This is a genomic window from Diaminobutyricimonas sp. LJ205 (assembly GCF_009755725.1).
In the GTDB taxonomy this organism is placed as follows: Bacteria; Actinomycetota; Actinomycetes; order Actinomycetales; family Microbacteriaceae; genus Ruicaihuangia.
Genome location: NZ_CP046619.1, coordinates 1,141,703 through 1,199,373 on the forward strand (window position 1 = coordinate 1,141,703; position 57,671 = coordinate 1,199,373).

At 63.3% G+C, this 57,671-nt stretch carries 49 protein-coding genes, 1 tRNA gene and 3 rRNA genes (2 of these 53 running past the window's edge); 44 read left to right on the forward strand and 9 right to left on the reverse strand.

Features of this window, described 5'->3' with window-relative positions; genetic code table 11:
• The 5 genes from tyrS to rrf all read left to right on the forward strand — a co-directional run.
• Window positions 1–644, forward strand: the end of a protein-coding gene (tyrS, locus tag GO591_RS05460) for a tyrosine--tRNA ligase (RefSeq protein ID WP_232466282.1). It extends 658 nt beyond the left edge of the window; the window shows 644 of its 1,302 coding nt (coding positions 659–1,302); its start codon lies off the left edge, out of view; it ends in the stop codon at window positions 642–644.
• 33 nt (window positions 645–677) lie between these two features.
• Entirely contained in the window at window positions 678–1,457 is a 780-nt protein-coding gene (locus GO591_RS05465; RefSeq protein ID WP_157155890.1) for a putative protein N(5)-glutamine methyltransferase, read from the forward strand.
• Window positions 1,458–2,037: 580 nt separating this feature from the next.
• Window positions 2,038–3,560 (forward strand): 16S ribosomal RNA (locus GO591_RS05470).
• 497 nt (window positions 3,561–4,057) lie between these two features.
• Window positions 4,058–7,169 (forward strand): 23S ribosomal RNA (locus tag GO591_RS05475).
• Between the two features lie 151 nt (window positions 7,170–7,320).
• Window positions 7,321–7,437, forward strand: a 5S ribosomal RNA gene (gene rrf, locus GO591_RS05480).
• The 16S, 23S and 5S rRNA genes sit together here, the layout of an rRNA operon.
• Before the next feature lie 54 nt (window positions 7,438–7,491).
• On the opposite strand, the gene GO591_RS05485 is transcribed toward rrf, so the two are convergent.
• Entirely contained in the window at window positions 7,492–8,415 is a 924-nt protein-coding gene (locus tag GO591_RS05485; RefSeq protein WP_157155891.1) for a hypothetical protein, read from the reverse strand.
• On the opposite strand from GO591_RS05485, the gene GO591_RS15915 reads away from it, so the two are divergent.
• From GO591_RS15915 to der, 16 genes are all read left to right on the forward strand, one after another.
• On the forward strand, window positions 8,401–9,108 hold the full coding sequence (locus GO591_RS15915) for a tetratricopeptide repeat protein (RefSeq protein ID WP_232466283.1): 708 nt from the start codon (window positions 8,401–8,403) through the stop codon (window positions 9,106–9,108). The two genes, GO591_RS05485 and GO591_RS15915, sit on opposite strands and share 15 nt — an antisense overlap.
• Entirely contained in the window at window positions 9,068–10,111 is a 1,044-nt protein-coding gene (locus GO591_RS05490) for an HAD-IIA family hydrolase (protein WP_232466284.1), read from the forward strand. Before GO591_RS15915 ends, GO591_RS05490 begins: the two co-directional genes overlap by 41 nt.
• Window positions 10,112–10,132: 21 nt before the next feature.
• Window positions 10,133–10,291, forward strand: a complete 159-nt coding sequence (locus tag GO591_RS15760; protein ID WP_167139838.1) for a hypothetical protein — start codon at window positions 10,133–10,135, stop codon at window positions 10,289–10,291.
• On the forward strand, window positions 10,284–11,075 hold the full coding sequence (locus GO591_RS05495; RefSeq protein ID WP_157155893.1) for a TlyA family RNA methyltransferase: 792 nt from the start codon (window positions 10,284–10,286) through the stop codon (window positions 11,073–11,075). The genes GO591_RS15760 and GO591_RS05495 overlap by 8 nt, the downstream gene beginning before the upstream one ends.
• A 27-nt stretch (window positions 11,076–11,102) precedes the next feature.
• Entirely contained in the window at window positions 11,103–12,044 is a 942-nt protein-coding gene (locus GO591_RS05500; RefSeq protein WP_157155894.1) for an NAD kinase, read from the forward strand.
• Window positions 12,041–13,762 carry a DNA repair protein RecN gene (gene recN / locus GO591_RS05505; protein WP_157155895.1) on the forward strand — a complete coding sequence of 574 codons (1,722 nt, stop codon included), beginning with the start codon at window positions 12,041–12,043 and terminating at the stop codon, window positions 13,760–13,762. Before GO591_RS05500 ends, recN begins: the two co-directional genes overlap by 4 nt.
• 46 nt (window positions 13,763–13,808) lie before the next feature.
• Window positions 13,809–15,494, forward strand: coding sequence for a CTP synthase (locus GO591_RS05510; protein WP_198295570.1), 1,686 nt, complete (start codon window positions 13,809–13,811; stop codon window positions 15,492–15,494).
• 2 nt (window positions 15,495–15,496) lie between these two features.
• Window positions 15,497–16,057 (forward strand): NUDIX domain-containing protein, encoded by a 561-nt coding sequence (locus tag GO591_RS05515; protein ID WP_232466285.1) that lies wholly within the window; start codon window positions 15,497–15,499, stop codon window positions 16,055–16,057.
• Window positions 16,041–16,973, forward strand: a complete 933-nt coding sequence (xerD, locus tag GO591_RS05520) for a site-specific tyrosine recombinase XerD (RefSeq protein WP_157155896.1) — start codon at window positions 16,041–16,043, stop codon at window positions 16,971–16,973. The genes GO591_RS05515 and xerD overlap by 17 nt, the downstream gene beginning before the upstream one ends.
• Before the next feature lie 141 nt (window positions 16,974–17,114).
• Entirely contained in the window at window positions 17,115–18,002 is an 888-nt protein-coding gene (locus tag GO591_RS05525) for a ParA family protein (protein ID WP_157155897.1), read from the forward strand.
• Window positions 17,986–18,810, forward strand: a complete 825-nt coding sequence (locus GO591_RS05530; RefSeq protein WP_157155898.1) for a segregation and condensation protein A — start codon at window positions 17,986–17,988, stop codon at window positions 18,808–18,810. Before GO591_RS05525 ends, GO591_RS05530 begins: the two co-directional genes overlap by 17 nt.
• Complete coding sequence (scpB, locus tag GO591_RS05535; RefSeq protein ID WP_157155899.1) at window positions 18,800–19,435, forward strand: SMC-Scp complex subunit ScpB; 636 nt, start codon at window positions 18,800–18,802, stop codon at window positions 19,433–19,435. Before GO591_RS05530 ends, scpB begins: the two co-directional genes overlap by 11 nt.
• Window positions 19,425–20,210, forward strand: a complete 786-nt coding sequence (locus tag GO591_RS05540) for a pseudouridine synthase (RefSeq protein ID WP_157155900.1) — start codon at window positions 19,425–19,427, stop codon at window positions 20,208–20,210. The genes scpB and GO591_RS05540 overlap by 11 nt, the downstream gene beginning before the upstream one ends.
• Complete coding sequence (locus tag GO591_RS05545; RefSeq protein WP_157155901.1) at window positions 20,207–21,304, forward strand: prephenate dehydrogenase; 1,098 nt, start codon at window positions 20,207–20,209, stop codon at window positions 21,302–21,304. Before GO591_RS05540 ends, GO591_RS05545 begins: the two co-directional genes overlap by 4 nt.
• Window positions 21,301–21,966, forward strand: a complete 666-nt coding sequence (gene cmk, locus GO591_RS05550) for a (d)CMP kinase (protein ID WP_157155902.1) — start codon at window positions 21,301–21,303, stop codon at window positions 21,964–21,966. Before GO591_RS05545 ends, cmk begins: the two co-directional genes overlap by 4 nt.
• A 12-nt stretch (window positions 21,967–21,978) precedes the next feature.
• On the forward strand, window positions 21,979–23,484 hold the full coding sequence (gene der / locus GO591_RS05555) for a ribosome biogenesis GTPase Der (RefSeq protein ID WP_157155903.1): 1,506 nt from the start codon (window positions 21,979–21,981) through the stop codon (window positions 23,482–23,484).
• Between the two features lie 31 nt (window positions 23,485–23,515).
• On the opposite strand, the gene GO591_RS05560 is transcribed toward der, so the two are convergent.
• The gene (locus tag GO591_RS05560) at window positions 23,516–24,103 is read right to left on the reverse strand and encodes a GNAT family N-acetyltransferase (protein ID WP_157155904.1); all 588 of its coding nucleotides are present in this window, start codon (window positions 24,101–24,103) and stop codon (window positions 23,516–23,518) included.
• A 45-nt stretch (window positions 24,104–24,148) separates the two neighbouring features.
• Between GO591_RS05560 and GO591_RS05565 the strand changes: the two genes are divergently transcribed.
• Window positions 24,149–24,634: an NUDIX hydrolase gene (locus tag GO591_RS05565; protein WP_157155905.1), complete on the forward strand. Its 486-nt coding sequence runs from the start codon at window positions 24,149–24,151 to the stop codon at window positions 24,632–24,634.
• Window positions 24,635–24,706: 72 nt separating this feature from the next.
• Here GO591_RS05565 and GO591_RS05570 read toward each other — a convergent pair whose 3' ends face one another.
• On the reverse strand, window positions 24,707–25,081 hold the full coding sequence (locus tag GO591_RS05570; protein ID WP_157155906.1) for a DUF1304 family protein: 375 nt from the start codon (window positions 25,079–25,081) through the stop codon (window positions 24,707–24,709).
• A 130-nt stretch (window positions 25,082–25,211) separates the two neighbouring features.
• Between GO591_RS05570 and GO591_RS05575 the strand changes: the two genes are divergently transcribed.
• Window positions 25,212–25,288, forward strand: a tRNA-Pro gene (locus tag GO591_RS05575).
• 231 nt (window positions 25,289–25,519) lie between these two features.
• Here the strand turns inward: GO591_RS05575 and GO591_RS05580 are convergent.
• The 3 genes from GO591_RS05580 to GO591_RS05590 all read right to left on the reverse strand — a co-directional run bounded on the left by GO591_RS05580 (window position 25,520) and on the right by GO591_RS05590 (window position 29,156).
• Window positions 25,520–27,451: a hypothetical protein gene (locus GO591_RS05580; RefSeq protein ID WP_157155907.1), complete on the reverse strand. Its 1,932-nt coding sequence runs from the start codon at window positions 27,449–27,451 to the stop codon at window positions 25,520–25,522.
• Between the two features lie 2 nt (window positions 27,452–27,453).
• Window positions 27,454–28,221 carry a hypothetical protein gene (locus tag GO591_RS05585; protein ID WP_157155908.1) on the reverse strand — a complete coding sequence of 256 codons (768 nt, stop codon included), beginning with the start codon at window positions 28,219–28,221 and terminating at the stop codon, window positions 27,454–27,456.
• A gap of 338 nt (window positions 28,222–28,559) precedes the next feature.
• The gene (locus GO591_RS05590; protein ID WP_157155909.1) at window positions 28,560–29,156 is read right to left on the reverse strand and encodes a hypothetical protein; all 597 of its coding nucleotides are present in this window, start codon (window positions 29,154–29,156) and stop codon (window positions 28,560–28,562) included.
• Window positions 29,157–29,652: 496 nt separating this feature from the next.
• Between GO591_RS05590 and GO591_RS05595 the strand changes: the two genes are divergently transcribed.
• From GO591_RS05595 to GO591_RS05665, 15 genes are all read left to right on the forward strand, one after another.
• Entirely contained in the window at window positions 29,653–30,132 is a 480-nt protein-coding gene (locus GO591_RS05595; RefSeq protein WP_157155910.1) for a hypothetical protein, read from the forward strand.
• 1 nt (window position 30,133) lies between these two features.
• Window positions 30,134–30,739: a hypothetical protein gene (locus tag GO591_RS05600; RefSeq protein WP_157155911.1), complete on the forward strand. Its 606-nt coding sequence runs from the start codon at window positions 30,134–30,136 to the stop codon at window positions 30,737–30,739.
• 103 nt (window positions 30,740–30,842) lie between these two features.
• Window positions 30,843–31,844, forward strand: coding sequence for a metallophosphoesterase family protein (locus tag GO591_RS05605; protein WP_157155912.1), 1,002 nt, complete (start codon window positions 30,843–30,845; stop codon window positions 31,842–31,844).
• Between the two features lie 295 nt (window positions 31,845–32,139).
• Complete coding sequence (locus GO591_RS05610) at window positions 32,140–32,409, forward strand: hypothetical protein (RefSeq protein WP_157155913.1); 270 nt, start codon at window positions 32,140–32,142, stop codon at window positions 32,407–32,409.
• 445 nt (window positions 32,410–32,854) lie between these two features.
• Entirely contained in the window at window positions 32,855–33,973 is a 1,119-nt protein-coding gene (locus GO591_RS05615; protein ID WP_232466354.1) for an aKG-HExxH-type peptide beta-hydroxylase, read from the forward strand.
• 316 nt (window positions 33,974–34,289) lie between these two features.
• Window positions 34,290–36,683, forward strand: a complete 2,394-nt coding sequence (locus tag GO591_RS05620) for a hypothetical protein (protein WP_157155915.1) — start codon at window positions 34,290–34,292, stop codon at window positions 36,681–36,683.
• A 224-nt stretch (window positions 36,684–36,907) separates the two neighbouring features.
• Window positions 36,908–40,603: a hypothetical protein gene (locus GO591_RS05625; protein ID WP_157155916.1), complete on the forward strand. Its 3,696-nt coding sequence runs from the start codon at window positions 36,908–36,910 to the stop codon at window positions 40,601–40,603.
• Window positions 40,604–40,895: 292 nt separating this feature from the next.
• Complete coding sequence (locus tag GO591_RS05630; RefSeq protein ID WP_157155917.1) at window positions 40,896–41,534, forward strand: recombination directionality factor; 639 nt, start codon at window positions 40,896–40,898, stop codon at window positions 41,532–41,534.
• 284 nt (window positions 41,535–41,818) lie between these two features.
• On the forward strand, window positions 41,819–42,439 hold the full coding sequence (locus GO591_RS05635; protein ID WP_157155918.1) for a hypothetical protein: 621 nt from the start codon (window positions 41,819–41,821) through the stop codon (window positions 42,437–42,439).
• Between the two features lie 56 nt (window positions 42,440–42,495).
• Window positions 42,496–43,395 carry a CFI-box-CTERM domain-containing protein gene (locus tag GO591_RS05640; RefSeq protein WP_157155919.1) on the forward strand — a complete coding sequence of 300 codons (900 nt, stop codon included), beginning with the start codon at window positions 42,496–42,498 and terminating at the stop codon, window positions 43,393–43,395.
• A gap of 102 nt (window positions 43,396–43,497) precedes the next feature.
• Complete coding sequence (locus GO591_RS05645; RefSeq protein ID WP_157155920.1) at window positions 43,498–44,274, forward strand: DUF4241 domain-containing protein; 777 nt, start codon at window positions 43,498–43,500, stop codon at window positions 44,272–44,274.
• Between the two features lie 585 nt (window positions 44,275–44,859).
• A complete protein-coding gene (locus GO591_RS05650; RefSeq protein ID WP_157155921.1) occupies window positions 44,860–47,367 on the forward strand; it encodes a DEAD/DEAH box helicase in 2,508 nt (835 codons plus the stop codon).
• Window positions 47,368–47,371: 4 nt separating this feature from the next.
• Window positions 47,372–48,820 carry an ApeA N-terminal domain 1-containing protein gene (locus GO591_RS05655; protein ID WP_157155922.1) on the forward strand — a complete coding sequence of 483 codons (1,449 nt, stop codon included), beginning with the start codon at window positions 47,372–47,374 and terminating at the stop codon, window positions 48,818–48,820.
• Window positions 48,821–49,121: 301 nt separating this feature from the next.
• Complete coding sequence (locus GO591_RS05660; protein WP_157155923.1) at window positions 49,122–49,553, forward strand: hypothetical protein; 432 nt, start codon at window positions 49,122–49,124, stop codon at window positions 49,551–49,553.
• 348 nt (window positions 49,554–49,901) lie between these two features.
• Window positions 49,902–50,441, forward strand: a complete 540-nt coding sequence (locus GO591_RS05665; RefSeq protein WP_157155924.1) for a hypothetical protein — start codon at window positions 49,902–49,904, stop codon at window positions 50,439–50,441.
• A gap of 539 nt (window positions 50,442–50,980) precedes the next feature.
• Here GO591_RS05665 and GO591_RS05670 read toward each other — a convergent pair.
• Entirely contained in the window at window positions 50,981–51,439 is a 459-nt protein-coding gene (locus GO591_RS05670) for a hypothetical protein (RefSeq protein WP_157155925.1), read from the reverse strand.
• 98 nt (window positions 51,440–51,537) lie between these two features.
• On the opposite strand from GO591_RS05670, the gene GO591_RS05675 reads away from it, so the two are divergent.
• On the forward strand, window positions 51,538–52,134 hold the full coding sequence (locus tag GO591_RS05675; RefSeq protein WP_232466286.1) for a DUF488 domain-containing protein: 597 nt from the start codon (window positions 51,538–51,540) through the stop codon (window positions 52,132–52,134).
• A 106-nt stretch (window positions 52,135–52,240) separates the two neighbouring features.
• Here GO591_RS05675 and GO591_RS05680 read toward each other — a convergent pair whose 3' ends face one another.
• Complete coding sequence (locus tag GO591_RS05680; protein WP_157155926.1) at window positions 52,241–53,749, reverse strand: PxKF domain-containing protein; 1,509 nt, start codon at window positions 53,747–53,749, stop codon at window positions 52,241–52,243.
• A gap of 143 nt (window positions 53,750–53,892) precedes the next feature.
• On the opposite strand from GO591_RS05680, the gene GO591_RS05685 reads away from it, so the two are divergent.
• From GO591_RS05685 to GO591_RS05695, 3 genes are all read left to right on the forward strand, one after another.
• Window positions 53,893–54,714: an MBL fold metallo-hydrolase gene (locus tag GO591_RS05685; protein ID WP_157155927.1), complete on the forward strand. Its 822-nt coding sequence runs from the start codon at window positions 53,893–53,895 to the stop codon at window positions 54,712–54,714.
• Window positions 54,715–54,920: 206 nt separating this feature from the next.
• The gene (locus tag GO591_RS05690; protein ID WP_157155928.1) at window positions 54,921–55,544 is read left to right on the forward strand and encodes a hypothetical protein; all 624 of its coding nucleotides are present in this window, start codon (window positions 54,921–54,923) and stop codon (window positions 55,542–55,544) included.
• Entirely contained in the window at window positions 55,541–56,320 is a 780-nt protein-coding gene (locus GO591_RS05695; protein WP_157155929.1) for a PspA/IM30 family protein, read from the forward strand. The genes GO591_RS05690 and GO591_RS05695 overlap by 4 nt, the downstream gene beginning before the upstream one ends.
• Window positions 56,321–56,340: 20 nt before the next feature.
• On the opposite strand, the gene GO591_RS05700 is transcribed toward GO591_RS05695, so the two are convergent.
• Window positions 56,341–56,769, reverse strand: coding sequence for a DUF1801 domain-containing protein (locus GO591_RS05700; protein ID WP_157155930.1), 429 nt, complete (start codon window positions 56,767–56,769; stop codon window positions 56,341–56,343).
• A 72-nt stretch (window positions 56,770–56,841) separates the two neighbouring features.
• Between GO591_RS05700 and GO591_RS05705 the strand changes: the two genes are divergently transcribed.
• Entirely contained in the window at window positions 56,842–57,240 is a 399-nt protein-coding gene (locus tag GO591_RS05705) for a nuclear transport factor 2 family protein (protein WP_157155931.1), read from the forward strand.
• 49 nt (window positions 57,241–57,289) lie between these two features.
• Window positions 57,290–57,671, forward strand: the 5' portion of a protein-coding gene (locus GO591_RS05710; protein WP_157155932.1) for an SDR family oxidoreductase. It continues 641 nt past the right edge of the window; 382 of the gene's 1,023 nt are visible here — the first part of the coding sequence; it begins with the start codon at window positions 57,290–57,292; the stop codon falls past the right edge of the window.

Below are 57,671 nucleotides of genomic sequence, written 5' to 3' on the forward strand. Positions count from 1 at the left end.
ACCTCATCCACAAGGCTGAGGGAGTGAGCGTGCACGCGATCGGCACCCCGCTCATCACCAATTCCGACGGCACGAAGTTCGGCAAGAGCGAGGGCAACGCGGTCTGGCTGGATGCCGAGCTGACCAGCCCGTACGCGTTCTACCAGTTCTGGCTGAACACGGATGACGCCGACGTCATCGCCCGGCTCAAGGTCTTCACCTTCCTCAGCCGCGCCGAGATCGAGCGGCTCGCCCAGGCGGTGGCCGATGAGCCGTTCCGCCGTGAAGCACAGAAGACGCTCGCCTACGAGGTGACCAGCCTGGTCCACGGTGAAGAAGCAACCCGGGACGCGATCGCCGCGTCCGCCGCGTTGTTCGGGCAGGGCGATCTCGCCGAATTGGATGCCGCCACCCTCGACGCCGCGCTCCGTGAGCTTCCCAACACCCAGGCGGCCGCTGATGTGCCGGTCGCGCGCCTGCTGGTTGACACCGAACTCACCGGCAGCCTCGGAGAATCCCGGCGCGCGATTGCGCAGGGCGGCGTGTACGTGAACAACCAGAAGGTGACGGATGACGCCGCCACAGTCGGCGCGCATCTGCTGCATGGCCGCTTTGCCGTGCTTCGCCGCGGCAAGAAGACGCTTGCTGGAGTCTTCGTCGACTGACCGGCGGTAGCTGCCAACTGACAAGGGAGTCACATGCAGGTCTCGGGCACGCTCGGCGGGGAAGTCCTGACACGCCTGCGTGCCGCCGGTTGTGTGTTCGCCGAGCAAGAGGCGGCACTGCTGATCGAAGCGGCCGCTACGGATGCACAGCTCGAGGCGATGCTGGAAAACCGGGTCGGTGGCAAACCGCTTGAACAGATCCTGGGATGGGCCGAGTTCGCGGGCTTGCGGATCATTCTCGAACCGAACGTGTTCGTCCCTCGGCTGCGCACCGAGCTGCTCGTCGCCGAAGCGCTGCGACGGGCTCGTCCGGGCCACCTCCTGGTCGACCTGTGTTGTGGATCCGGCGCGGTGGCCGCAGCGCTCGAGTCGGGCCGGCCTGATGCACGGGTGATGGCGGCGGACATTGATCCGGCAGCGGTTGCCTGCGCCCGCCGCAATCTGGTCGGCCCGGTGCTGGAGGGCGACCTCTTCGAAGCCCTGCCGGCTGCTATCCGCGGTGGCATCGACGTGCTGGTCGCCAGCCCGCCTTACGTTCCGACCGACGGAATCCGAACCATGCCTCCGGAGGCCCGTGAACACGAGCCTCTAATTGCACTCGACGGGGGTCCGGATGGCATGACCATCCTGCGTCGGCTGACCGAGCATGCCGGCGAGTGGCTGGCGCCCGGCGGCTCGGTCCTGCTGGAGACGAGCCTCAGGGAAGCGGAAACCATCGCGGCGCTTCTCGACCGCGAGGGACTGCTTGCCAGCATTGCCCGGGACGACGAACGCGACGCGACAGTGGTGATCGGCGAGTTGCTGCCCTCCTGAAGAGCCCGGAATCACTGGCCATTCCGGCCCGAAAAACGAAGCCGAATCGCGACACGCCCGGGATGCGGCACCGGTTTGCGGAGGCTGTGGGAGCGACGTAATGTATTCCCTTGTCACCCCAAAGGTGCGGGAAGCGGAAGAGCTTCCCGGCCTCAAGCGGGACCGCTTCCTACACAAAGACCAGACTTGAAGTCTTCTTCTTGAACCCTCGGTTCGATGTGTCTAGGATTACAACTCCACTCAGCCAGAAGTGTCGAGATGCAACCGGAAACGGCGCGCCTCACACCAAAGAATGAGTGGTAAGCTAAGGAAGTTGCCTCGAGGGCAGGCCGGTTGATTACAGACTGGTTGTAACTCGGGTGCGTCCGATCCTTGAGAACTCAACAGCGTGCACAATGTCAAATGCCAAAAACCTCGACTCTAACTTCGGTTAGTGAAGAGATTCCTTTGGAAAACATTTAAACAACAAAGCAAGTCAGTAATGATTTGTTCTGTCAGTTTCAAACTTGTGTCTTGTCCGCCTATTCCGGTGGCTGGGCACACTAGATGTGCCGGATGTTCGCATCCGTGCAATCAAACATTTACGGAGAGTTTGATCCTGGCTCAGGACGAACGCTGGCGGCGTGCTTAACACATGCAAGTCGAACGATGAAGCCGGGTGCTTGCACCTGGTGGATTAGTGGCGAACGGGTGAGTAACACGTGAGTAACCTGCCCCCGACTCTGGGATAAGCGCTGGAAACGGCGTCTAATACCGGATACGACCCGCGAAGGCATCTTCTGTGGGTGGAAAGAATTTCGGTTGGGGATGGACTCGCGGCCTATCAGCTTGTTGGTGAGGTAATGGCTCACCAAGGCGACGACGGGTAGCCGGCCTGAGAGGGTGACCGGCCACACTGGGACTGAGACACGGCCCAGACTCCTACGGGAGGCAGCAGTGGGGAATATTGCACAATGGGCGCAAGCCTGATGCAGCAACGCCGCGTGAGGGACGACGGCCTTCGGGTTGTAAACCTCTTTTAGCAGGGAAGAAGCGCAAGTGACGGTACCTGCAGAAAAAGCACCGGCTAACTACGTGCCAGCAGCCGCGGTAATACGTAGGGTGCAAGCGTTGTCCGGAATTATTGGGCGTAAAGAGCTCGTAGGCGGTTTGTCGCGTCTGCTGTGAAAACTGGAGGCTCAACCTCCAGCCTGCAGTGGGTACGGGCAGACTAGAGTGCGGTAGGGGAGATTGGAATTCCTGGTGTAGCGGTGGAATGCGCAGATATCAGGAGGAACACCGATGGCGAAGGCAGATCTCTGGGCCGTAACTGACGCTGAGGAGCGAAAGCATGGGGAGCGAACAGGATTAGATACCCTGGTAGTCCATGCCGTAAACGTTGGGAACTAGATGTAGGGACCATTCCACGGTTTCTGTGTCGCAGCTAACGCATTAAGTTCCCCGCCTGGGGAGTACGGCCGCAAGGCTAAAACTCAAAGGAATTGACGGGGGCCCGCACAAGCGGCGGAGCATGCGGATTAATTCGATGCAACGCGAAGAACCTTACCAAGGCTTGACATACACCGGAAACGGCCAGAGATGGTCGCCCCGCAAGGTCGGTGTACAGGTGGTGCATGGTTGTCGTCAGCTCGTGTCGTGAGATGTTGGGTTAAGTCCCGCAACGAGCGCAACCCTCGTCGTATGTTGCCAGCACGTAATGGTGGGAACTCATATGAGACTGCCGGGGTCAACTCGGAGGAAGGTGGGGATGACGTCAAATCATCATGCCCCTTATGTCTTGGGCTTCACGCATGCTACAATGGCCGGTACAAAGGGCGGCGATACCGTAAGGTGGAGCGAATCCCAAAAAGCCGGTCTCAGTTCGGATTGAGGTCTGCAACTCGACCTCATGAAGTCGGAGTCGCTAGTAATCGCAGATCAGCAACGCTGCGGTGAATACGTTCCCGGGCCTTGTACACACCGCCCGTCAAGTCATGAAAGTCGGTAACACCCGAAGCCAGTGGCCCAACCGCAAGGGGGGAGCTGTCGAAGGTGGGATCGGTGATTAGGACTAAGTCGTAACAAGGTAGCCGTACCGGAAGGTGCGGCTGGATCACCTCCTTTCTAAGGAGCACGTGCAAGCGCCTCTGTATACAGGGCGACCAACTTGCCAAGCCAGTTCAGGAGCGACTGTCTCCTGCTGGCGCTCATGGGTGGAACATTGACATTGTGACCAGGACCAAACGTGGTCCTCTCAGTACGTCTCCTTGCGGAGGCAGGAACAGAGGGTTGCCGGCGGGCCTGGTCTTTGCACGCTGTTGGGTCCTGAGGGACCGGGCCGGCGGGTGTCTTCGGATACTTGCCTGGACTGCACCTCTGGACCCTTGACCGGTTTCCGACCAAAGTCCGCCTGTTTCAGGTGGGTGTCGGGTTCTGGTGGGGGTACCGCCCGTATTTTGAGAACTACACAGTGGACGCGAGCATCTTAGAAGCAGCCCTTTGGGCTGTCTTCGAAATTGATGACTTACCAGATGCCTTTTCGGTGTCTGGTGATCATTGGTCAATCTGCAGCATTCGTGCCTTTGGGTGCGGTGTTTGCCGATCGATTCAAACTCATGTGATTTCAAGTTTCTAAGAGCAAACGGTGGATGCCTTGGCATCTGGAGCCGAAGAAGGACGTAGTAATCTGCGATAAGCCTCGGGGAGCTGATAAACGAGCTGTGAGCCGAGGATTTCCGAATGGGGAAACCCCGCCAGGCGTTGCAAGACGACCTGGTGACTCCCGCCTGAATATATAGGGCGGGTAGAGGGAACGTGGGGAAGTGAAACATCTCAGTACCCACAGGAAGAGAAAGCAACCGCGATTCCGTTAGTAGTGGCGAGCGAAACCGGAACAGGCCAAACCGATCATGTGTGATACCCGGCAGGGGTTGCATGGTCGGGGTTGTGGGACTCCCAACGGCTGCTGCCGCAGCCAACACTCATCGCGCATGGTATAGACGAACAGGTTTGAATGCCTGGACACAGAGGGTGCGATCCCCGTAGTCGAAATGCCGTGTGGGGGTGGGGAGGATCCCAAGTAGCACGGGGCCCGAGAAATCCCGTGTGAATCCGCCAGGACCACCTGGTAAGCCTAAATACTCCCAGATGACCGATAGCGGACAAGTACCGTGAGGGAAAGGTGAAAAGTACCCCGGGAGGGGAGTGAAATAGTACCTGAAACCGTTTGCTTACAAACCGTCGGAGCCTCCTTGTTGGGGTGACGGCGTGCCTTTTGAAGAATGAGCCTGCGAGTTAGTGATATGTGGCGAGGTTAACCCGTGTGGGGTAGCCGTAGCGAAAGCGAGTCTGAATAGGGCGATTCAGTCGCATGTCCTAGACCCGAAGCGAAGTGATCTATCCATGGCCAGGTTGAAGCGCGTGTAAGAGCGCGTGGAGGACCGAACCCACTTAGGTTGAAAACTGAGGGGATGAGCTGTGGATAGGGGTGAAAGGCCAATCAAACTTCGTGATAGCTGGTTCTCTCCGAAATGCATTTAGGTGCAGCGTTGCGTGTTTCTTGCCGGAGGTAGAGCTACTGGATGGCCGATGGGCCCTACAAGGTTACTGACGTCAGCCAAACTCCGAATGCCGGTAAGTGAGAGCGCAGCAGTGAGACGGTGGGGGATAAGCTTCATCGTCGAGAGGGAAACAACCCAGACTACCAACTAAGGTCCCTAAGCGTGTGCTAAGTGGAAAAGGATGTGGAGTTGCACAGACAACAGGAGGTTGCTTAGAAGCAGCCACCCTTGAAAGAGTGCGTAATAGCTCACTGGTCAAGTGATTCCGCGCCGACAATGTAACGGGGCTCAAGCACACCACCGAAGTTGTAGGATTCGCATCATTGGTTAGCCTTCGTGGTTCAGCCGTGCGGATCGGTAGGAGAGCGTCGTGTGGCGAGTGAAGCGGCGGAGTGATCCAGCCGTGGACGCCACACGAGTGAGAATGCAGGCATGAGTAGCGAAAGACGGGTGAGAAACCCGTCCTCCGAAAGACCAAGGGTTCCAGGGCCAGGTTAATCCGCCCTGGGTAAGTCGGGACCTAAGGCGAGGCCGACAGGCGTAGTCGATGGACAACGGGTTGATATTCCCGTACCGGCGAAGAACCGTCCCAACCAATCCAGTAATGCTAAGAGCCCGAATCCTCTTGTGAAGCCCTTCGGGGTGGAGCTTGGGGGCTAGCGCTCGACCCTGTGCTGAGGCGGTTAGCGTATTAACAGGTGTGACGCAGGAAGGTAGCCGTACCGGGCGATGGTTGTCCCGGGGTAAGGATGTAGGGCGAACGATAGGCAAATCCGTCGTTCATGTGCCTGAGATCTGACGCATACCCCTCACGGGGGAATTCGGTGATCCTATGCTGCCAAGAAAAGCATCGACGCGAGGTTCCAGCCGCCCGTACCCCAAACCGACTCAGGTGGTCAGGTAGAGAATACCAAGGAGATCGAGAGAATCGTGGTTAAGGAACTCGGCAAAATGCCCCCGTAACTTCGGGAGAAGGGGGGCCTGACACGTGAACGGACTTGCTCCGGGAAGCGTGGTAGGGCCGCAGAGACCAGTGGGAAGCGACTGTTTACTAAAAACACAGGTCCGTGCGAAGAAGCAATTCGATGTATACGGACTGACGCCTGCCCGGTGCTGGAAGGTTAAGAGGAAGGGTTAGCGCAAGCGAAGCTCAGAATTTAAGCCCCAGTAAACGGCGGTGGTAACTATAACCATCCTAAGGTAGCGAAATTCCTTGTCGGGTAAGTTCCGACCTGCACGAATGGCGTAACGACTTCCCAGCTGTCTCAACCGCGAACTCGGCGAAATTGCATTACGAGTAAAGATGCTCGTTACGCGCAGCAGGACGGAAAGACCCCGTGACCTTTACTACAGCTTGGTATTGGTGTTCGGTGTGGCTTGTGTAGGATAGGTGGGAGACTATGAAGCGGGCACGCCAGTGTTCGTGGAGTCATTGTTGAAATACCACTCTGGTCATATTGGATATCTAACTTCGAACCGTGATCCGGTTCAGGGACAGTGCCTGGTGGGTAGTTTAACTGGGGCGGTTGCCTCCCAAAAAGTAACGGAGGCGCCCAAAGGTTCCCTCAACCTGGTTGGCAATCAGGTGGCGAGTGTAAGTGCACAAGGGAGCTTGACTGTGAGACTGACAGGTCGAGCAGGGACGAAAGTCGGGACTAGTGATCCGGCAGTGGCTTGTGGAAGCGCTGTCGCTCAACGGATAAAAGGTACCTCGGGGATAACAGGCTGATCTTGCCCAAGAGTCCATATCGACGGCATGGTTTGGCACCTCGATGTCGGCTCGTCGCATCCTGGGGCTGGAGTAGGTCCCAAGGGTTGGGCTGTTCGCCCATTAAAGCGGTACGCGAGCTGGGTTTAGAACGTCGTGAGACAGTTCGGTCCCTATCCGCTGCGCGCGTAGGAAATTTGAGAAGATCTATCCCTAGTACGAGAGGACCGGGATGGACGAACCTCTGGTGTGTCAGTTGTCCTGCCAAGGGCACCGCTGATTAGCTACGTTCGGAACGGATAACCGCTGAAAGCATCTAAGCGGGAAGCCGGCTTCAAGATGAGATTTCCATCCCTTCGGGGGAGAGGCTCCCAGCCAGACGACTGGGTTGATAGGCCGGATGTGGAAGCGAGGACGAAAGACTCGTGAAGCTGACCGGTACTAATAAGCCGATAACTTGATAATCACCACTCACACCAGTGTTGTAAGGCTGCGGTGTGGGGCTGTTGCTTGCGTCCACTTTGTGGTTCTCGATTTACGGTCGGGAACCGCGCACACAACCCGCTGACATGGTCAGCACCTGTTGTGTCCGCGAACGAACATAAATCCATAGTGTTTCGGCGGCCATAGCGAGAGGGAAACGCCCGGTCACATTCCGAACCCGGAAGCTAAGACTCTCTGCGCCGATGGTACTGCAAGGGCGACCTTGTGGGAGAGTAGGTCACCGCCGGACTTCTTTTGTGAAATGGCCACCCGATAGGGTGGCCATTTCTGTTTAACAGACCAGTTACAAGGAGCGATTCCCATGAACGATGCGGGCGAGCGACCCAAGCGTCCCGGCGGAACGCCCGATGGACGTCGATCCGATTCCGGTGGACCGGCCCGCGGCAAGCCGCACGGTGCCGGTAAGCCTTCGCGCGGCGGCGACAAGCCGTTCCGCAGCAGCGACAAACCGTCCCGCGGCGGTGATGATCGTCCACGTCGCGATGCCGACCGCACTGAGCGTCCGCGTCGAGACGGAGAACGCACTGACCGGCCGCGCCGTGAGGGTGACCGTACGGAGCGTCCGCGCCGCGATGACGGGCACTCGGCTCGTCCGTACCGCGACGGTGACGCGCGTCCGCGTCGGGATGGCGATGCCCGACCGGCCCGAGAGGGTGGTTACCAGGGGCGCCCGCCGCGCGAGGGGGATCGCACTGAGCGTCCCCGTCGGGATGGCGACCGCACCGAACGTCCGCGCCGCGACGGTGCCGGTCATGGTGATCGTCCGCAGCGGAGTGACCGCCCGTACGGTGACCGTCCGCAGCGCAGTGATCGTCCGCATGGCGATCGCCCGCAGCGCAGCGACCGGCCCTACGGAGATCGTCCTCAGCGGAGCGACCGCCCTTACGGTGACCGTCCTCAGCGCAGTGACCGTCCGCAGCGCAGTGATCGCCCGCAGGGCGATCGTGCACAGCGCAGTGACCGCCCCTACGGTGATCGTCCGCAGCGGACTGATCGGCCGCAGGGCGACCGGGCTCAGCGCAGCGACCGCCCCTACGGTGACCGTCCGCAGCGGACCGACCGCCCCTACGGTGACCGTCCGCAGCGGACCGATCGCCCGCACGGTGACCGTCCGCACCGCGGGGGACATGCCGAGCGCGCTGGCCGGGAACGTGTTTCGTCCTTCGAAACCGACCCGTACGACACCAAGTCGGTGCGCCCTCGTCACGATGACCCGTTCATCCCCGACGACGTCGAGGCCAAGGAACTTGATCGCATCGCCCGCAATGAGCTCAAGACCCTCAGCAAGGAGAACGCTGAAGCCGTCGCTCGGCACCTGGTGATGGTCACTCGGCTGATTGAAGAGGACCCCGAGCTAGCGCACCAGCACGCGACATCCGCAGCCCGTCGAGCAGGCCGAATCGGTGTGGTGCGCGAGACGCTCGCGATCACCGCGTACACCACCGGCGACTTCACCTTGGCCCTGCGCGAGCTGCGCACCTACCGCCGGATCACGGGCCGCGACGACCAGCTACCGATGATGGTCGACAGCGAGCGGGGCCTCGGCCGTCCCGACCGCGCCCTCGAGCTGGGCCGTTCCGTGCCGCGTTCCGAGTTGCCGGTTCCGGTGCAGGTCGAGCTCGCGATCGCCATGTCCGGCGCTCGCCTGGACCTCGGGCAGACGGATGCCGCGCTCGGCGAGCTGCAGATCCCGCAGCTTGATCCGACCACCGCGTTCTCGTACAGCCCCGCGCTGTTCGACGCGTACGCCACCGTGCTCGAGGAGCTCGGCAGGCACGAGGAAGCGGCCGAGTGGTTCCGCCGGTCCGAGCACGCAACCGAAGCGCTTGGCGCACCGCAGTCAGAAGAGGAGGACTTCGTTGAAGTTTCTGAAGAGGAAGTCGACGAAGACGACGAGTAGCGCGCCGATCGACGGCGTCGATCTGCTGCTCGCCGACCTCGACGGTGTTGTCTACAAGGGTCCGGGCGCGATCCCACATGCCGTGGAGAGCATCAACCTCGCCGCCGAGCAGGTGCGCGTCGGCTACATCACCAACAACGCCGCGCGCACCGCGGCGTCGGTCGCCGGTCACCTGGTCGAGCTCGGGTTGAGCGTCGAGACGACAGATGTGGTCACCTCACCGCAAGCCGCCGTGCGTCTGCTGGCTGACCTGGTGCCGGCCGGCGCCACCGTGCTGGTGGTCGGGGGAGAGGGCCTGGTGCACGAGGTCGAGCTGGCCGGGTTCATCGTCACGCGTTCCGCCGATGACAACCCAGCGGCCGTCATCCAGGGGTTCCACCCCGAGGTCGGCTGGAAGCAGTTGGCCGAGGCCTCCTTTGCCCTGCACGACGGCATCCCGTGGGTGGCAACCAACACCGACTGGACGATTCCGGTCGCGCGCGGCATCGCCCCGGGCAACGGTACCCTCGTGTCGGCCGTGCACCTGGCCGTCGGACGGCTGCCGGTGACCGCCGGTAAGCCCGAGCCGGCGATCTTCGAGGCCGCGATCGAGCGTTTCGGTGCCGAGAAGCCGCTCTTCATCGGCGACCGGCTCGACACCGACATCCGTGGCGCCAACAAGGTGGGCATCGACTCGGTGCTCGTACTCACCGGCATCGACGGGCCGAAGCAACTGCTCGCCGCCCCGAAGGATGACCGGCCGACGTTCATCCTCGACGACCTGCGTCAGCTGCACGAGCCGTACCCCGACGTCACCCGCGACGCCGACGGCGTCGTGAAGGTCGGTGGCGCGCGTGTCGCGATGCGCGGCAACCGTGTCGACGTGCTCGCCGACACCGGCCACGCCACCGATCTGCTGCGTGCGACCACCCGTGCCATCTGGGACTCCGGCCTCGCGATCTACGGCATCGACGTGCCCGACACGGTCTTCGACCGGCTCGGCATCGCACGCCCGCTGCGGTAGCGTGCCGGTTACGCTGACAGGATGGATGCCGAGCACGAAACCGATCCGGAAGAGATGCTCTCCCGGCTGAGTCTCATCGAAGACCAACCGCTCGAGACGCGAGCGGTTGCGTTCTCCCAGTTGCACGACGAGCTGAAGGCCGTGCTCGACGCGGGGGACTCCACGCGCACGCATGGCTGACCGCCTCGACGCCGTCCTCGCTGATCGGGGGCTCGCCCGGTCGCGCACGCACGCCGCCCGGCTGATCGGCGACGGGCTGGTCACCGTGAACGGTGAACCAGTCGTGAAACCGTCGCACCGGGTCGCCGACACCGACCTCATCGAGGTGGCCACGGCCGACCATTACGTCAGCCGCGCCGCGCACAAACTCATCGGCGCGCTGGACGCATTCGACGTGCGGGTCGAGGGTCGGCTCGCCCTCGACGTCGGAGCGTCCACCGGCGGGTTCACCCAGGTGCTGCTCGAACGCGGAGCCCGCTCGGTGATCGCGCTCGACGTCGGCCACGGCCAGCTGGCCGAGGACATCCGGCGCGATCCGCGGGTCGCGGTGGTGGAAGGCTTCAACGCCCGGTTCATGTCCGCCGAGACGTTGGCCGAGGCCTCCGGCATCGGCGAACGTCCCGAGCTGGTCGTCGGCGACCTGTCGTTCATCTCCCTTGGCCTCGTGCTGCCTGCCCTCGTCGCCTCCGCAGCGGAGGGCGCAGACTTCGTGCTGCTGATCAAACCGCAGTTCGAGGTCGGGCGCACGGGCATCCGCGAGGGCATCGTGCACGACAAGGCACTGCGTGAGGACGCCATCACCGGAGTGCTCTGGTCAGCCTGGGACGCGGGGCTCGGCACTGCCGGACTCGCTCCGTCGCCGATCGCCGGCGGCGCAGGCAATCGCGAGTTCCTGGTCTGGCTGAACGCGGCATCAGGTACCAATCCGACAGAATGGAACTCGCGCGCTCACGAAATTGCGTGAGCACCGACTGACGAGGGAAGGAGCGCCGTGACAAGCACCGCCGAACGATTCTTCCTCGTCGTTGCGCACACCGGACGCGAGGACTCGCTTGAGGCGGCTGTCGCGGTCTGCCGACAGCTCATCAGCGCCGGCACCGTTCCCGTGCTGACCCTCGACGAGCGCGAGCAGATGCTCGCCGTCGCGCCGGACCTCTCATCCACTCTCGTGCTCGGCGCGAGCGTCGGCATCGGCGAACTGGAACTCGTGATCGTGCTCGGCGGCGACGGCACCATCCTGCGTGCCGCCGAACTGGCGCGCGGTTGCACAGCGCCCTTGCTCGGCGTGAACCTCGGACACGTCGGATTCCTCGCCGAAAGCGAGCGCAAGGACCTGACCACCACCGTGGAGCGTGCGCTCGCCCGCGACTACCTCGTCGAGGAGCGGATGACGCTCTCTGTACGGGTGAAGGTCAACGCCGAGGTGGTCTTCGACACCTTCGCGCTGAATGAAGCGACCGTTGAAAAGGCGAGCCCCGAGAAGATGCTCGAGGTGGTCATCGAGGTCGACGGTCGTCCATTGTCGAGTTTCGGCTGCGACGGAGTCGTCATGTCCACCCCGACGGGGTCGACTGCCTACTCGTTCTCAGCCGGCGGGCCAGTGGTCTGGCCAAGTCTCGACGCGATGCTGCTCGTGCCGCTGAGCGCCCACGCCCTGTTCGCCCGGCCGCTCGTGGTCGGACCCGACTCGGCCTTCGCCGTCGAAGTGCTCGGCCGTGCCCGCGCCACCGGCGTGCTGTGGTGTGACGGTCGACGCACCTACGACCTTCCGGCCGGCGCGCGCGTCATCGTGCGACGCTCCTCGGTGCCGGTGCGGCTGGCCCGGCTGAACCCCGGCCCGTTCACCGACCGGCTGGTGCACAAGTTCAACCTTCCGGTGGAGGGCTGGCGTGGGCCGCTCAGCGAGGTGCGGAAGGAGACGCCGCGGGCATGATCGAGGAAATCGTCATCCGGAACCTCGGAGTGATCGGCGAAGCCCAGCTGCCGCTCGGCTCAGGGTTCACCGCGATCACCGGCGAGACCGGCGCAGGCAAGACCATGGTCGTCACCGCGCTCGGGCTGCTGCTCGGCAGCCGCGCCGACAGCCAGGTCGTCCGTGCCGGCAGCGGCCAGGCCACCGTCGAGGGACGCTGGCAGGTCGACGAGACCGGGATCGCCGCCGAGCGCGTGCGTGACGCCGGGGGAGAGGTGGAACCGTTCGGCTCGGAGAATCGTGCGGAACTGCTGCTCACCCGCACCATTACCGAAGAAGGTCGCAGCCGCGCCACTGCGGGCGGGCGTTCGGCGCCGATCGGCGTGCTCACCGAACTCGGTGAGCACCTGGTGGTCGTGCACGGTCAGTCCGACCAGATCCGGCTGAAGTCCCAGACCGCCCAGCGCGACGCCCTCGACCGGTTTGCGGGCAGCGCGGTGCAATCGGTGCTCACCGACTATCAGCAGGCGTACCGCAGTTGGCAGGCTGCCCGCGAGGAACTCGACCGGCTCACCGCCGAGCGCGATGATCGGGCACGGGAGGCAGAGCAACTTCGGCAGGCGATTGATGAGATCCAGGCATCCGCCCCCGAACCGGGCGAAGACACCGCCCTCGCCGAGCGCGCCGAGCGGCTCAGCAACCTCGAAGACCTGCGGATCGCGGCGGTCACCGCCCATGGTGCCCTGGTTGACGACGACTCGTCGTCCGAGGGCATGGACGCCACCGCTCTCGTCGAGCAGGCCCGGCGTGCGCTCGACCGGGTCGCCGGTCACGACCCTGCCCTGGCCCCTGTGGTCGAAGCCCTGGCTACGGTGTCCTTCCAGCTGGCGGATGCCGCCGTGCAACTGTCCGGCTACCTGGACTCGCTCGACGCCGACGGCAGTCGCGAGCTGGAGGTGGTGCAGGAGCGTCGCGCGGTGCTCGCCACGCTCATCCGCAAGTACGGCCCCACCCTCGATGATGTGATCGACTACCTCGACACCGGCAGCGCTCGCCTGCTCGAGCTCGACAACGACGGCGACCGGATTGAACAGCTGCAGGATGTCGTCACCGCCGACTTCGCCGTCCTGGAGCAGCTCGGCGACTCGCTCACGCGGGCTCGCAGCGCCGCGGGGGAGCGGCTCGCGGCCGAGGTGACCGAGGAACTCGCCGCACTGGCGATGCCCGACGCGCGACTCGTCGTCGAGGTCGCCGACAAGGGCGAGTTCACGCTGGGCGGCAAGGATCAGGTGCAGTTGCTGCTGCAGCCGCACCCAGGCGCATCGCCCAGGCCGCTCGGCAAGGGAGCATCCGGCGGCGAGCTGTCGCGCGTGATGCTCGCCATCGAAGTGGTCATCGCGGCGAACGATCCGGTGCCGACATTCATCTTCGACGAGGTCGACGCCGGGGTCGGCGGCGCCAGCGCGATCGAGATCGGTCGGCGCCTGGCGCGACTCGCCGACACGGCGCAGGTCATCGTCGTCACCCACCTCGCCCAGGTTGCCGCCTTCGCCACGAATCACCTGCGCGTGGTGAAGGACAGCGACGGTGCGGTCACCGCCTCCAGCGTGCGACAACTCGACGGAGACGAGCGCGTGGAGGAGATGGCACGCCTGCTGAGCGGGCTCTCCGATTCCGAGAGCGGGCTCGCCCACGCGCGCGAATTGCTCGAACTCGCCGAGACGCGCACACGCGGCTGAGCGCGGCGCGCTTTAATTCCGGCGCCGTGGGATACGATGTAACCCCGTGGTGAACAATCAAGGCGCGGTCGTTACAAAGCACATCTTCGTGACCGGGGGCGTCGTCTCGTCCCTCGGCAAAGGGCTCACCGCCGCCAGTCTCGGCAATCTGCTCACGTCCCGCGGACTCCGCGTGGTCATGCAGAAACTCGACCCGTATCTGAACGTCGATCCGGGCACGATGAATCCGTTCCAGCACGGCGAGGTGTTCGTCACCGATGACGGCGCCGAGACCGACCTGGATATCGGGCACTACGAGCGGTTCCTCGACATCAATCTGAGCCAGGCCGCGAACGTGACCACCGGCCAGATCTACTCGCAGGTGATCGCCAAGGAGCGCCGCGGCGAGTACCTCGGCGACACCGTGCAGGTCATTCCGCACATCACAGACGAGATCAAGCGCCGGATGCGGCTGCAGTCCACCGAAACCCCGCAGCCCGACGTGATCATCACCGAGGTCGGCGGGACCGTCGGTGACATCGAGTCGCAGCCATTCCTCGAGGCAGCCCGCCAGGTGCGCCACGAGCTCGGCCGCAAGAACGTGTTCTTCGTGCACGTGTCGCTGGTGCCGTTCATGGGCGCCTCGGGCGAGCAGAAGACCAAGCCGACGCAGCACTCGGTCGCGACGCTCCGGTCGATCGGTATCCAGCCCGACGCGCTCGTACTGCGCAGCGACCGTCCGGTCACCGAGTCCAACAAGCGCAAGATCGCGCTCATGTGTGACGTCGAAGAAGCCGCGGTTGTCAACACCCCCGACCTGAAGAGCGTTTACGACATCCCCTCGGTGCTGCACCAGCAGGGCCTGGACGCATACATCATCGACCAGCTCGACCTGACCGCGGGCGACGTCGCCTGGGACGGCTGGCAGAAGGTGCTCGACGCCGTGCACGACCCGAAGGATGAGGTCACCATCGGCCTGGTCGGCAAGTACATCGACCTGCCCGACGCCTACCTGTCGGTCACCGAGGCGCTGCGAGCCGGCGGATTCGCGCACCAGACCAGGGTCAACCTGCGCTGGATCGCCTCCGATACCTGCGAGACCCCGGATGGCGCGGCGAAGAACCTCGCCGACCTGGACGGCATCTGCGTGCCGGGCGGCTTCGGCATCCGCGGGATCGAAGGCAAGCTGGGCGCGCTGAAGTTCGCCCGCGAGAACGAGATCCCCACCCTGGGCCTGTGCCTTGGCCTGCAGTGCATGGTCATCGAGTACGCCCGCGACGTGGTCGGCCTGTCTGGTGCTTCGTCCACCGAGTTCGATCCCGAGACCGAGTTCCCGGTGATCGCGACCATGGCCGAGCAGGTGGACATCATCGCCTCCGGTGACCTCGGCGGCACCATGCGTCTCGGCCAGTACGAGGCGGCGCTCACCCCGGGTTCGATCGTCGCCGGGCTGTACGGCGCCGACACGGCCACCGAGCGGCACCGTCACCGGTACGAGGTGAACAACGCCTACCGCGCACAGATCGCGGACGCCGGACTCCAGTTCTCGGGCACGTCTCCCGACGGCAGCCTCGTCGAGTACGTCGAGCTGCCGCGGGAGGTGCACCCGTTCTACGTCGCCACCCAGGCGCACCCGGAGCTGCGATCCCGGCCGAACCGGGCGCACCCGCTGTTCTACGGTCTGGTGCAGGCCGCGATCGAGCGGCAGCGGGCCAGCCGACTGTTCGAGGTCCCGGAAGTCGCCGGGGCCTGAGCGTGACGGAACTCGTCGACGAACCTCTGGATGTTGAAGTACTCAGCTCTGAGCGAGTCTTCCGCGGGGCCGTCTGGGACATCGCCCGGGAGACTTTCCGTTTCGGCGACGGGGTGCTCACCCGTGAACTGATGCGGCATCCGGGCGCCGTCGCGGTGCTCGCGATTGACGATCAGGACCGTGTCCTACTGATCCAGCAGTACCGGCATCCGGTCGGTCGCCTCGAATGGGAACTGCCCGCCGGTCTGCTCGACGTCGACGGAGAATCCCCGCTGGACTCGGCCAAGCGCGAACTCGCCGAGGAAGTCGACCTGGTCGCCACCGACTGGTCGCTGCTCGCCGAGTTCGACTCGACCCCGGGTGGCAGTGACGAGGCGATCACCGTCTTCCAAGCCACCGGCATCAGCCCGGCGCCCGAGGTGTTCGCGCGCACAGCGGAGGAGGCGCACATGATCACCCGCTGGGTGCCGTTCTCCGACGTGGTTGCCGCCGTGCTCGACGGCCGGGTGCGGAACGCCATCCTGCAGATCGCGGTGCTCACCGCCCATGCCCGCGCCCGCTGAGAGCAATCCGAGCGGACTCGACCGGGCGGTCGACCGCTACCTGCGGCATGTCGCGATTGAGCGTGGCCTGGCGACGAACACCGTGTCCGCGTACCGGCGCGACCTGACCGCGTACCTGGCGTATCTCGAGACGATCGGCATCGATTCACCGCAGGCGATCACCGCGGCATCCGTCACCGACTTCAGCGCCTCACTGCGCAACCGTGCCGAGAAGCCACTCACCGCCTCGTCACTGGCCCGGCTGCTGTCGACGCTGCGTGGATTCCATCGCTTCCTGCTCGACGAGAACCTAGTGGAAACGGATGTCGCCGCCGACCTGCGACCGCCGAAGCTGCCGTCCCGCCTGCCGAAGGCGATCACCGTCGACCAGATGAGCGCCGTGCTGGCCGCAGTGGATGGCGACGATATCCAGGCCCTCCGGGACAAGGCGCTGCTCGAACTGCTCTATGCGACCGGGGCGCGGATCTCCGAGGCGGTGGCGCTGAACGTTGATGATGTTGCCGACGGCGACGTGGTGCGGCTGTTCGGCAAGGGCAGCAAGCAGCGGCTGGTTCCGGTCGGCAGTTACGCCCGTGCCGCGATCGACGCCTACCTGGTGCGTGCGCGGCCGGTGCTGTCAGTGCGCGGAACCGCGACGCCGGCGCTGTTCCTCGGCGTGCGCGGACAGCGAGTGTCGCGGCAGAACGCGTGGCTGATCATCCGGGCGGCCGCCGAGAAGGCGAAGCTGGGGATCGAGATCTCGCCGCACACCTTCCGGCACTCGTTCGCCACGCACCTGCTCGAGGGTGGTGCCGACGTGCGCGTGGTGCAGGAGCTGCTGGGGCACTCCAGCGTGGCGACCACGCAGATCTACACCCTGGTCACCGCCGACACCCTGCGCGACATGTACACCACGGCGCATCCGCGGGCCCGCTGACTACCGCGGTGGTTGAGGAGCGACGGAGCGCAGCGACGCCGCGTCTCGAAACCAAACCTTCAACCAATGGTCGAGGTGGCCTCGGCGTGCCGCCCGTGTGGCGTCCGGGGGTCGTGGTATGCGCTCGATAGAATCGTCCGCATGACTGGAAAGCGGGAGATGACGGCAGAACGGCCCGGAACTGAAACGGCAGCCGTCGGTCCCACCGGCCGCGCGCTGCGGGCTTTCCCCGTTCCCGAGCCGCTCAAGAGTCACGGACCCGCGCGGATCATCGCGCTCTGCAACCAGAAGGGCGGCGTCGGCAAGACCACGACGACGATCAGCCTCGGGGCAGCCCTCGCCGAGTACGGTCGCAAGGTGCTGGCCATCGACTTCGACCCGCAGGGTGCCCTGTCAGCCGGCCTCGGGGTGCAGACCCACGACGTCCCGACCGTCTACGACCTGCTGCTCGGCACCGTGAAGGACGCCAAGTCCGTTGTCGCCCAGACCGCGGTCCCCGGGCTCGACGTCATGCCCGCGAACATCGACCTGTCCGCCGCCGAGGTCCACCTCGTAAACGAGGTCGCCCGCGAACAGATCCTCGCCCGGGTGCTCCGCCAGGTGTCCGGCGACTACGACGTCATCCTCGTCGACTGCCAGCCCTCGCTCGGGCTGCTCACCGTGAACGCGCTGACCGCCGCGCATGGCGTGCTGATCCCGCTCGAGTGCGAGTTCTTCGCGCTCCGCGGAGTCGCGCTGCTGATCGAGACCATCGAGAAGGTCAAGGACCGGCTGAACCCGGCGATCGAGCTCGACGGCATTGTGGCAACCATGTTCGACTCGCGCACCCTGCACTCTCGTGAGGTCCTGGAGCGGGTCGTCGACAAGTTCGGCGACCAGACCCTGGAGACGGTCATCGGTCGCACGGTGAAGTTCCCGGATGCGAGCGTCGCCTCGCTGCCGATCACCCACTTCGCGCCGGAGCACCCGGCCGCCGAAGCGTACCGTCAGCTCGCCCGAGAGTTGATCTTCCGTGGCGCAGCCGCCTGACGCGGCCGTTCAGCCCGAGACAGAGCCTGCTGGATTCTCGCTCACGCTGAGCAATTTCAGCGGCCCGTTCGACCTGCTGCTCTCGCTCATCGCGAAGCACGAACTCGACATCACCGAGGTGTCGCTCAGCCGCGTCACCGACGAGTTCATCAGCTACCTCAAGGGTCTCGACACCGAAGAGGAGCTCGATCAGGCCAGCGAGTTCCTGGTCGTCGCAGCCACCCTGCTCGACCTGAAGATCGCCGGGCTGCTGCCGCAGGGCGAACTGGTGGACGCCGAGGATGTCGCGCTGCTCGAAGCGCGTGACCTGCTGTTCGCCCGTCTGCTGCAGTACCGGGCGTTCAAGGAAGCGGCGCAGTGGTTCTCCACGCAACTGGATGCCGAGTCGGGTCGACACTTCCGGGCGGTGCGACTCGAGGAGAAGTACCGCCAGCAGACCCCGGAGCTGGTCTGGACCCTCACCGTCGACGACTTCGCCGCGCTGGCGACGCTCGCGTTCACGCCGCGTGAGATTCCGACGGTCGGGCTCGACCACCTGCACGCGCCGCTGATCAGCATCCGCGAGCAGGCCGCGCACGTGGTCGCCCTGCTGCGCCAGGGCGAGCCGATGACCTTCCGGCAGCTGATCGCCGGGGCCGACCAAAAGGGTGTCATTGTGGCGCGCTTCCTGGCGGTGCTGGAGTTGTACCGGCACGCCTCGATCTCGTTCGACCAGCTGGAACCGCTCGGCGAACTCACCATCCGCTGGATTGCCGACACCTGGTCGGACGACAGCCTCGCGAACCTGGGAGCCGATTATGGAAGTTGACAGTGACATTTTCGCCGAAGCGGGCGGCGTCGCTGGCGCTCCGTCGGCCGCCGGCGATTCTGAAAGGAACACCCCGCCTCAGCCAATCGAACGAACCCTCGAGGCTATCCTCATGGTTTCCGATGAGCCGCAGAGTTTGGTGACCTTGGCAACTGCGGTGGCGCGGCCCGTCAAGGAGGTCAAGGCCGCCATTGACCGGCTCGTCGCCGACTTCGACGGTGAGGACGGCGGCATCCGTCGCGGTTTCGAACTGCGCGAAGTCGGCGGCGGCTGGCGCATCTACGTGCGCAGCGAGTTCGACGACACGGTGCGCGACTTCGTGCTCACCCAGAACCCGACCAAGCTGTCGCAGGCGGCGCTCGAGACGCTGGCCGTGATCGCCTATAAGCAACCGATCAGCCGCGGCCAGATAGCCTCGATCCGCGCGGTCAACGTCGACTCGGTGGTGCGCACCCTGCTGGGCCGCGGCTTGATCACCGAGGCCTACACCGACAGCGAGACCGGGGCGATCCACTACGCCACCACCGACTTGCTGCTCACGCAGCTCGGCATCAACAGCGTCGAGGAGCTGCCGCCGATCTCGCCGCTGCTGTCCGATGGAACGGAAGGTTTCGATGACATCTGAAGCAACAGGCGAGCGCCTGCAGAAAGTGATGGCCGCCGCCGGTGTCGCCTCACGGCGGGTCTGCGAGCAGTACATCGCCGAGGGTCGCGTGGCCGTGAACGGCGAGATCATCACTGAGCCCGGTCGGCGGGTCGACCCGTTCACCGACCGGGTGACTGTCGACGGCACCGCCATCCAGCTCGACACCAGCCGTCGTTACGTGATGCTGAACAAGCCGGTCGGCGTGGTCAGCTCCATGAAGGACGAGCAGGGACGGCCCGACCTCACCCGCTACACCAACCGCTACGAAGAGCGACTGTTCAACGTCGGACGGTTGGATGCCGACACCAGCGGCCTGCTCATCCTGACCAACGACGGTGAACTCGCGCACGTGCTCGCCCACCCGTCGTTCGGCGTCGAGAAGACCTACATCGCCAAGGTGCAGGGGGAGGCCACCCCGACCACGATGAAGAAGCTCATGGCCGGCATCGAACTCGAGGACGGCCTGATCGCCGCAGACAAGGCCCGCATCATCGGTGCGGCCAGCCGGGGCCAGACCATGGTCGAGATCACCCTGCACTCCGGCAAGAACCGGATCGTGCGGCGGATGCTCGACGCGGTCGGGCACCCGGTGCTGGAGCTGGTGCGCCGCCAATTCGGCCCACTGCACCTCGGCACCCTGCCGGTCGGGCAGGCGCGCGATCTCAGTAAGGTGGAACTCGGCAGACTGCTCACCATCGCCCGGGCAGAATCCAACCCAGCGTCCGACCTCGAATCTGACCCAGCTAAGGAATGACCGTGACCGATCGCCGGCTCGCCGAACAGGTGCGCGTCGTCGGCAGCGGACTGCTCGGCACCAGCATCGGTCTCGGGCTCGTCGAGAAGGGTGTCGACGTCATCCTCGATGACGTGTCGCCCTCCTCACAGCAGCTGGCGATCGACTACGGCGCCGGCCGGGCTCCCGCTGACGGCGACAACCCGGGACTCATCGTCGTGTGTGTGCCACCGGATGTCACCGCCCGCGTCGTCGCCCGCGAATTGGCCACCCACCCGCACGCCCTGGTCACCGACGTCGCCAGTGTGAAGGCAGCGCCGCTGCAGCAGTTGCGCGTCCTCGGCGCCGACCTCAGCCGCTACCTGGGCACCCACCCGATGGCCGGGCGCGAGCGCGGCGGCCCGATCGCCGCGCGCGCCGACCTGTTCATCGGCCGGCCCTGGGTGCTCGCCGGCCACGACGGCATCACCTACCGTCGGGCCGCTGCGATCGAGGACATGATCCTCGACCTCGGTGCCGTTCCGATCGAGATGTCGGTCGAGGAGCACGACCGCAGCGTCGCGCTGGTCTCGCACGTTCCCCAGGTGGTGTCCTCGCTGATGGCCGCCCGGCTGAACGAGGGGCAGAATGCCGCGCTCACCCTCGCCGGCGGCGGATTGCGCGACGTCACCCGAGTGGCCGCGAGCGACCCGGCACTGTGGGTGCAGATCCTTGGCGCCAACGCCGCGCCCACCGCCGACGTGCTCACGCAGCTGAGAGACGATCTGGACACGGTCATCACCGCGCTGCGCGAGCCCGCGGCATCCGGTTCCCGCCGAGCCATTGCCGAGACGATCGCGGCCGGCAACACCGGTGTCGCGCGTATCCCCGGCAAGCACGGCCAGGACCGCCGATTCAGCCAGCTCGTGGTGATGGTCGATGACCGTCCCGGGCAGCTGGCCCGCCTGCTCACCGACATCGGTGAGGTGGGCGTCAACATGGAAGACCTGCGGCTCGAGCACTCGCCGGGCGCGCAGATCGGTCTCGCCGAGATCTCGGTCGTGCCCGAGGCGGAACACCGTCTCGTGCAGGAACTCGAGGCGCGGGGCTGGAAGATCGCTGGAGCATTTGCATGAGCACGTTCGTAATCGCCGTTGACGGACCCGCCGGCAGCGGCAAGTCCTCGGTCAGCCGGGCCGCTGCCCGTGAACTCGGGTTCGCGTACCAGGACACCGGTGCCGCGTACCGCGCCTTCGCCTGGTGGTGTCTCGAGCGCGGTGTCGACATGCTCAACTCGATTGAAGCGATTGAAGCGCTCGACACCTTCGAGTACGAGATCGGCACCGACCCCGACAACTACTTCGTGCGCGTCGGCCACGAGGATGTCACAGACGACATTCGCGAACCCCGGATCTCCGCCGCAGTGAGCGCCATCGCGCGCATTCCCGAGGTGCGTGCGCACCTCACCGACCTGTTCCACCAGATCATCCGCGCCTCCGAGCGTGGCGGCATCATCGTTGAAGGCCGGGACATCACCACGGTCGTCGCCCCCGAGGCGCAGGTGCGGATTCTGCTGACCGCCGACGCGGAGGTTAGAATGGCGAGGCGCTCAGCGGAACTTGTCGGCGAAGACTCGGCGAAAACCGCGGAGCAGCTGGCCCGCCGTGACCACCAGGACTCCCAAGTGGTGGACTTCATGAACGCGGCGCCCGGCGTGGTGACCATCGACTCCACGCACCTCGACTTCGATCAGACCGTGCACGCGGTCACCGAGCTGGCGCAACAGGTCGCCCGCTAGAACAGGACTTCCATGGCAGAGAACGACTTCCCCGAGTACGACGAGCATCTCGGTGAACGACTCGCCGCGCTCGGCGACGATGAGGCCCACCAGCGGGCAACCGCCCTGCGCGCCGGCCTCAACGACTACGAGCTCGACGAGGACGACTTCGAGATCCTCGACGCCGTCACTGAGGACGCCGACGCCATCACTTACCTGCCGGCGCTGCCGGTGCTGGCGATCGTCGGACGGCCGAACGTCGGCAAGTCCGCGCTGGTGAACCGCATCCTCGGCCGCCGCGAGGCCGTCGTCGAGGACACCCCAGGTGTCACCCGTGACCGGGTGTCGTACAAGGCCGAGTGGAATGACCGCAAGTTCACCCTCGTCGACACCGGCGGCTGGGAGCCTGACGCGCGCGGCATCAACGCCTCGGTGGCGGCACAGGCCGAGGTCGCGGTCGACCTGGCCGACGCGGTGCTCTTCGTCGTCGACGTTAACGTGGGCATCACCGCCACCGACGAGCACGTCGTGCGGATGCTGCGGAACACCAAGAAGCCGGTCATCGTCGCCGCGAACAAGGTGGACGACGTGCGTCAGGAAGCGGATGCCGCGGCCCTGTGGAACCTCGGACTCGGTGAGCCCCGGCCGGTGTCAGCCCTGCACGGCAGGGGCGTGGCCGACCTGCTCGACCACCTGCTGACGATTCTGCCGAAGGTCTCCGCCGTCGCGAAGGAAGAGGTCGGTGGCCCGCGTCGGGTGGCGATCCTCGGTCGTCCGAACGTCGGAAAGTCCAGCCTGCTGAACAAGGCCGCTGGTGAAGAGCGAGTCGTCGTGAACGAACTCGCCGGCACCACGCGCGACCCGGTCGACGAGCAGGTCGAGATCGCCGGCAAGGTGTGGCGCTTCGTCGACACCGCCGGCATCCGTCGTCGCGTGCACCTGCAGCAGGGTGCCGACTTCTACGCGTCGCTGCGCACCAGTGCCGCGCTGGAGAAGGCGGAAGTCGCAGTCGTCATGATCGACGTGTCCGAGCCGATCAGCGAGCAGGACGTGCGGATCATCGACCTCGTGCTCGAGTCCGGCAGGGCGCTGGTGCTGGCGTTCAACAAGTGGGACCTGCTCGACGACGACCGTCGGCGGTACCTCGAGCGGGAGATCGAGCAGGATCTCGCGCACGTTTCCTGGGCGCCGAGAGTGAACATCTCGGCCCGCACCGGTCGGCACATGGAGAAGCTGGTCCCCGCGCTCGAGCAGGCGCTCGACTCGTGGGATACCCGCATCCCGACCGGCAAGTTCAACGCCCTGCTCGCCGAGCTCACCGCGGAGCACCCGCACCCGGTGCGTGGTGGAAAGCAGCCGCGCATCCTGTTCGGCACGCAGGCAGCGACGCGTCCGCCGACGTTCGTGCTGTTCACCACCGGTTTCCTCGATCCCGGCTACCGCCGGTTCATCACCCGCCGTCTGCGTGAGGTGTACGGCTTCGAGGGCACCCCGATCATCGTGAACATGCGAGTCCGAGAGAAGCGCAAGCGCACCTGATCGAAGCGAGTGACGCGTCTTTAAACCCTCGTCACAATTCGAGCGCCATCAGCACCCGATAGCTCTTCGGCCGAGCGACCTCAACGAACCCCTCGGCGGCGAACAGCGACACGGTACCGACGTACAGCGATGCCGATGACGCACCCTGCCGTTCAGCGGTGTCAACCGGATACGCCTCGAGCAGTCTCGCCCCTTTCGCACGGGCGCGATCAACCGCGGCATGCAGTAGGGCTCGTCCGATGCCGCGACGTCGAAAGCCGACCCGTACGACGAAGCAGGTGACCGCCCAGACGGATTCATCCTCCGCGGGCTCGCTGCTCGCCGATGCCACCTGGGTGCGCAACAACCTGCTGTACTGCGGCCGAGGTTCGACTGCGCACCAACCGACAGGTTCGTCGTCGAGGTAGGCGATCACCCCGGGAGCGGGACCGCGCAACACTTGATCGTGCAGCATCCGGCTCGCCTCCTCCTTCGGCATGGAGTCGAACTGCGCGTTGGGCAGCTTGAACCACTGGCACCAGCATCGCGCAGGGTCGCCGCGGGTGCCGAACACGGTACGCACGTCGTCCCAGGGCACCTCGTCGACCGGGACAGTGCGGACCGCAGCATCCGTCGTCATGCGTCCACGATAACGACGACCACCGACCGCGCTTAGGCTGGGGGAATGACTTCCATCCCCGGTGGGCTGCACCGCAATCCGGGGGATGCGTGGGTCCAGGGGCCGGACGGCTCCCGGTATTGGGGACGTTTCGGTGCGGCCGGACTGCTCGTGCACGACGCAGGACGCGGCATCCTGCTGCAGCATCGGGCTGTCTGGAGCCATTTCGGAGACACCTGGGGACTGCCCGGCGGCGCACGGCATGAAGGTGAGACGGCGCACGACGCCGCGCTGCGGGAGGCGAACGAGGAAGCCGGAGTGCCGGCCGATGCGGTAACCGTTCGGTTTGAAAGTGTGTTCGACTTGGGGTTCTGGTCGTACACCACGGTTGTCGTCGACGCCGTTCGCACCTTCGAGGTGCAGATCAGCGATCCGGAGAGTCTCGACCTGCGCTGGGTTCCGGTTCCGGATGTCGCGTCCCTGCCCTTGCACCCGGGCTTCGCCGCCTCGTGGCCAGCCCTGCAGCAGCGCCTCGTCCTCCCCGCCAGCTGAGCCGCGCCGCCCTTGCCGGGTGATTGAGGAGCGCCGCGAGCGAAGCGAGTGACGCGTCTCGAAACCCCTCTGCTACATCAACGCCGCAACCACAATCGCGGCCGGAAGCACCATCTGGGCAATCGCGCTGAGCCAGAGTTTCGGTTCGCTCACCCAGAGCACAACCCCGAGAATCGCCTGTCCGACGCCGAGCACCACGAGCAGCGTCCGAGCGGCCATCTCATCCACGGCGTAGCCAATGATCACCGCCGCGAAGAAGCTCAGCCCATAAACGATGTTGTAGAAGCCGACGTTGACGGTCCACAGCCGAACCGCCTTGTGGTGCTCGGGGCGGATCCGGAACATCCGGTAGAAGCGTTGATCGCGGTAGAAGAACGCCTCAAGCACACCGATCCCGATGAGCAGCAGCCCTTCCACAATTGCCAGCACCTGCACGACGGCGTTCATATTGCGGAAGCTACTCCAAACCGTTGGTCGAGCCGGCCGAGACCCATACCGGCGTCGCAGCAGCCATACCTTGCGCGCGCATCCTGCCCTCCTCGCTGCGCTACTATGGACAGGTTGCCGTTCGCGGTGACGGGCTGTGGCGCAGCTTGGTAGCGCACTTGACTGGGGGTCAAGGGGTCGCAGGTTCAAATCCTGTCAGCCCGACCAAAGGGTTGTTCTAAGTACTGTTCTAAGAACACCCGGAAACGAGAACGCTCCTGAGGAAACTCAGGAGCGTTTCGTCGTTTGTCGGGATCTCACGCATGGGTGTTGCCGCGTTGCGCGCCGTCCCGCTGACGGTTTGGCCTTAAATGCCGAACGCGCCCGTTTTCGGGCGCGTTTGATTGTTCGGCGTGCGGGGTGTTGCCCTCTCGGGCGGTGTCAGATTGTCGCGAGTGGCTAGGTTCGCAGTGGTGACGACAGTTGTTCCATCAGCTGGAGCTCCAGCACGGACTCGCGGGGTGTGGTCTTGGTGTAGGGGTTGTACCAGACACGGTCCCGGCGGCGTACGGATTTTTGTTTGGGTGGTTCGCCGGTGTTGGTCTTTGCTTCGGCTGCACGTTCGTCGTGGAGGAACGCCGCGATTTTCCGCAAGTTGAAGTTGGTCAGGAGCATGGTGACAAACACCTGCGCGGCGGCGAATCCTCGGACCCGGCGTCGGGACGACTCACCAATGGCTTCCTTCCCCGGGTCTTTGATGCCGGCGTTCAAGGATTCGATGCTGTTGCGAGCGTGCTTGTGGAAGGCGTCCCATTCTTTGCTGCGGTAGGCGAAGCCCTGCTTGCCTTGGATGCCGTCCTGGACGTTCAGTGATACGGAGTGTTGGCGGCAGATCTCTGGAAGGAAATCGATGGGCGGTGCGTCCTCTTCCTCGACGCGGGGGCGTTCTTTGTCGGCGACTGTGGGCAGTGGTTTTCCGGCTTTTCCCATTAGCAGTTCGAAGACAGGGCAGGTGACGGTTGGGCTGTTGCCGCGGGCGGGGCAACTTACAGGCTGGCGGCCTTCGGCATCGGGCTTCTCTTTGCTGCGGACGAGGAAGGCGCCGCGTTGATGTCGGCGTTCTTGGAAGATGTCCTCGTCGATGCGGCCCGCGAGCAGGTCTTTGGTTGCATTCTTGAGCGGAGTCGGTGTCCCGGGGCAGAATCGGCCGTCCTCGATGAACTCGACTCCCTTCTTGCTTCCGCGCACACCGAGTCTGTCGGGGCGGTAGTCGGTGGATGCGGTCCAGCCGAGAGCGTCCGCAGGAAGGTGCAGGCGCTCAGGCCTGGCGTTTGCCCAGTACTGCTTGTCCGCATCCCCAAGGCCAGGGGGTAGTTCCGTGCCGAGCGCTGCTCGCATGAGTTCGACGGCTTCTTCGGAAACGCCGACGTTGGGCATGCTCATCGTGGCGGCGACGGCGAGCTTCGGGAATCGGACTGCATCGGGGCGCTCCGAGTCGACGCGGACGGCGATGTTGATCATCCAGCCCCACTCGAGGTCCTCCTTTGAATTCTTGGCGTCTCCAGGGCCCGTGGTGTCGGTCTTCCCTTTGGCCACATCCACCCGGTTGCCTTTCCTTGGGTACCAGCCGGCGTGAATGTCGACCGGGCCAGGAGTGGGGTTGTCGACACGGCCCGCGATCTCGTCGCGGGCGCGATCAGCGAGGGTATTCCTGGAGAACCCCTTCTTGGTGGGGGGTTCGATGAATGTTTGATCGAACGAAATGTCGAGCTTGTTCGTCGCCCGCTGAATTCGCCGCGGCTGTTCCTTGAACGTCATGCGTAGGAAAGCGTTCATGAAGAGATCCAAGCGGCGCTTCATGGTTTGTTCACGTTCATCGTCGTGATGCTTCAGCGCCTGTTGCACCTGTGTGTACGTCAACGAAACGTACCGTTTCATCGGATAGGGGTCCATCAAGTCGACCATCCGGTGGAAGGCGTTGTTGGTGTTCTTCTCCCACTTCGTGGTCTCGGTGGTGCGAGTGACGAATGAAGACATGACCGAAGGGAGGCCGAGCAGATCGCGGGACGCCGGCGTCAGCCGCTCTTGAAAGAGCGCTGCAAGATTCCGCATGAAGAGGGGCGAGTGTTCCTGAGCGAGGAGGAGCAGGCCGACGAGAAGCGCGGGTGGATGGATTTTTGCCGGCTGGCCGCCCATGCCCGATAACGGGTGGTCGATACTGTGCCATTCGGTCAACATCTCAAGCACGCCGGACTTCTGGACTCTGCTGTATGCGGCCTGGACGTGCGCGTCGCTGATAACCGAGCGCAGCCGGCCGCGTGCCTCCACTTCCTCGGCCCGGAACGCGCCGAACAGATCGGTGTCGCTGAAGGTGTGGCTATCCGTGGCCATGCTTAGGCCACCTCTTCGCCGATGATGCGGCCGATGTGGTCGTCAGCTCGGTGTTGGATGCTGTGCTCAAGATAGGGCTGGAGTGACAGCAGCGTTGCGAAGCCGGTGATTTCAAGCAGGACCTGCATGGGCAGTTCTGCGTCGATCTGGGCGACGATCCAGCCAGAGCGCAGGCGCGCCGCGGACGGACGGAGCGGTCCGGGGTTGTCTGACAGGAAGCGCTGTAGGCCGTTCGGCTTGTATTCCGACAGGCGGTAGGCGTGGAAGAGGTCACCGCGGGTTCGATTGCCGATGCTCTCGGCCAAAGTACGTGCCCATTTGCTGTGGACTGGGACACGGCGTGCCCGGTCGCCGCGCACGTTCACGAAGAGGCGACCGGTTACGAACTCGACATCCTGCACCTGGGCGTCCATGAGCTCTTGTGCGGACAGGCCGGCTCCACCGGAGAGTGCGAGCAGTGCCCTGGCGTTCTGCCGTTTCAGAGGTGTGGTTAGCGTGTTCGCCCACGCGAAGAGCGTGGCTTCTTCCGCGGGCGAGTAAGGACGCGCGGAGCCGGTCTGTTCTGGCATCCGAAGCCGTTGGACGTGAATGTCACCGAGCTTGTCGGCCATGGCCGACAGTTGGCGGGCCGTGTCGTACCGGTAGGTCTCCGAGCGCTTGGCAAGGTCCTCGGCAAGGTAGCGGTGCACGAGCTGGGTCTTGAATACCCGCGGGATAGTGAGGTCGCAGCCCGTGACCGTCCAGACCCAGGACACGTACAAGGCAGTCATGGTCATCAGCCGCCGTGCATTGATGGCCGTAGTGGGTGCCATTGCCAGGACACACTCGACGACGAACGGTTGGACGTGCGTCCACGCGGACTTCCGGCGTTGGGGCTTGTAGCCGGTAATGATCCGCCGAGTCTGATCGGGCAGATCGGCGGCCAGCTCGGGAGGCGCGTCCGGGCTGGTTCGGGGGTGGGCAGGGGTCGTCGGAGCGTTCTGGAGAGGGGACACGTAGTACTGGTGTGCGGCGGAATTCGTCGAAAAGCCGGTTCCACCGGAAATTTGCTATGTCTCGGCCTCTCCTCCATGACGTTTCCGCAGGTCACCGGCCGGTTTGAGTCGTTTCAAAAATTTTCCGGGTGAATGTGATCCGGAAGGAATTGCACGGACTTATCGAGCGCCGAGTAGTGCTTGAGCCCGGAGATCGCCAGGAGGTCGGAGGCGGGGGTACCGGCGGCAAGATGTTGCACAAGCCACGTGGCACGCATCCGAGTCGGGCGGACATCGAGTGTTGTCCGGGATCTCGTGAGAAAGTCCGTGACCTGGCCCGGGGTCGTGCTCGACCTGCCTGGTCGGAAGAACCAGTCGTCCGGTTCGAGTGCCGTTGCCACCGTCTCGAGACAGCGCACCCAGTCCGACCAGATTGGGACGACTCTCGGCCGGTCCCGCCACACGACGACAGAAGCAGAGAGCCGAGTGGAAGATCCGTCGAGACTGATGTCGCTGGTGCGGACGTCGAGTAGTTCGCGAGTGGCGAGGCCTGCGCCGAGTCCGAGACAGAGCAGGGCGAGCGCGTTGCGGCAACGGTTCGGCGTAGTTTGTGTGTTTGCCCACGAGTAGAGCGACGCAATCTCGGCCTCCGTGTAGGGAGCCGTCGGAGCGGAGCGGGGAATTGCCCGGTGCCCTCCCGCGAGTTCGGCCGGGTTCAGGACTTCGGTCATTCGCCAGAGCGTGGATCGTAAGGTTGCACGACTGCCGCGAGCTGCGCCCGGCATGCCGAGATGGACGAACTGCTCCACCATCGAACGTCGAAACAGTCGTTTGCGCTCCAACGGGGTGCCCCGCGCTTTCCAACACCAGAGCACGAACGGGGTCGCCGCGGCAAACAGATCACGATCGCTACGCCCGCACATCGGTCCACTGTCGTGGACTGCGTCCTCAACGAAGGACCCAATCACGTTCCAGTACGGCAGGGCCAGGATCGGTAGATACCCGGGGCGTGCCCTCGTGTGAGCCGGTTCAGCGTCATTCGGCTCGTTGTCTTCGCACATGGGAACTCCTTCGGTGCTCGCCGGACTTTGCGGTGCAGCGCCTGATTTAGGCATGTGCCTGCTTGTCTACCCACGTTGAGAGCGGCGGCGAAGCCATTGGAGCGTTAACGAAATGCGCTGCTTTTCTGCGCATTCCTATGTCGGGGCCCGGTTCTACAGTTGGGCCATGGGTGTCCCTCGTTACAGTCCCCGAGACTTTTGTGACCAGCCGAAACAGTTCGGGAAGTCGCCGAATGTCACTTTTCGGGCAAAGGCGCTGGCCGATTCAGAGCTGCTCAACACGCCAGGCGATAAATTCCGCCGAGACCGAATGGAAGCGTTGGTGAGCGCAGCGCGCATGCAGCACGACTATGCGCGCGCCATTCGCAAGATCCTGCAGACGAAAAACCTTTCGCAGCTCGCCTATGGACTGTCAGTCGGAGTGAGCCGACGCAGGATCGTTGCCATGCTCACAGGCGAGGCTGTGATGCACCTCGAAGACATTGCATGGGCGGAGCATGCGCTGGGCTCTGTTGCAGGGCTCGTGCGGTTCAATGAGAGACGGCAACGGCTGCTGGAGACGCGGCGGCTCATCGACGAAATCCTCTCGGAGGAGGGCGGCGATGACTGCGCCACGGGGACGTTGCCTTCGACAGATCCAGGGTGACATGGCGGCTTCAAACCAATGTCGCGGAAACGATCTCGTTGGCCTCGAGGAGGTGTTCGGTGTCGATCTGAGCACGGCGCTCAAAGACTTCCGCGCGGTCTCCTCGCCGCAGGATAGGGCCACAAAGTGGCTAGCGGCTTCTGTCCGGCAGCTCACCGCCGCTCGGAAGGTCGGAGCGGTCTTGGAGGCAGAACCTGTTGTCGTTTCTACGGGGATTCTGCGATCGCTGCGTGACACCGAGCGATTCTGGCGGGAAGTCAACGAGGAATTCGGGCTACTCGGGAGCACCGAGGTGGCGCTGCTGCTCGGCTCACGGTCGGGGCGTTCATATGCCGCTCGTCTCCGATCTGCAGGGAAGCTTCTCGCCGTCAAGCGTATGAACAAATATCTCTACCCGGGGTTCCAGTTCGCGAACGGTCAAGTCCGTCCCGTGATCAGCCGGCTCGTCGCGGCGTCGAAGGACCTGGGAAAATCCGAGTCAGGGGTCATCGTCTGGCTGATGTCACCGACGAGCTACTTGAATGACCGGCGCCCGGTCGACTTGCTCGATAGCGACCCCCAGAAAGTGCTCGAAACGGCACGACACGCGTGGGGGGTCGAGTGGTGACATGGACCGCTGAAAGCATCCGCCGTTCTGCCCCAGATCGTCATTTGACGTGTCATTCCATGCCGAGCAGGTGCCAGTCGCGCACAGTCAACGGGATACTGCGATGACCAAATCGACGGATGATGAAGGCTTCTACGAAGCACTCGCGAACAGGCTCACTGACCCGACCGTCGAGCTCCAAACTTCGAACGGATTAACGGGAGAGGCCGCCGCCGCGGAGGGCAGAGAGCTGCTCGAGGGGACGACGATACCCGCGTGGCAGACTTCACTTGCCACAGAACGAAACCCGGAGCTCGCGCTCGATAACGAATCACGCGTGGCGATCGCCGGCGACTGGCACCGAAATGTCAGCTGGGCCCAGACGGTGATCCCCGCCTTGGTCCGCATCGGTCCGGATATTCGCACGATCTTGCATCTCGGCGATTTCGGGATCTGGCCCGGGCGTGAGGGCAAAGGATTCTTGCGGTCTGTCGACCGATCGTGCGCGGGCGCCGGGATCGAGCGGGTGTTTGTCACACCGGGTAATCATGAGGATTGGGGGCGCCTTCACGGACTATTCGCATCGCGCCCTCATCGGGTTCTTCAGCTCAGTGAGATGGTGTGGGTCTTGCCGCGCGGGTTTCGTTTCACGCTGGCCGGGACGAGCTTCCTTTCGTTCGGCGGGGCGGCTTCTGTGGACTTCGAAGATCGTGTGCCGGGCCTCACTTGGTGGATTTCGGAGATACCGACCGAGGCAGACGTTGAAGCAGCAATTGTTGGCGGCCCCATTGATGTGCTCCTCACTCACGAAGCCGTGAATGGTGGGACGGCGCAAGTCGAGAAGGTGCTTCGCGCGAATCCAGGAGGATGGCCGGCCCAGGCCCTGTCTTACTCTTCGGTGTCCCGAGCGCGGGTAACGCGTGTTTGGGATGCGGTCCGACCGGAGGTCCTAGCGCACGGGCACATGCATCTGCAGGGCGAAATCCGTTTAGCGGACGGGCGCCGGGTTTACTCGCTGGCCGCTGACACCCAAGCAGGCAACATGGGCATTCTCGATCTACGAACGCGGCGTTGGGACTGGTTGCCGCTCGATCGGCACGGTCGCCAAGGCGCGCCGCAGCCGTGACCAATTGACAGTGAACGCGATGGACCCGGGGTGGGTTGAGTGCGCGGCCCGATCGCTCGTTATTGCCAGCGCTCGGGGCTCGTGCGTTGGGCGCGTCAACGGCAGGGTCCGCGCTCCAACTGCGTCTCGTGCGACGATGATCGTCATGGCAGGGAGTCATCCGAGTGACGATATGCACGTCCGCGATTTCGTCCGTGTGCTACGTCGGCTCGAGCCGCACCTTCCGATTTCGGACGCATACGAGCGGGACCGCCCACAGCTCAGGGGGGTGTGGTGGTCGAGTCAGAAAGAACACATGACCCGCTGGTTCAGTGACCAACAGGGCCGCGGCTCGGGTGCGTTCACCCGCAACGAGCCCAACACGAGCGCGCGCACGACATACAACCGACTGCTGTGCCCGGCGGCGTTCGTATGGATGGCTGAGGCGTTGGGAGAGGACTCCGCTGTCGTACTGACCGCCGCAAACGCTGCGAGGAACGAGCCGAGTGCACGGAAGCGTCCTGGCTTGTTGCGCAAGCATCTGCCGTGGCAGCGGATCTCGCAACTCGCGCAAATGGTTCGCTAGCAGCCGGATGGCGCTGGCTCAGCCGCCGTCATCGGAGTGCGATGCATTAGAAGCATCACCATTTCATTCGAACGCGTGTCGGTACTGCGGTTTCAGTGAGGCGAGTCAGTCCTCGGCTGCGCTTCAGGGACGAAGGCGAACTGCGAACTGCTGGCCGGGGGCTTATTTCCGGCAGGCATAAGCGGCAGCCCATTCGCCGCCACGATGCCCGCACTGTGCTCGATCGCGCATATGAGATGGCGGCAGGCAACACCCCCTTTCTGGGGTGGAATGATCCTTCCTCTCATCCCATACGATCAGCGTGTCATCTCAACTGTGATGACTGTTCACGAATCGGAAGAGTGCAAATGCCGCGCCGGACTTCGACCGGTCCAGCCGCCTGCTGACCGACTTCGTACAGTCTCGGCTCGACCTATTTACGTCGCTCGCGGAGGCGCTGTTGCCCGTGTTGGGTGGGCAACAACACGAGTCGGTGGTTCGCAGCCTAGAGTTCCTGCGCCTTGAGGATTCGGCCAGCATCGTCCGGCGCTTCACATCACCTCTGTTTCTGAACTGGTTCTCCCGGTTCGGGCGAGTACAGCGATGGGAGGCCGACGACCACGTCCTCGCGTACCAACTCGCTCGCTGGAACAATATGACGGTCAGCCCCACGTTTTGGCAGCTTGGCGACGAGATTCCCATGGCTGTCGATGGGGGTTTGGTGCTCACGGCCGATCCACGGATAGCGTTGCCCGTGCCCTCGGAGTCTTCAGCTTCCGGGGTTCGTTTGCGGGCGAGCGGCGATGAAATTACCCTCTTCGACAGCAACGGAGTATCGCTCGGCGCGCGCGGCTGGGACGATCTGCTCACCGGCGCCGATGGATATTGTCTCCTTCCGGGAGACGTCGTCGTCGGTCGAAACGACCTTGATCCGCTACGGCTCAGGATTAGGTCGGACGTTGCCCCCGAGCGCTATGGCACGGTGCTAGAGGCGGCTGACCCGTCAGCGGAGGCGTACCCCGACTTCGATCCTCACCAGCTGTTGCGTGGTGCTGCGCTGCTCGCCGTTGCCTGGCCCGAGGAGTACGCCGAGTTAAAGTTGATGGTGCAAATCGTGGTCCCAAGGGGGATTCCGGCCGGATGGGAGCGACCGCGCCACAGCTTCACCGTGGGGTCATACCAGGGTGCAGTGTGGTTGGCACTTGACCCCGACTCCGCAATCGTCGCGGAAGGGCTCGTACACGAAAAAGGCCACATCAAGTTGCGTTATATCCAAGACCAATGGCCGCTGTTGGACCAGACACGCAGCGACGAGCTTTTTACGGTCGGCTGGCGGACCGATCCGCGTCCGTTGGTCGGCGTACTCGAAGGGGTCTTCGTCCATTCGCAGATCGCGGAACTGCTGGCTCGGATTATAGGTGGCGGGTACGGAACCCCATCGCAGCTGGAGGCGCGCGCAATTTACCTCGACGAGGTACGCGCTGAGGTGAGCGAGGGGCTCGAGATGCTGAGCGGCCACAGCGCGCTTACCGATTTCGGAATCGAGCTTCTCCGATCGATCGAGGCGCGTGCGTTCCCGAGTTGACACACTGGGGCGCCGGTTGGTGGCCTATCGCTGTCATCATGAACGAGCCAGTCGCTCGAATCGCTGCGAGATGGGCATCGCCGCCGTCGAAAATCAGACTCCAGTTCGCCCGTCCGAGTCAAGTAGCGCAGCGCTGCCACAATACGTAGGCCGAAGTCCCGAGACGCATCAAATCCGACAAATCTTCCGATTTTCCCGCCGAAAGAGTGAAGAAGTTTCCTGTCACTCTTTCCGTGCAGGCTAGTCCGCAGTAAATTCGGTCAGAAAGCACCATGCCCCGCAGTTCGAACATCTCCGTATGCGGATTGGGGATCTCATGTCGCAGCGAGTGAGGGTGGCTCCACGCGCCGCGTGGCTGGTGTGCGTGCTCGCGCTCGGGACGATCCTCGCATCAGGACCTGCCGCAGAGGGGGCGGCATCGACGCAGGATGAAGAAGTCTTCTCCGAAGTGTGCGACCTCGCGGGTCGGCTAAGTCAGGAGGACTCCGCGGCCGCAATCGAGCTGATTCTCGCTGCCCGTTCAACCGAAACACCGGGTGCGTCGCAGACCCGGCGGACGGCCTGTCAGGAGGAACTCGACGCCGCGATTGCATCGAGGGCCTTCAACACGAAGCTGGAGCTCTCTGCCGGCGGCGCCTGCCTTGCCGCTCGAGCGCTGCTCGACTCGGGCCGGTCCGACGCGGCGAAAAGGATTCTCGAGGGTTCGAGCTCGCCCCAAGACGCCCGTAAGGGGTGTCCCACCCTCTTCGGTAAGACCGGAGCGCTGCCGGACGCTGCGGACGGCCCAACTCCGAAAACGTTGGGTACGGCGTGGGATGGGTTCGTCGAGAACTCCCTGACCCCGTTGGCCCCCACAGGACTGTTTTTGATTGGTAGCTGGGCGGCGCTTCTCGTGCTCGCTCGGCTCCTCGTGTTCCTCCCGCGTATGCGTGACCGACACGATTCGACCAGAATGCTGCGCCGCGAGCACAGCATCGTCGGGGTCGTGCTCCTCTTCGCCGCGCCGCTACTCGCCTGGATGTCAGTAACTGTGGGCGCTCCATGGAGCCAGCTGTTGTTCGCGATCTTTCTGGGTGGTGTCGGCGGGTTCGGCGCTTGGATGATCGGGCGAGTGATTGCCACGATGCCCCGACTGAGCGTTGAAATCACCGGCGACGGTGATAAGACGATTGACCGCTCGGTTGTAGCGGCCACGATCCGCGACATGATGGGCATCGGTGCGATGGGGATTGAAATCCCGGTCGGCCCAGATTTAGACAACTTGAGCGACGCGCTCACCCAACTATCCGACAAGAAGTGGATCGCAGCCCTGCAGAAGGCGTGGCTGTTCGTCACCAACGCCCGGCCGTGGGCACTCACCCTAGGGCTAAACAGCCAAGATGTCGCATCGGTGTCAATCGACCGGAACGGTCGGCAGGTGCACAGCGCTTTGATTAAAGCCGAATACGGCAGGGCTGGCGAGGAGCCGGACGAGGGCCAATACAGCGATGGCGAGCGGATCGTGGCATTCGCGGCGGGGGACCTCGTAGCAGTCATGGCAGAGCGCTACCCCGAAATGCGGGAAAAGCTTCACGGAGCGAAGATCGGGAAGAGCATCGCCCTGCAGTACATCTCCGCCAAGGGGTATGCGCTCCGCGAGCATCGCGGAGCGGCCCTGCAACTGCTTGGCAAATCGCTGGACAGTGACCCAGGCAACACGGCCGCAGTCCTCACGATTTGGTACCGCGAGTTCCGCGATGACAGCGAACGACTGCGACTCATGGAGTACCGATCGTGGCTCCTGGACTTCTGTGGCCAGCGGACAGGAATCAACTTCTGGACGTTGTCTGAGCCATTGGATGGTATGTCGGAGCACTGGGCGAAGGACGACCTATTGTGCCGGGCGCTCGCCACGTTATCCGCGGTGAATCGCAACCTCCTTGCACTGCCCGAGGAGTCCCCGAGCACACCCAGCCCGCTTGCGATTACAAGATTTCTGGATGCACTCCTAGTCAAACGGGGTGATCTGGGTGTCGTGGATGAAGGGCTCGCAACACGGAAGAGGTTGGTCAAGATTGATCTGCAGCACTTTGCAGGGACGCCGATTGGGGCGGAAGACACCGATCACGATGCACCTATTGCCGCCTATTCCCTGGCCTGCCATTACGCACAGATGTCGAAGAGTGCCCCCGGAACCAATTCGCTTCGAACGCAGTCCCTCCGTCTCCTTGCACGCGCCTTCACTAACGCCGACCTCAAGGACTGGGCCGAGCGCGACGACCCCGAACTCGAGCCATTGCGTGGCTGGCCCGCGTTCGAACAGCTGTTTGAGCGCGAACGTGACCCGCGGCTCTCGCGGGCGCCGTTCCTCGCGTCTTCAGTGAAGCTCAACAAATCAGCTACGGTTGCGACGCTCGAAAGCCTGGCTGCGACCGACGTCAACGAAGCACTCGCGGCGGAAGTGGAAATTCCGATGGTGGAGCTGTGTAGCTTGCAGGAAGCGGCGAGGATTGCTGTTTTGTACGACCGCAAACCGCTTGACGGATTCGAGTGGGCAGCCCTCGAGTGGCTCTACGCCGAAGGGTCACTATCTGCGGCGAGCCTACGGGACGCGGCTAACGACGGACGTGGTGCCGAACTATTCGCTGATCTCGCGACTCGGGGCTTCGCCGGAGCGGAGGTGGATGTGCGGGCTTGGCTCTCGACGCTATCTGAAAGCCTCACGTCTTGATGCCCGCCGTGGCACGCGGTCACGGACCAGCGCGGTGACGTCATCGACACCAGTATCCAATGCCGCCATGCGCTGCGGTTGCGGATCTGCCTGGCTAGTCGGGCACCGGTATCACGAGCCGGGGAAGTGGTTTGCGTGCCGGTTGACGACGCTTCGACCGGAGTTGAGAATGTGTGGGAAGCGCATCCGAGCGAAGGAACATCCGAGCTGAGGAAGGCGATGTGGTGAGCAATTCCGCAGGCGGACTGCATGGTGACGCCGAACAGACTCTTCCCGCGCTCAACGATACGCCCGGCTTCGACGCTTCATCATCATCGACCGGGCGAGCCTACGAAAGACGAATCTGGCATCCGCTCCGGTGGACGATTGATGCGCTCGACGCGGTTGCACAGCGTGACTACCTTTTGGTGGCGTTCATGGTTGTGGTCATGATTTTGAGCGCATTGGCCGTCTACCAGGCGACGCGCGCTGACGACGCCGGTGACGACCGCGTCGGAGTACTCCGCATAATCGAGGGCGACGCTTCCCGTCAGGCGGGCTACCTGCAAACGGTCATAGCTCACGACCTCACCGTGCTCACGCCGTTCTGCGAGGCCGAAACCTCTCGACGCGACGCAATGGCTGACGTACTACGAGCCGTGCCCGACAACGCGGAGATAGCCTCGCATACGATAATGACTCGATCGCTCGAGCCGCTCCTGCTCGGCGACCCTCTCGCACAGTGCGCGTTAACCTCTACGCATTCGAAGCCAGCCACGTACGACGTGGCGCGCGCGCGCCAGACCCTGGAGAATAGTCAGCAGCTGGGCGGCGACGCCGCCGTCCCGCCCAAACAGAAGGACTGGGCGCTTCTAACCTACGAGACCGCCGAACAGCATCTCATGATAAGCGCTCTGCTCTTCGGGCTCGCGCTGGCGCTGCTCATCGTAATCGATCTGCTAAGCAGAGCCGACGCCCGACCTCGCGTGCTTGGAGCTGGCCCGCTCACCGGTTCGCGCCGAAGTCTCCTCATTTTCGCGACGCTCGTGGCCCTGATAGCCGCCGTGTTGCTCGTGATGCGTACGGTTGTGCTGCCGATCGACGACGAGAGCCGCTACGTGACGCTTGGAGTCGCCGCTGTACTACTCGCGGCGAAAGCGCTAGCCGGCCACCGGTGGATCACGCAGCACTTTGTTCGCGCACCGGCTTCACACCCCCACTGGTGGTCTGAAGTCATCGGAGCCGGAGTGATCGTCGTATTTTCGCTCGCGGCCCTCGGGCTGTCCAGCGTAAGTGTGCTCGAACGGGAAGCGAACGTGCGCGCCGACGCTTTGCAAGCGTCCGCGCACCAGCTCCAGCAGGTCGGCGAACAGTCGGCGCTCCGTGATCTCGCCGCCGTAGCGATTAAGGCTCGATTCGTCGCGGGGTCCGCAGAAGCAGCCACGATGCGCCTCAGTGACCCGGAACGCAGCGAGAGCATGCTGCGTGAACTCACGGAGGCTGAGAATGAACTTGAAGCGCAGATGAGCAGCTTCGATGCAACCGTGCGCAAGCAGGTTGCGTCATCACCTCCGGCAGCATGCGCGGGACCGGATCGGGACATCGAATGGCCGCAATCTGACCCGTCCGACCTGTACGAGGAATTGGCCGGAGAACCGGCCAACATCAATTGGCATGTGCGCCAGTACCAGGAGCCTGCGCTTGCATGCGATACTGCGGCTGAGCTTTCGCGGGCTGAAGCTCGCGCGTGGGCCGGGCACGGGTCGTGGCTCACCGTGGCCCTCGTCGTGGTCGGCCTCGCGGGCTTTATGCTCTCTCTTGCGGCAGATCCTAAGCGCGAGGCGAGGGTCTCGCGCAAGCTACGAGCCGTCGGCGTAGTGGGGGTCGGTGCGGGCGTGGTCCTGGGCGCGGTCGCGATACCCGATCTCCTTTGGCGGGCTGAACTTCCAGAACAGGAGAATGTCCCGGCTATAGCTGGCGCAATCGCGGCGGCGCGAACCGACTGCTACGGCGAAGGTAACGTCGCGGCCTTGGATGCTGCGATTGAGCAGTATCCGGGCTTCGGCCGCGCCTACCAGATGCGCGCTCTGACGAATTATTGCATGGGACAGTCCGGCGATTGGTGGCAGCTGTCCTCCGATGCAGACCCTGCGGCTGTGAAGTCGGCGATCAAGGACTTCGAGGAGGCGCGCCGCCGAGGTGCGACGGGCGCTCGCCTCGACATCGATGCTGGGTGGGTGCTCATCCTGGACGGGATCCAGCGCGACGACGAATCGGCAGTCCGCCACGGCCTCCAACTGACGGACGATGCAATCGCCGCGCTGGAGCGGGCATACCCGTCAACGGGGACGGCGGTTGCACCTGGAACACTCCTTCATACCGGCCGCTTCAATAAGGCTTTGGCATTCGCGGCTCTCGGCGAGCAGGAACAAGCTCTCACGGCGTACGAGCAAGCCGCAAAGTGCTTGGCGCCGGAAGCGGAGTGCGCGGGTGGCGGCTTGCTCAGCCAGGCGCTCATCGACGAAACTGTGCTCTGGGCACTCGCAGATTTAGAGCTTCTCGGCGAGCCGACGCCCAATGGCAACCACGAACTGGATCGGTACCGGCTCGCACTGGTGGACGACCCGCCTGGTCGACCGGGTGACCGTCCCCTCACGGGCGCGACGCTAAGCATCTTCCCACAGTCTGTGCAGGTGATTTCGGAGCTCCGGCCTTCGCGCGCAACCGTGATCTGGTACTCCCGGTCAACCAAAAAGGACAAGTGGCAGCTGCTGCAAGTGCCAAGTCATGCCACCATGCACCCCGGAGGAATTTTGGAGGATCGACCGGTCCCGCTCGGGGAGTGCGCGGGAGCGGCGTTCTACCGCGCCGATGTTTACACTGCTGGCGCGCGCCATCCTGTGACGGTGGAGGGTGGTGAAGCGGTTGCGCCGCCGTTGGGTGCTATCCGCGTCTCTACGAGCCGGCTCGCACTTAGCGCGATCGTGCCGATGAACTGGACGCCGGAACCAGACCCAGCAAAAATCCGCTGGTGCGGTGGAGACCGTCCGTTGGTCGACGCGCTTCCGACAGGGTTTCTGCGCGACGACGGACTCGATTGGCACGTGGGGCCAGACGATCGCTCAGGGCTCACCGTTCGCCGCATTGAAGGTGTTGTGCCAGATGAAGACATGGATCGGTATCTTCAGCGGACGCTCGAAGCATGGGCAAGCGAGGCGCGAGGAGTGGATGCTTCGGCGCTTCTGCCCTTGGCCGAGGGGTGGTTTCTCGGGACCAGCTACAACCTGGTCGCGGACGTCGTGGACCGCCACCTGCGGGTGGCGGTTGCCTACGAGCCGTACGCATGGGAGGCGCCCGAGTACGGCGGGACCACGTTCCTTGTAGCTTTGGACGACCGAGGCGCCGGCGATAGTTCCAACCCCGTGAATTCCAACCCCGTGAACCTCGAATGGGTCTCCGAGATTGAGTTGGAGGTGCCGCAGCAGGCGTTCCCAAAGGCCATCGCCGCCGGAGACGGTTTCACGTTCGAGATATCTGCAGCCTGGTCCGTCGAAGGCGAACCGGGCGTGGACGACGATTGGGTGTTCAAGGCGACCCCACCACGCACGAATACGCCACTGTACGTTTTCAAGTTGACTGATCAATCAGACGTGCGAGTGGCGGTTGATCAACGGGTCGAGGATCTCACAAGAGGAAACACAGGCGCGACTGGCGTCCAGGTAGAAAGCCGCAAAGAGGTGTCGGTCTTGGGGGCGGACGATGCGGAATTGATCGAGTACTCACTAGACCGCGATGACACGGGACGGTGGTGGACATGGGAGCTTTTCGCCTCAAACGGCAAGAACATCACTATCCTTCACTTGACTACGTTTGAAGAGGACGTCTGGGCAGTGCAGTCGATCATCGAGGAAATGCTTGAATCGTTTGAGCTGACAGAGTGACACGCGTCGTGCCCCGAGGGAATACCTAAGCGCTGACTACGAACGCGAGCTCTCCCGCGCCCAAGGCTCATGCGACTCAAATCAACGATAGCTGTCAGCCGATTGACGACATCGAATGGCATAGCGTCAGCGAGGGGCGCAAGCGCAGAATACGGTGCCTATGTGCCTCCGGAACGGTAGAGGTTCTTGGAAACAGCCACCATAGAATTCCTGATGAGAGGCCATTTTCTTTCTGAAGGAGAATGGCCTTCCAACGACTATTCCGCGGCCACGCGCGGCCTAAGATCGGTAAATGAACCTCTCCCACGCAACCGTCGTCGGTCGCTTCCGCTCCGGCTACCAGCGCAACAACCGACCCATATCGCTTACCGAGTGGCGCGTGACCACCGCCGACCCTGGAGTCGCCAGCGCCATTCGCGACCTCCTCGGCGGCGATGCTCCGCAGGAATGGGAGGCGAAGGGCGAGGACAACCTCGAAGTCTTCACTGCTTCGAAGTCAGTTGACATCACCCTCGATGACCCGGGCGCCCTGCAACAGAAGATGATTCTGTGGGGCCGCAACGGCAAGCCTGACAACGCCGGGAGGGACGGCGGCGCCGCGGAACTCAACCTCGCTCTAAGCGTTCACGAGCGCAGGCAGCGCGGATGCGACGAAGTCGGCGCGGAGCCAGATATCGACATACTTTTTCGACTGAAAGTCGCGCCAGACTTAGGCCTGTTTCACTTCAAGTCTGGCTCGTGGAGCTTGGCTTCTGACCTTGCACAGAATGGCACCGAACAGCAGCTCGCTGACATTGACGGCAGGATATCGGCGACGCTAAGCCTCGAAGAGGTCAGTTTCACCGCAAAGAACGGGCCGCGCGCTGGTCAGGTCGCAAATCACTCGAAGCCCGTGCTTCAGATCGAAGCGTTCGAAAGAGCTCGCCGCTAGATCGCCAGCCAACGACGACTGACGAGCGAAGAGAATCGCCGATGCATCGCCAACATGCGCGGCAGCATGAAGAACGCTCTCACCACTCACGATCGAGCATTACCTGAGTGCGGCGCCAAAGGGCCGAGCGGCGATCTCAGTGCCTTTCAAGCGGTTTCCCATTAGCCGAATGAAATCGAGCGGATCGTTGCTCTGGCGCTGAAGACGCGCCGCGGCACCCTTACGGGGGCTCGACTCGTTGAAGCATTCTCGGATAGGTTGCAGCGACCGTATGGAAGGGACAAATGCTCGAAACTTCGAACTTGCCACCCGCTGATGAGTCGGCCGCGCAGCCGTCCGGATCCGCACCAGCGCGCCGCAAGTCGTGGAAGCTCACTCGAACAACTGTTGCCCTCGTCGTCGCCGTGGTTGTCGCTGTCACCGGATGGGGTGCGTTCGCTGCAACGATGAGCAATCTAAACCGGGATCTCACAGCGGCGCTCGCGGATAACGATGAACTTGGCGAGGAGCTCGACGAAGTGTCCGGGGACCTCGACAAGGTGATCGATGAGCGGGACGGTTTGAAAGCCCGCGCTGACGAGATCGCGAAACGAGAAGGCGAGGTCGCCATCTTGGAAGCGAGCGTGAAAGCCCGCGAGGATGTGATCACCGCAAAGGAAACCGCGGTAGCTGCGACGACCCTTATGGATGGCCGTGTATACACGGTCGGCCTCTCCATGGAACCAGGACAGTATCGAGCAGAGTCGACCAGCGGCCGCTGCTATTGGAAGATCACCCGGTCCGGAACGAACTACTCCGACATCGTCGACAACGACCTCGGAACCCTCGGTTTGCTCACTGTAACTGTCGGCGCAGGACAGGATTTTCAGAGTCACGACTGCGGCGACTGGATAAAGGTCGGTTAGGCCGACAGCTCCGCTTTTTACAGGGAACGAAGCTCAATCTGGGAGAGGACTCTGCGATGGCCGATGGTAGTGTCCAGGTCGAAGAGCTTAAGACGCTTATGCGTGAATTTGTTGCCGAGCTCGACACTTCGACCATGCCGTACATCGACGAAGGCCTACGGGGAACTGTTCCGCTCGCGCAACAGTCCGATGCCGACAGGAATGCGGGGAAGCTGGGCTTCGCGATTGGATCTCGGTTCGGGGGTGAGCCCTTGGCGGCCTTCGATGCCCCCAGGGCGACAGAGCTCCGACTGGAGGGTACAGCCCTCAAACGCAGCGGCGAGTACCTGGTATCTGCCGAGAAGACCGTTGAGTCCTTTCGGCTCGACGGCAACTACAACCTCGTCAACCTCAGGAATCTCTGGAAGACAGCGCTCTGTGGCGGTGACGCGAGAGGCGCTCTCGACCTGATCCAAAAGGCCATCTCGACCTACGAGAGCTACAACACAGCGCGGCGATACGAGCAGCTTCCGTACCCGCCGAATGACGACTTGGCCGACGTGCTCGAGGCGTTGCGAACGGAAGAGTCGTGCAAATCCCGACTTCGAGAGTTCTCGGGGAATCCCGAGTACGTGCTTCCCAGACCGTACCGGGAAATCATGGCTGACCTTTACAGCGATGGTTCCCAGAGAGCAACCACTGCAGCGCCGGCCGCGACGCAGAAGTCGACGGGCGGCTGTTACATCGCAACCGCAGTCTACGGAAGCTACGATGCACCGGAGGTCATGGTGCTTCGCAAGTTCCGAGACGAGCGCCTACAGCGCTCGGCACCGGGTCGAGGCGTCATCGCCGCCTACTACGCGGTAAGCCCAGCCCTTGCATGGCGTCTTCCAAAGCACCGGAGGCTGAGCTCCCAGATTCGGCGCGTGCATGATTCCGTGGTTGACCGCCTTCGGTCTGGGTCCCAGCTCCACTGACCGCCGCAACGGTAGTCACGCGGCTCGATCGCTTACCCACAGATGTCGGATGGCTCCGCCAGGATGGACACGAGTTGTTCAGCGAGAGACAGGGGATTGGCGATGCCGGAGTCGGTCAGTGAGTGGGTGCCGGTCCTTCAACTACTCCTGAACGCGGGCGCACTGATAGGTGGGGCTGTCATCTGGAAGCTTTACGTGGACAACCTAAAGGCGGCAAGTGAGCTCAAGGACGCGACAATTCAGAGCGTCGAAAAGAGCCGAGACCACTGGCGAGAGAAGGCCGAGGACCTCGAGAAGCGCAGTCCCGAGGTCGTTGAGAAGAGCCTGGCTGAACGTATCCAGATCAGGGACGGCGAGATCAACCGACTCAAAGAAGACAAGGAGTTCGACAAGATCGCGCTTCGCACGCTGGAAATCGACAAGGCCCAGCTGGAGCAAGACCTGTTCCGAACCCAGGGATTTCGCGCAATGCTCGCTTTCGAAGACGGGTACTACGACGAGCCGCGTAACGAGGTTGAGCCAGCACTTCCGCCAGAGGAAGTGCCGAAGAGCATTGAGGTTGTGTACATCGGTGAAGTCGGTGTGGACAGCGGCCAGCTCATGGTGACCGACCCTTGCTACATCGATCAGGAATGGCAGCGGGAGCAGTTCGCGCTGGTTCGCGATACGGAGCTGGCCGACGATGCGGTCTATAACTATTCGTACAACGGCGCATGCAACGCAACGCTCAACGGCGGAGGTCACGGTCAACTGGCCTATGCGATGGGTCACGCAGGGGCCGGTGTAGCCTTCCAGACTGCGTGGGGCGACGGTGGGTATCCGGTGTATGCCGAGAAGCATGACGGTCGGATCGTGCGGGTGTACGTCAACGTCGGCTGAGGTCCGTCAGCTAAGCGTGCGTCTCCACGTCCGACGCTCGGTAGTGTCCGGGAGCCCCCGGAGACCATGATGCGTGATGCACGAAGACTGAAGCGACCGATCTCGTGTTCGCCCGATTCAAGCGCAGCAAGAACTCTTCGACCCTTGTACGTGCGGGCGGATACCTCGCGCAGACCCTTCAGTGTGAAGCGCAATCTGCAGGCGGCAGTCACCGGGCTTAGGCCCGTCCCGATCAAACGGCCAAGACATTGATATGTCGGTCTACGCGACTTTGCTCGACGCGCAGGTCGAGGTCGAAAAGTACTAGGCACGCTGACCGAACTTCGAGGCGCCTTCAAGCAGCGCGGGACGTTTGTGACCGCCTGAAGACACGACCGCGAGAGCGGGGATCAGCCAGACCCCTGGCGATAGGTTTATCGAAGTTCTATTCACAAAAGGGGATCGCATGGCTTTCGAAACTCCCGCTCACCTCGCCCGGTGTTTCCCACTCAGATCCGTGCGCAGGTGGCTGCGCCAGACCCGGAATCGCTTTTTGGAGAACTTCCGCGCCGACGCGATGGCGTGGGTGCCCTCTGGTCGCACCAGGTGGATCAACTCCGTACGTACAGTGCGGAACACGTCGAAAGTCCTGATGTCGCGCTTGAGCTACCCACCGGCTCCGGGAAGACGCTCGTGGGTCTTCTAATTGCTGAGTGGCGTCGGCGAAGTCGTCGCGAGCGAGTTGTTTATGCCTGCCCGACGCGGCAACTCGCACTTCAGGTTGTGGATGCTGGGCTCCGGCAAGGAATCGAACTGCACGCACTCATCGACTCGCACCATGATTGGGAGGCGAGGCACGTCACCGCATACACCCGTAGCGAGGCGATTGCGGTCACTACCTACAGTCACATCTTTAATGTGAATTCGCATTTGGCGGACGCCAAGACCATCGTTTTCGACGACGCACATGCAGCTGAGGGATACGTAGCAGACGCGTGGGCACTGGAAGTCCCTCGGACCAGTTCTGTATACGGCGACTTGTTCGACGCGTTTGACGGCGCGATAGATCCGCACGTGCTAGGACGAATGACAGGCGAAGGTGCCGACACATCCAGTGCTCATGAAGTCCGCCTAATTCCGATCTCTGCGGTCGCGGACCGGCTAAATGCGGTCGATGCCGTTCTCGATGCTGGTCTGACGCGTAGAACCCCGGCTCGCTATCGCTTCTCTATGATCCGAGAGAGCTTGGGCTCGTGCTTGTTCTACGTATCGAGGGACAACTGGTACATCCGGCCGATGATTCCCCCCTCCTTCCAGCACCCGCCGTATGTTGACCCGGACCAGCGGGTGTATCTCTCCGCCACCCTCGGAGAGGCGGGCGAACTCGAACGCGCATTCGGACGTTCGCCCATCGCTAGGATCCCGTCACCGTCCGCGTGGGAACGAACCGGGAGCGGCCGCCGTTTCTTCGTCTTCCCGGATCTCGCGCAATTCGATCCCAGTAGCGACACGGTGGCTGTCGACCCTGCAGGCTCGGACGAACTCACTGGTCTCGCAGAACTCGTGCAGCCTTCACTCTCTCAAAGGCTGGCCGACTTGGCCGCGAAGCGTCTCATTCTGACCCAGCGAGGCGCTGCGGCGAAGGAGATTGCGGACGACCTTGCGGTGCCGCGCGTCGAACGGTTCCATGCATCCGATCTCACAGTCGAGGCCTTCAAACGGGCGGATCGTGGGACGCTACTCGCGGCGAATCGTTACGACGGGATGGACCTAGCCGACGACACCTGTCGGTTCATGATCATGGCTGATGTCCCAACGGCCTCACACCTTCAAGATCGTTTCTTGAGTTCGAAACTCCGAGCTGGAGACGTTCTGGCTGAACGCATTCGAACTCGCGTCGTACAGGGAGCCGGTCGATGCACACGAGGGCCGCAGGACTGGGCTGTAGTCGTCATCGAAGGGGAAGGGCTTCTCCGATATCTGTCAAACCCAGATCACACACAGTCCATGCCGGTCGAGCTTCAAGCCGAAATCGAGTTTGGTCTCGCGGCGAGTGGCGGTTCCTTCAGTAACGTCGTGGCGCTCACTCGAAGTGCCTTGGCGCAGGACGAGGACTGGCGGCAGCACGGTGAACCCGCACTGGCCGACGGCCGTGCCCGGGCCACGCGATCCCCTCAGCCATTGGCGGGCGACCTTGCGGGGAGCGCCCCTCGCGAGGTCGACGCTTGGAGGCTCGCTTGGTTGGGCGATTGGGAGGCGGCAGGTCGAGCAGCGGTGACAGTGCTCGAAGGACTTACCGCGCCAAAAGCGCGAGCGTATCGGGCGATGTGGGCCTACTTTGCAAGCGCATGGTTCACTAAGGCCGCAGCTGCGGGAAACGCGTCGGCGGCTACTCGCGCAGCAGATCTACTGGCAACCGCCCATCGTGCCTCCCCAGGCAGCGTTTGGCTGCGAGAGATCCAAACAATCGCAGCGAACGCAGTCGAAAACGAACCATGTGACGAAACTGCGATCGACAACATCCTGAGCCTCCGCACCGGAGCCTTTCGATCCGCGGCGACATTCTCTAGTCGTGCCCAGACTATGTTGGGCCAACTCGCCCAAGACCAAGCCTCACCGTATGAGTTGGGGCTTCTGGAACTTGGCCGGCTGCTGGGAGCCGAGTCGTTCAAGCCAACAGGGCAGGGCCAAGCTGATTCCGCGTGGATTTGGGAGGGCCTGTGGATCTCCGTCGAGGCGAAGAGCGAGCAGACGACGGATCGGCTCAGCATGGAGTACGTGCGTCAGGCGAACACTCATCTCGCCTCAATCACGCATGATCGGGGAGTCGAAGACCCGCCTACCGGTTCCGTCTCGGTGATCTCGGCGCACAGCCGGCTGATTGACCCGAACGCGGTGCCGATTGCCGCACCCCATCTGTACCTCACCACGACGGATGTCGTGCTCGACATCGCACACGACGCCCACCGTGCTTGGGTAGCAATTCGGGCGAGCGTGACGGGCGACGCGGACGAGGCCACCCGGGCAGAGATCGCCAAAATCCTGTGGGAGCATCACGTGCTTCCCTCACAAGTCAAAGAGCGGCTGACCCCAGAGCCGATTCGGGGGCTCTAGCGGGATGGCAAACGACGGGGTACCCCTGAAAGTCACCTTGGAGCCCGGCGAGTACCGAGTTGAATGGCAGCTGCCGAGCGCTTCGGGAGAGGTATCGACGTTCAGCGGAGACCTGGAACTGATTGCCGATCGACCACCCCGTGGCCATGTTTACGGCGATGTACCCGTGGAGTGGATGGGTGGTGCGGAAGGCGTCGCGAGCTTTCCCCAGACCTACGTGGTCCCGAAAGTTGCAGGCCGATTGCTAAATGGACAGGCGGTCGTGCTCGTTGACGCGAGTGTTGAAATTTGGTTTCCGGAACGGGCGACTATTCGTGCCCGTGCGGCGCTGGTTGGACGTGAATCACTAGCTGCTGACGAGCTCCTCGTGAAGCGCATCGAGGTGCAGATCGAGGGGCTCGATGCTGTCGCGGGGATAGGCCCGATCGGCAAGGTCAAGATACCGATGAAACGAGAGGAGGGTCAAAAGTACCTCGATTGGAGTTGGGAGGCTGTTGGTAATCCCGACAGCACGCAAGTCTGGTCGGATGCAGACGCAGAGCTCGAGTTGCAGTTCTACAGCTCGGTGACAGCTCCCGAAGCGTTCTTCTTTCGGGTGACCTTTAGTCCCATCGTCCACATCCGCCCGGCAGAGCCGCTTGAGTTTGACGATGCGTTTTCGTCGTGGATCGAGCCGCTGAGGCGGGTGATTTCCCTCGCGACGGGCCGAAAGGAAAAGATCACATACTTGGCTCTAAGCCTCGCTGATGGCGATACGGTGCGGCGGTTCGACGTCTTCGGAACTTCACTCCATCAGGCGCCATACTCCTCGCGAGGGAACGACATCCTTAAAGTGGAGCGCGCGTTCCTGCTCTCACCGGAGGACATGTCGCTCCTTGCACTTCTTCGCCACTGGCAGCAACTGCAGGACGAGCACCACCCGCTGCTCGAGACGTACGCGTCAATGATGTTCGCTCCCGAGCAGCATCCTCGATCCCGAGTGCTTCTGCTCATCCAGGCTTTGGAAGGAATGCATGGCCACGAGAATGCGGCGGCCTTCTCGCGACGCACAACCGTGCATAAAGAGAAGAGGGACGCGGCTCTGTCTGAGGCCGCGAGATTACTGAGCAAGGACGTAGTGAAGTTCCTGCGGGAGTGTCTCTCGCGCAGACCGGCCAGCAGTCTTCAGCAAGTCCTGGGCGAGACTCTGGCGGCCGTCCCCGTAGACGTCACTTCGCGACTAGACCGCTCCGACCTTGTCACCGAAGTCATGCGAGACCCTCGGAAACCCACAAACAGCTTCGACGCGCTTCGCCTCGTGCGGAATGACCTTGCCCACGGGTCGCGCGGATACGACACCGAGGCTCTGCACGATGTGGCAGATCTGCTCGACGGCGTCATTCGGGCTCATTTGCTACGGCTGCTCGGATGCTCGGAGGATGCTCAGCGTCGAACTCAAGAGCGCCGGATGTAGCGATCGGGGCACTCGACAGAACGTTCAGCTAGCTCGACGTGAGGGCGAGCCGGTCGAAGAATGCGCGGCTGCGTTCGATGGCCGAGTTGATGAGGCGGTCGAACGGTATCACCTTGATGTAGGCCCCGTCGGGCTCGTTGAAGCTGAAGTAGCCGAGGCCGTCGTGGGTCCCCGCGCAGGTTCGCGTAGTTGCAACACCACTCGAGTCTTGAAGTTGGCACAAATCAGCTGCGCATTGACCGATGATTGCCCTGTCATCACGAAGGGGTCTCTTGCTGGCAGGCGCTGCTAGATTGCAACCATGAGAATCCAACAGTTTGCGCCGATTGCGGTGCTGGCCTTTGTCTTGGCCGGCTGTTCCTCCCAGGGGCCAGAAGTGGCAGCGGACTCACCCGCTGACGATCCGACGGCCCTTGCGTGCACTGGCTTCTCAGAAGAAGTGCTGTCACTAAAAGCGGACGTTGGGCCATACGTCACCGACGAGCGCGAAGGCACGGGCGAGAAGATGAAGGCCTTCATCGAGAGACTGGACAGTCAAGCGCTCATCGCTGAGGACGATGAAGTGCGAGAGAGAATGTTCACCGTTGTGAAAGATTTCCCGATTGCTGGGGCGATCATGCGAGGGTATGGAACAGATTTCGAGCCATTCGTCGACCAGTACAACGCCGTAGCACGGGCATGTACCGCCGTGGGGGCGCCCATCGAAAACTACCCTGACGACCGCGGAAAGTGAGTGCGACCTCGGTCGCCCATCTAAGTCAATCGTTCCTGGCTGCTCTCGGAGACTGAAGGACACCCTGTCGATGCCGCGCGACGTGCCCCTGAAGGCGCAAAGGTTGGCACCGCCAGGTCATCGGCACAACTACCAGTGCAGACCGAGGTAGCGACAAACGTCTCACCTAGCATCGTCGTCTCCTGTGCAGGCCGTGAGACCCCGTGAAACTGTCGAACAACGGCACCTGCTCTGGTTTCGGCGACTTGCCGAGAATGGTCGAGCACACGAGGCTGCTGCTGATTGGTCATTCGTATATCGAGGATGGCTCTCTTGGGACCGCCCCGCTCGCGTGGCTAGGCTGCGCCTATGCGCTACACGACCAGTGACCTCCGGGCATACGGATTCGTCGGCTTCGTTCCGTTTCCGACATGGTCCAGGGCGGACATCATCACGCCGGGACAGTCCGACGTTGAAGGCGTATATGCAGTTGTTCGTGAGGCCGGGACCGTTCCAGAGTTCACTGACGACTTACGTCCGGCGCCTCGTCGGCGGTCGCGCACGGCCGCAGAAGCAGCAGATCGCTGGGTAGCTAACGTAGCGGTCCTCTACTTCGGGATGGCGCCGCTGCGACGAGCGTCGAAGCGCGGGACCCGAACGGGACTGGCGCAGCGCATCCACGAGTACCAGCGGCATGGGCTCCACGGCGGGTCAAACCATCACGGTGGGAAACTAATCTGGCAGACGGGTGATCCTGACGCTCTCCTCGTCGCCTGGAAGGTACTGCCAGAAGGAGAAAGCAGAGTTGTCGAGAGCGCCCTCATTGCAGGATTCCGGCAGCAGATGGGCAGGCCACCGTTCGCAAATACGGGGGCTCCCCAAAAGGGCATCGCACCGATATTCCTCTGAGCCGGAGGAAAGAGGAAAATCCGTATCGGTGTGGAGGAAAACGCGATCCGGTCCCAAGCAGCAGCCCCGCGGTTGCGGGCCTGTAGGAGTTCTTGGAACAGCCCACCAAAGGGCTGTTCTAATAACCGTTGAAAGAACAGCCCGAAATTGAAACGCTCCTGAGGATTCTCAGGAGCGTTTCTTCATTCTGGCTCGTCAATGACCAGGATTGTCGCCGAGTGGAGCGTGCCTAGTCGGTTTTGGCGGCTTTAACGACGAATGCGCCCGTTTTCGGGCGCGTTCGATTGTTCGGTACTCGGGGAGGTGCCCTCTCGGGCAGTGTGACCAGACGTTGGCTGGCTATGTTCGGAGCGGTGACGCTAGCTCTCCTCGTGCGATGAGGTCGAGAATTGGGTCCTTCGCCTTGGTGCCGGTGTAAGCGTTGTCCCAGATCCGGTCGCGGGCTCGCATGGATGGGGTGGTGAATACCCGCCCTGGCTCCTGCTCGGCGAGCATTTGGTCGTACAGGAATGCTGCGATCCGTCGGAGGTTGTAGTTGGTCACCATGATTGCGGCCAGTGCCTGCGCGGCGGCGAAGCCGCGGACGCGGTGCGGCCTGACGAGGCGACGTTTTCCTTGCCGTCGTCTTTGAACCCTTGATGCATGGATTCGATTGTCTGGCGGGCGTGGGTGTGAAAGTTCTCCCATTCAGGGCTCATGAAGGGGAATGCCTGCTTCTGTCGCAGGGTGTCTTCCTGGGTGAAGGACACAGACTGCTGTTTGCAGATGCGGTCGAGCACTTCGGGAAGATCGTCCTTATCTACATGCGGCCGCGCTTGGTCTGCGGCCTTCTTGGAGAGTTCGCGAAGTGGGCAGGTTACCGTCGGGCTGTCGCCCAGCGCCGGGCATCTCAGCGGCTGTCTGCCCTGGGCGTCTGGACGTTCTTTGGCGTGCAACTCGAAGGCTCGACGCTGACGAATGCGCAGATTCCCGCGCCGCTCTCCTTCTATGACACTCACAAGGCGACCGCGTGTCGTTCCTCAGGGACGCTGAACGGGACGAATATCTGAAGCTGGGCTGGGTCCTAACCGTGGCCTCCCGCAAGTCATAGAGGAGCATGTCTTGGCGCGGGTTCGATATTCCTGGTGCCGGCGCCAGTGGCAAGCAGTTCAATGGGAGCATGGCTGATACGCGGGCGTACACGATCGGGCACTCCACTCACCCGATCGACGAATTCGTTGGAATGCTGAAAGCAAACGGTATCGAGCGGCTCATCGACGTGCGCACCGTTCCGGGTTCGCGTCACAACCCGCAATTCGGGGAACGCGAACTCGGCAGAAGCATGCCGGACGCGGGTATCGACTATCAGCGACTCCCCGAGCTCGGCGGGCTACGGCATACCCCTGCGGCAGAAGCATCCATCAATGGGGCATGGCGTAACAAGAGCTTCCGCAACTACGCCGACTACATGCAAACCCCCGAGTTCGCCGCCGGTATCGACGAGTTGATCGCGCTGGCGAAGAAGCAGACGGTGGCGATCATGTGCGCTGAGGCCGTGCCATGGCGTTGTCACCGATCACTGATCGGCGACGCTCTGCTGGCTCGCCGCCTGCAAGTTGTTGACATTATGAGCCGGACATCCACGGCCCCACACACCTTGACCGGTTTCGCGAAAGTCGACGGTGACCGTGTTTGGTACCCACCGGAAGAGTAGCCCAAAAGCGGTGTGAGCCCGGATGTGCACATCTCCGCGGTCCTCCGCAAACTCGCTGCGAAGGACCGCGGAAACGCGGGCCGGCTGCTCCGGGAGGAGCAACCCGCTACTTCAGTTTGAAGTTGGCGGAGACGCTGGACCCGTCGTCAGTCGTCATAACCACGGTGAAGCATGCGCCAGCCTTCTTGGGCGTCGACCAGTTCTGGATGAACTGGCCGGCCGTGGAGTCGTAGCGAAGGCTCGTCCCGCCCGTGGTAACGAATTCGATCGCATCAGCCGTGGCAGCAGCCCCGGGGCAGGCGACCGGGATGACCCGGAACGTGTCCACCGCTGCCGTGCTGGTCAGCTCGGTGGTGCCGGCAAACACTTCGAACTTCAGCGGCACCGTGCTGCCGCCCTTCACGGTGTTCCACACCGAACCCATGTCGACCGGGGAGTAGAAACCGGTCGGCGTCCACGCGAGGACGGTGTAATTGAGCGTCGCGGTGCTCGTGTTGCCAGCGTTGTCGGTTGCGGTCGCGACGTACGAATGAGCGCCGACGGTGCTGCCACCCCCGGTTACCACGCAGGATGCCAGTCCGGAGAGGGCATCGGATGCCTCGCAGGTCGGCGCGGCAGGGTCGTCTCCGAAGTAGTAGCTGGCACCCGGTCCACCGACTAGTTCAACTGCTGGCGCCGTCTTATCGACATTGATGCCAGTGACCGTGTCGGTTTGCGTGTTGCCTGCCCAGTCCGTGGCCGTACCGGTCACCGACTGCTCGGCTCCCTCGTCGAGGGTGGTGTCGCCGACGCAGCTGGCGATGCCTGAACCTGTGTCGGAGCAGGAGAAGCTGACTGCAACGTCGGTGGTGTACCAGCCCTTGTCACCGTTCGGTGCGGCGGGAGCCAGCACGTGCTCGATCGTCGGGCTTCCGGTGTCCACGATTGTGAACGTGGCCGTGGCAGTGTCGGCCGAAAGCCCGCCACTGTCCGTGGCGTCGCACGTGGCGACCAGCGCACCAAGACCGTGGAACAGGGTTCCGCTGAGTACCGCTGCCGTCGAGCTGGCGCCGTCTTCGGCATCCGTCACAGCGCACATCGCGTCGGGAACGGCACCGATTTCGTAGCTTGCGCCGTCGACGACGCCAGTCACCGCGACGGATGGCTTCGTGTTGGTGGGCGTCGGCTGGGTGACCGTGAGGGGGATGAGCACCTGGTTGAAGTAGCTGCCGGATCCCGCTGGGCCGGAGACGATTCTGACAGTTACGTTGCCGCTTACGGCGCTGCTGCTCGCAGTGAAGGTCACCGGGAAATCAATGCCACACGCGGTGATCGACAGCGGGTCGGGGTTGGCGGTGACGCCGGCGGGAGTCAGGATGTCGAGAACGAGTGGCGCTTCGCCCGGATCGATGTTGCACCCAGGATCCGCGTCGCCGCCCGAGTTGTTTCCGATCAGGCGGATGCCGGCGCTGGCGCCGGTGCCGGCTCCGGCGACCAGCGTGATCCCGGCGCCGGTGTCCGCGATCGTGTCTTGGATATTGTCCGCGTGCGCGATGCCGCCGCTGACGACAACGGCGAGAGTGGTGAGGAGGGTAATGGAGATCGCAGTGCCGGTCCGTTTCCAGATTCGGGTCATGTTTTTCGCCTTCGGGTTTAATGGGCATCCCTCGGGTGGGCCGCCATTGCGATGACTGTATTGCCTGGCATGTGGTTTTGCACCTAAAAGTGCTATATAAGGTCTCGACGAGCGATTGCTGACCACAAACGGGAGGCATTTTCATGCTGAAGCGAGTCGCTGAGGGCGTTCTGGTTCACGAGAGCGAGTTCATCCAGAGCAATTCCGTTATCGTGCAGGGCCGGGACGGTGTGTTGCTCATCGACCCGGGTATCACGGGCGACGAAATGGCGGCACTCGCGAACGACCTTCGCGAGTGGGGTCAGCCCGTCGTGGCGGGCTTCGCCACGCATCCCGATTGGGATCACGTGCTCTGGCACGCGAACTTCGGCGACGTGCCGCGTTACGGTACAGCCCGCTGCGCGGCTTCCATCCAGGATCTACTGGCGAAAGCGGACTGGAAAGACCGTATCGCCGAGGGGCTACCGCCGGAGTACGCCGAGGACATCCCGATGGAACTGCTCGGGCTGATTACCGGCCTGCCCGCCGACGCTGCGCAGATCCCTTGGAATGGCCCCGAGGTTCGCATCATCGAGCATCAGGCGCATGCCCCAGGCCATGCGGCGCTGTTGATCGAGGAGCGCGGCGTCCTCGTCGCGGGCGACATGCTTTCTGACATCCTGATGCCGTTCCTCGACCTGGAGGCCGCGAATCCGATCGAGGACTATCTTGCAGCACTGCGGCTGTTCGAGAGCGTGGCCGATGACGTTGAAGCCGTCATCCCCGGTCACGGCTCAGTCGGCGGAGCCGAGCAGCTACGAGCACGAATCAACCAGGATCGCGCGTACGTGCGGGCTATGCGGGACGGCGGTGTTCCCGACGACCCGCGGGTCGGCCCATCGGCGCCGTTGGATTGGCTGCCCGACGTGCATCGATGGCAGCTTCAGCGGCTCGCCCAAAGAGAGCAAAACCAGACGCCCGGATAGCGGTGCGCTCACCGCAGCCGTCACGCCGGGACGAGAACGCCGCGCTCCGCCTGAGGATCTGGTGAGGTCACTTTCGCTGGCGCAGACACCGGCGTAAATTGCGCTATATCGCGTTTGCGACCGTGGCACCGAGGCCGCGGGGGAGGCATCGCGGAGGTGCGTTCGATGGACCTGAAACCCGCGACGCAGAACGGGAGGTGGCAGCCATGGACATCCTGTTGGGGGTGCTGATCTCACTCGCTATCATCGCCGCCACATCAGTCGTCACCGTGGTTCTGACCGTGCGAGTGCTGTTTCGCCGCATCCGTCGCAGTCACGTCGTCAACGCCGCGGTACTGGAGAGCCGGGCGCACCTCAGTCCGGGTCCGCGACGCAAGGTTTTCGCGCTGGAACTACGACTCGCCCGGGCCCTCGATAGTGGACGCGCTGCGATCGACCTCGCTGTCCGCAGCAATGGTCGCCGCGGCGAGCTTCCCAGGCTATTCAGGCGGATCGAGGCTGAGGGGCTCACCCTGCAGACGCAATTGCGCCTGATGGAGAGTGAGACGGATGCCGGCACGTTAACCGAGCAGCTATCTGTAGCAGGCCGGCAGGTCGATCAGGTCGCCGACATGATTCGGCGGATGCGGGCATCCGTCGCCGCCGGATTCGGCGACCCCACGGGGGCGGCGCTCGCAACCCTCAGCGCCGATGTCGACCTTGAGGTGGCTTCCTTACACGCGGGACTGGTGGAGTTGGCGAACCTCAATGCCGGCGACCAGCGTTACAACCCGACGGACGCCCGGCAGTCCTCCGCCGATCACCTCCAGGCCAGAGGAGTCCAGTCATGAGTGATAACACCGCACGGATCCGGATGATCTTCCGCGCGAAGACATCAAAGGCGCTCGACCGCATGGAGGATCCGCGTGACGCCCTCGATGACAGCTACGAGCAGCAACTGAAGCTGCTACAGCAAGTGCGCCAGGCCGTAGCCGAGGTTGCCACGGCGAAGAAGCGCATCGAACTGCAGGGCGAGGAGATGGGCGCGCGCTATCGCCGGCTCGGTGACCAGGCCCGCGAGGCGGTCGAGCATGGTCGCGACGATCTCGCTCGCACCGCGCTCGAACGTCGTCTTTCCCTCGAAAGCCAGGTGGCAAAGCTGCAGGAGCAGCACGGTTCGCTGCAGAAGCAGACAGCCCATCTTCACGAGCGGGAGCGTCGTCTTGCGGATCAGATCGCGGCATTCCGCATCGAGAAGGAGACGCTGAAGGCCACGTATAGCGCGTCCGAGGCGCAGGTGCGGGCGAACGAGGCCGTGGCGGGCATCAGCGCGAACATGGACGATGTCGGCATCAGCCTCGATCGCGCGCGCGATCGGGTCGCCCAGATGCAGGCCCGCGCGCAGGCTACCGACGAGCTGCTGTCCAGTGGTGCCCTGCAGGACCTGACCGCCGCACCGGATGCCGACATCGAGCGCCAGCTGGCGGAGTTGGTATCGCGATCCGACATCGATCGTCAGCTCAAGTCGATGAAGTCGGGTGCCGCGGACGGCATCCGCAGCCCCGGCACGAATGATGATGCTCCCGACGGCTGGCTAAGCATCGGGCAGTCACCGACTACGTCGTAGCGACGTCAGGCGTTGATGGGCTAACCCACCTGTGACTGCGACCGCGTCTCGGCGAGCGAGCGCTCCAGCAGTTCGCGCAGCACACTGCGATCGACGTCCGTCAACCGCGTCAGGTAGAGGCAGACCTTGCTCGCACGGTGCTTGCCGAGCCTTGCCATGAGATCGGGCCAGCGCTCCGAGAAATCGTTGGGGAGGTAGATCGTGTGCTGTGTGGGGCCCGACGCGAAGGCGAGCAGGGGAGAGCGGCCACCGTGCCCGCTCTCGTAGCGGTACTCGAATTCTCCGAACCCGATGATGCGGCCCGCCCACACGACGGGCTGCTCGCCGCTGATCTCGCCGAAGATCGCAAGTAGTTCGTCGGCCTCGGCGCGCCGAGGGCCCGTGATGCGGTCGAGCACCTCCTCGACCGGCAGGTCGGACGGTGACATCGCGGGCTGCTTCGCTGCCATGGGGTCTCCTCGCGATCGTGCTGGATACCTCAGCGTAACTGTCGGCCGACAGGCCTCCGATAGTGTCGGCGCGTGACCAACCACGAAAGCGTCAGCCTTGACGCGGCCGAATCCCGCTTCCAAGATGCCCTCCGGCGCAATGACCTTGAAGAGTTGGATGGACTGCTCCACGAGAACGTCCGTTTCGTCGGTCCAGATGGGATGACGATAGACAAGGCCACCGACCTGGCAGCGCATCGATCCGGTTCCCTGGTCTTCGCCGAGGTATTCGAGTTGCAGCGCGAGGTGCAGGTGTTCGACTCCGTGGGTGTAACCCGAGCGACGTTACGACTCGTGGGTGAAGCCGGGGGAGAACGGCTTGACGCGGATCTCGCCTACACCCGAACCTGGCAAAAGCTACACGACACGTGGACCATCGTCGCGGCGCACGGATCAGTTGTGCCACGGCGGGAACAACGTCACCCGTCTTGAGTTCTTGACCGGGGTTCAAATATGACCCGTTTCGGACTACGTTGCGCACATGAGCGATTCGGGCAGCCGGCGTCTCGCGGGCAAGGTCGTGGTGATCACGGGCGCCTCATCAGGCATCGGCCGTGAGACGGCCCTGCAGTTCGGAAGCCTGGGCGCCCGGGTGGTCGTTGCCGCCCGCAACCAGGATGCGCTGGAGACGCTGGCGACCGAGATCAAGCGTCTCGGCGGTGATGCGCTGCCTGTGGTCACCGACGTCAGCGAATTTGCTCAGGTGGCGGCGCTTGCCTCGCAGGCGGCCGACCGTTTCGGTGGCATCGACGTGTGGGTGAACAACGCCGCGGTGTCGACCTACGGCACCGTCGATCAGATGGGAGCCGATGAACTGCACCGGGTCGTCGAGGTCAACCTGATGGGGCAGATCTACGGCATGA

Excerpts from the sequence above, each read along its gene's own strand:
- der (WP_157155903.1), top strand. The coding sequence starts at position 21,979 with ATGGCAGAGAACGACTTCCCCGAGTACGACGAGCATCTCGGTGAACGA.
- cmk (WP_157155902.1), top strand. The coding sequence starts at position 21,301 with ATGAGCACGTTCGTAATCGCCGTTGACGGACCCGCCGGCAGCGGCAAG.
- GO591_RS05675 (WP_232466286.1), top strand. The coding sequence starts at position 51,538 with ATGTCTTGGCGCGGGTTCGATATTCCTGGTGCCGGCGCCAGTGGCAAG.
- GO591_RS05640 (WP_157155919.1), top strand. The coding sequence starts at position 42,496 with ATGGCCGATGGTAGTGTCCAGGTCGAAGAGCTTAAGACGCTTATGCGT.
- GO591_RS05635 (WP_157155918.1), top strand. The coding sequence starts at position 41,819 with ATGCTCGAAACTTCGAACTTGCCACCCGCTGATGAGTCGGCCGCGCAG.
- GO591_RS05680 (WP_157155926.1), bottom strand. The coding sequence starts at position 53,749 with ATGACCCGAATCTGGAAACGGACCGGCACTGCGATCTCCATTACCCTC.
- GO591_RS05645 (WP_157155920.1), top strand. The coding sequence starts at position 43,498 with ATGCCGGAGTCGGTCAGTGAGTGGGTGCCGGTCCTTCAACTACTCCTG.
- GO591_RS05525 (WP_157155897.1), top strand. The coding sequence starts at position 17,115 with ATGACTGGAAAGCGGGAGATGACGGCAGAACGGCCCGGAACTGAAACG.
- GO591_RS05655 (WP_157155922.1), top strand. The coding sequence starts at position 47,372 with ATGGCAAACGACGGGGTACCCCTGAAAGTCACCTTGGAGCCCGGCGAG.
- GO591_RS05595 (WP_157155910.1), top strand. The coding sequence starts at position 29,653 with ATGGGTGTCCCTCGTTACAGTCCCCGAGACTTTTGTGACCAGCCGAAA.
- recN (WP_157155895.1), top strand. The coding sequence starts at position 12,041 with ATGATCGAGGAAATCGTCATCCGGAACCTCGGAGTGATCGGCGAAGCC.
- GO591_RS05630 (WP_157155917.1), top strand. The coding sequence starts at position 40,896 with ATGAACCTCTCCCACGCAACCGTCGTCGGTCGCTTCCGCTCCGGCTAC.
- GO591_RS05560 (WP_157155904.1), bottom strand. The coding sequence starts at position 24,103 with ATGACGACGGATGCTGCGGTCCGCACTGTCCCGGTCGACGAGGTGCCC.
- GO591_RS05620 (WP_157155915.1), top strand. The coding sequence starts at position 34,290 with ATGTCGCAGCGAGTGAGGGTGGCTCCACGCGCCGCGTGGCTGGTGTGC.
- GO591_RS05545 (WP_157155901.1), top strand. The coding sequence starts at position 20,207 with ATGACCGTGACCGATCGCCGGCTCGCCGAACAGGTGCGCGTCGTCGGC.
- GO591_RS05570 (WP_157155906.1), bottom strand. The coding sequence starts at position 25,081 with ATGAACGCCGTCGTGCAGGTGCTGGCAATTGTGGAAGGGCTGCTGCTC.
- GO591_RS05610 (WP_157155913.1), top strand. The coding sequence starts at position 32,140 with ATGACCCGCTGGTTCAGTGACCAACAGGGCCGCGGCTCGGGTGCGTTC.
- xerD (WP_157155896.1), top strand. The coding sequence starts at position 16,041 with ATGCCCGCGCCCGCTGAGAGCAATCCGAGCGGACTCGACCGGGCGGTC.
- GO591_RS05585 (WP_157155908.1), bottom strand. The coding sequence starts at position 28,221 with ATGACTGCCTTGTACGTGTCCTGGGTCTGGACGGTCACGGGCTGCGAC.
- GO591_RS05605 (WP_157155912.1), top strand. The coding sequence starts at position 30,843 with ATGACCAAATCGACGGATGATGAAGGCTTCTACGAAGCACTCGCGAAC.
- GO591_RS05590 (WP_157155909.1), bottom strand. The coding sequence starts at position 29,156 with ATGACCGAAGTCCTGAACCCGGCCGAACTCGCGGGAGGGCACCGGGCA.
- GO591_RS15760 (WP_167139838.1), top strand. The coding sequence starts at position 10,133 with ATGGATGCCGAGCACGAAACCGATCCGGAAGAGATGCTCTCCCGGCTG.
- scpB (WP_157155899.1), top strand. The coding sequence starts at position 18,800 with ATGGAAGTTGACAGTGACATTTTCGCCGAAGCGGGCGGCGTCGCTGGC.
- GO591_RS05665 (WP_157155924.1), top strand. The coding sequence starts at position 49,902 with ATGCGCTACACGACCAGTGACCTCCGGGCATACGGATTCGTCGGCTTC.
- GO591_RS05465 (WP_157155890.1), top strand. The coding sequence starts at position 678 with ATGCAGGTCTCGGGCACGCTCGGCGGGGAAGTCCTGACACGCCTGCGT.
- GO591_RS05540 (WP_157155900.1), top strand. The coding sequence starts at position 19,425 with ATGACATCTGAAGCAACAGGCGAGCGCCTGCAGAAAGTGATGGCCGCC.
- GO591_RS05580 (WP_157155907.1), bottom strand. The coding sequence starts at position 27,451 with ATGGCCACGGATAGCCACACCTTCAGCGACACCGATCTGTTCGGCGCG.
- GO591_RS05685 (WP_157155927.1), top strand. The coding sequence starts at position 53,893 with ATGCTGAAGCGAGTCGCTGAGGGCGTTCTGGTTCACGAGAGCGAGTTC.
- GO591_RS05695 (WP_157155929.1), top strand. The coding sequence starts at position 55,541 with ATGAGTGATAACACCGCACGGATCCGGATGATCTTCCGCGCGAAGACA.
- GO591_RS05690 (WP_157155928.1), top strand. The coding sequence starts at position 54,921 with ATGGACATCCTGTTGGGGGTGCTGATCTCACTCGCTATCATCGCCGCC.
- GO591_RS05565 (WP_157155905.1), top strand. The coding sequence starts at position 24,149 with ATGACTTCCATCCCCGGTGGGCTGCACCGCAATCCGGGGGATGCGTGG.
- GO591_RS05600 (WP_157155911.1), top strand. The coding sequence starts at position 30,134 with ATGGCGGCTTCAAACCAATGTCGCGGAAACGATCTCGTTGGCCTCGAG.
- GO591_RS05700 (WP_157155930.1), bottom strand. The coding sequence starts at position 56,769 with ATGGCAGCGAAGCAGCCCGCGATGTCACCGTCCGACCTGCCGGTCGAG.
- GO591_RS05660 (WP_157155923.1), top strand. The coding sequence starts at position 49,122 with ATGAGAATCCAACAGTTTGCGCCGATTGCGGTGCTGGCCTTTGTCTTG.
- GO591_RS05495 (WP_157155893.1), top strand. The coding sequence starts at position 10,284 with ATGGCTGACCGCCTCGACGCCGTCCTCGCTGATCGGGGGCTCGCCCGG.